The organism is Haladaptatus sp. W1 (assembly GCF_001723155.1).
GTDB classification, from domain to species: domain Archaea; phylum Halobacteriota; class Halobacteria; order Halobacteriales; family Haladaptataceae; genus Haladaptatus; species Haladaptatus paucihalophilus.
In genome coordinates this window covers 1-40,534 of record NZ_MEIH01000323.1, presented here as the reverse complement: position 1 = coordinate 40,534, position 40,534 = coordinate 1, and the positions used below count along the sequence as shown (strand labels likewise).

Below are 40,534 nucleotides of genomic sequence, written 5' to 3'. Positions count from 1 at the left end.
CCAATTGACGCTCTCCTCGAACGCCAGCACGTCGTTTTCCGTTGACACTGATTTCGTCGTCGGCGTCCAGTTCGAGCAGTTGGACCTCTTTGCCTTGGTCGGCCAGATAGAGATGGCCGGTTCCCGTTGCCTTCATCATCACCGCTCCCTCGCCGGTGGCTTTCTGTTTCAGCATTCCTTTCAGTCCACCGGCGGACTTCTGTTCGAACGAGATTTCGCCGGTGTAGCCGACCATCGACCCCGCTCGTGCCATGACGCTACCGTCCACCGAAACATCGAGCAGCTTCGAACTTTCCAGTTCGAACGTGTTTTGCGTCTCGTTCGGTGCGTGGGAGGTTACAAATTCGTCGAGATTCATCGATTGATACCCAGACGAAGTATCTAATCACATTCGTTTGTAGTTACCGTCCGAAATTTGACCACGTTGTGAAACGAATTCACTATGTGGAACGAATTCACTCGCGCCATCGTCGTTTCCTCATCCTTCCCCGATGGTGCAAAACGAAAAAAGCTCGACGAACTCAGAAGACGGTTGGGAAAATCACGTAGACGAACAGCATCGTCAGGATTCCAGTCATGCCCGCATAGTACGTTAACGGAAGGAGTTCGAGTCGGATGACCCGTCCTTCCTGTCCGACGAGGCCGACCACCGCGAGCGCGGCGACCACGTTGTGAATCGCGATGAGGTTCCCGATCGCACCACCGACGGCCTGTGCACCGACGAGGATGGTGCGCGAGACGGCGAGGTTCTCGGCGACGTTGTACTGGAACGTCCCGAACAGAATGTCGCTCACCGTGTTCGAACCGGCGAGGAATGCGCCGAATGCGCCCACGAGCGACGCGAAGAACGGGTAGACGCCGCCTGCGACGTTCGCCGTTGCGTCCGAGAGGATGACCAGCATGCTGTCGATGTCCGCTGCTTTGCCGGATTGAATCATGATCTGAACCGTCGCCACCGCGAACAGCAACGCGATGACAGCGGGGATGACATTCTCGGCCGTCTCGACCCACGAATCCTTAATCTGGCGTCCGTTCATGCCGTGTAGCGGAATGGTGATGAGGTGGACGAACACGAACACCGCCCCCGGGAGGTAGAGTAGTGCGAAGTCGTTATCGAGACCAGTACCGAGGATGTTCGTCCACTTGAGGACGAGCGTGCTCGTCAGGAAGTCCGTGAGGGGAGTCCAAACGCGGGTGAGAACGAGCAGCGCCGCCAGCAGCGCGTACGGCGTCCACGCCTTCCAAAGGGGCATCTGTTTTGTCACGACACCGCCATCAGCGGCGACCGGAGTGTCACTCGGGGACGTCTCACCGGGCTCGATGTCGCCGACCCAGTGGTCGGGCCAGAGTTCCTGTGGTGCGAAATCCCACTCTTCGTCGGGGTGGAAGAACCCGGCTTTTAGCGCGCCGACGGTGAACACCATGCCGCTCATCGCGCCGATGAGGCCGGGGAACGTCGGTCCAAGGAAGTACGCGGTCAGCCAGTACGGAACAGCGAACGTGAACCACGCGAACAAGGTGAGCGGGAGCACTTCGAGCGCGGGTTTGATGGAACGTTCTTCGCCGAAAAATCGGGTCATCATGGCGACGCCGATAAACGGCAACAGCATCCCGACGATAACGTGGAACGACGCGGCCCACACACCGATTTGGGCGACCCAACCCGGTACCGTCGTTCCCGCGGGCGTCGCCACGTTCGCCGTCGCGAAGGTGTCCTGCAATCCGATGATGAGCGGCGTCCCCACCGCGCCGAAGGTGATGGCCATCAGGTTTCCGGTGAGTGCGATCACGACTGCCGCAAGTGGTGGGAAGCCGAGACCAACCAAGAGCGGACCGACGACGGCCGCTGGCGTTCCGAAACCAGCGGCGGCCTCGATGAACGACCCCATCAGGAAGACGAGCAGGACTACCTGAACGCGTCGGTCCTCGCTGATGGAGGTGAATCCGGCGTTGATAGTGTCGAAAGCGCCCGTTTGTTTCAAGGTGTACAACAGAAGAATCGCACCGAAGACGATCCAGAGGATGTTCGTGGCGGTGATGAAGCCGTTGATCGTCGCGGCCGCGATCCATGCCGGTGTCATCTGCCAACTCGCGAATCCGACGATGACAGCCGATAGCCACGCGAGCGGCATCGCACGTGTCGCAGGCCAGTATCGACCGATCATAAGGTAGGCAATGACTACCAAAGGCAACACAGCAAGCGTGATGTCGAGGACACTAGCCATCGAACATCACCACCCAGCTCCGTAATGGACGAGCGGTTTCGAGTCGTCCCCGATATCGCCTCTCATGGTCCGTTTGTTCCTTGATCGGGCGTTCGACATCGAACAGTATCGTATCTCCGCTGCGCTTCGATGATTAGCACCATCTGGCATGAATCGAGTGTGTGGCCAACAGTATTTATAATTAACGTTCAGGGCAATCAATCTAGCACCTGAAATCCGAGAAGCAACTTCCTACAAGCGTTCTGTTGTCTTATGAGGTGATTCCGGAGTTGGTGACTCGACCGGCTCCCCACCGCCTGATACTGTCGAAAGTACTCATGTACATGTGATTTGGTTCGGTGCCGATGAATCGTACCTCGTCTCACTGAAATCAGTATCTTTTCCGGTTCTAACGAGACAATACGGCGTTTCACTTCCTCTCCCGCGAGGAAACAAACCGTTTATTTTCCCTCTACAGTTGACTATAAAGGCCTGTTCAGTTGTGTGTAATCAGTTTCAGTTGACTGTAAAGGCTTATGCAGTCGTGTGTACTGGTCTGAGATATGCCGACGGAGGAACCGTCCGACCGCCAACGCAACGAACACGGTCAGTACTCCGACCGACTCCCGGCGAAGGAAGCATTCGGCGTCTTCGAAGACCGCGCAGATCAGGGCCGTCCGCTTACCGCGAACGACGTAATGGAGGTGCTCGATTGCTCGCGGCGAACGGCGCACAACAAACTTAACGAACTCGTCGAGCTCGATATGCTCGCAACTCGGAAGGTCGGCGCACGCGGACGAGTCTGGTGGATACCCATAGAGGGGACCGAATCCATGGACGACGCGGACGCTGAACCGGACGTTGACCGCGATATCTTCGACGACGTCGAGCTCCCTGGAACCGGCTCGACTCTCGAATCGCGGCAAAATGCGCTCCGTGCAGCCTACGACTACCTCGTCGAACATCCGAGTGCGAAGAAGGCCGACTTCCTGCAGGACGTCTTTCCCGAGCATCCGGCAGGGTACGAGACGGCCGACGGTTGGTGGAACGCGATACAACCCGCGCTCAAAGATCTCCCCGGCGTCGACCCGCCCAAGGAACGCGGCCACATCTGGCACTTTCTTGGGGGATAAATCGACGGTAGTTTTAAATCGATTGCACCGACTGAATGCGTATGAACGTCCGTGGTTGCAGGAACGGAAACACGGCTGCTTTCGGCACCATATCGGACCCCGGGACGGAGTAGCGACAACGGAGAGCGACGGAGATTCGAATGACCGACAATACGGACGATGACCACGATGGTGACAACTTGGAGGCAGAGCTAGACGTCTACGCCCCCTCAGAGGAAGGAGAAGAGTACAGTAGTACTGCATATGTGCCGGTCGCATACGACAACCTCGATACCGCGCCCGAAACGGACGACTACCCCGATACCGGTACTGGAGGGAAATACAGGTTACTCGACATGCCACGCGTCCCGAAACTCAGCCACATCCTCGGTCCGAGCGCAATCATGCTCGGGGCGTCGTTGGGAAGCGGGGAGACCCTGTTCTGGCCGGTTCTCATCGCCGAGAACGGATGGAACCTCTACTGGGCGTTCTGGATCGGCATTCTCGCGCAGTTCGTCCTGAACACGGAGATTCAGCGATGGACGCTCGCGACTGGCGAGAGCATCTTCCGGTCGTTCGGCCGAGTCCATCGCGTTTGGCCGTGGTTCTTTCTGCTTGCCGGGTTCGTGAGTCTCGGGTGGCCGGGGTGGGCGGCGAGTGCTGCCAAAGTCGGAGCAGCGGGGTTGGGTCTCGGAGCCAATCCGGTCATCGACTGGCGAGGCTTCGGGATTCTGCTGATGGTACTCATCTGGCTGACCTACCAACTGACGCCGCTGATGTACAATATCGTAGAGCGGTTTCAGCTCGTTCTCGTCTCCGTTTCGACGGCGTCGGCGGTCGCACTGTTCGTGGTCGCCGGGTCCGTCGACCAACTCGCGAACCTTCCGTCGGGCGCCATGAGCATCGGAACACTGCCTCCAGGGACTGAGGTAGCCATCTTCCTCGGTGGGTTAGCGTACGCAGGTGCCGGAGGCTATCTCAATCTCTCCCAAAGTCTCTGGGTACGCGAGAAGGGGTACGGAATGGGCCGTTATCAGGGCCGGATACAGAATCCACTCATCGGCGACGACCCGGAACCGGTGCAGCGCGACGGATTCGCGTTTCGGCCGACCGAGGAGAACATCGAACGCTGGAAACGATGGTGGGTCGTCGCCCGACTCGAACACTTTCTCACGTTCGTCATCGGACTGTTCGTCGTCGCGACCATCATGATGAGCATTGCGGCCGAGTACGCCGCCGGAACGGACGCCAACGCGGTTACCATGTGGATCGTCGATATCGTTCCGGCACTTGGAACCACCGGTGGCATCCTCGTCTACGTCGTGTTGTTCCTCTCATTGTTTACCACGGAGTACGCTATCGTCGAGTCGTTCGTCCGCAACAGTGCGGACATCGTCTACGAATCGTATGGGCGCGCTGCCGGGTGGAGTCTCCCGCAGATATTCTGGGTACTGTTGACTGTCTTTTCAGCGTGGGGAATCCTCATCCTCTCGCTGCCGATATCGCCGGAAAACCCCTTCGGGTTGCTCGTACTTGCGGGCGCGATGTCCGGTATCATGATGTGGCCGTACACAGTGCTGATCCAGATAATCAATGTGACGCGGATGTCGAAACACACCGTTCCCAAGTGGCCTCGCGTCGTCGCGATGTGGGTTGTCGCCGCCTTCTTCGGCTACTTTTCTGTCGTCTTAGTCAGCATCACGCTGACCCGCGATTTCGGACTGGGCGTGTTTCGGACGAGTTACGTCGTCGTCGACAGCGCCCCCGGTGGGTACCTCCTCTGGGCGATGCTGGTCGTGGTCCAACTGTACACGATGGGGAGAACGGCGCTCGCAAAGGCGCGTATGACTGGGACGATAGATACGGAGGAGACGTCGAAACAATCGTCGTGACCGGCACACCTACAGTTGTGTAGCGGCCTTTTTCACGTAATGCCCTCGTTCAGATTTCACCGTATGGGGTGGAAAACACGATGACGACGGGTGGCGACCTCGTGGCATATCTCAACTTCGGAATGTCGGGGACCGTTCCGTTACGACTGGCGGAGTTGATTTTTACGACGGATGGACTGTTCATCGCGGAGTACGAAACGATAACGCCGCTGTTCGGCCTCCTGAGGGGGAGACCGAAACAGGCGGCAACCGAGATGCGAAGTCGATATTTGGAAGGGGGCGTCGATAACGTTCTCTCGGCAGCGGATACGGTCCATCGACTCGATTACGACACCATTGACCGGGTCGACATATACGATGGCGGCCGAATCGGTCGGGAAAAAATAGCCGTCCATACCGAAGACGGTCCACCGTACGCTTATCGAATGCACACGCCGGTTGACGTCCAGGAATTAGCGGACGTACTCACGGGCGTGCTGGACGAGCAAATCTATGTGCACGCGGGTGTTGGGTTCGACCCGCGTGCCAGCGTGGCTCGATTTCTCGCTGGACGGTGACTACCGACCCGTCATCTCGTCATTCGGGCGCGATGAGTTCGACCGGGTGCCGTATCGGACGACGGAGGAGGTCATCGAGCTGTTCGAGACAGGAGGTGCCGCTGGCGACCACGGTTCGGTCGCAGGCTTCAGAGGTCGTAAACTGGTCGCGGAGATGGGAGCCGACATCCATACTCAGCTCGTAGTACTCCTGTTTGTACCCGAAACTCCCGGCCATGCCGCAACACTCCACTTCCGAGAGAAGCACGTCGTAGCCGAGGTCTTCGAGGACGGCGGTGGTGTGGGCGTCCAACCCCATGGTCCGTTGCTGACAGTGGCTGTGATAAGCGACCGCCTCGCCATCGCCGGACGAGAGCGCGTGCCGTTTCGCTCCCTGTTCGAGAAGACCGAAGACGTACTCCATGATTTCGTAGCTGTTGCCCGAGATGCGCTCGTAGGACCGCTCAGGGAGGAACTTTTCGTACTCACGGTCGAACATGGCGAGGTCGCTCGGTTCGATGACGACGATATCACGCCCTGCGTCGATGTGTTCTGCGAGTGCACCGTATACGTCGTGGGCGTGGTCTTCGGCGGTTGCGATCATCCCCTGCGAGAGTGGGGCACGGCCGCTAGAGCGAACGGCTGGAATCCGAACGCGAACGTCGAGCGCTTCGAGAACCCGAACGGCCGCTTTCCCCCGCTCGACCTGCACGTGGTTCGTGTAGACGTCGGGATAGAGAACGGCCTCTCGGGTCGGATTCTGGACGGTCCTGTCGCGGTCGGCGAACCAGTCGATGAGCGTCTCTCGAGAAAAACGGGGTAAATCGCGCTGTCGGTCGACGCCGACCGTGCGTTCGAGCAGGGTTCGTGCGAGTCGGGTATCGGCCACCCAGTTCGAAAGCGGCGCAGACGCGCTGCCGAGCTTCGCGAGCGTCTCGAAGTTACCGAACAGCCGCTTCTGATGGTCGATGCCACCGGGGTCGGCGTCGGGAGTCAACCCTTCGACCAACCAGTCGAGTTCGCCATCCTCGCCGCGGTTGATGCGGTCGCGGACGACCGTGTTAATCCACGGGATGTCGATTTGGACCGGACACGCGTTCACACAGCGGGTACAGCCCGTACAGAGGTCGTTGAACTCAGCGGCACTGTCGAGTCCTTCGACCCCGGTTTCCCAGCCGGTGGCGATGCCGCCGGTGTACGTCTCGCCGCCGAAGGCGTGGCCACCGACCGATTGGAAGTTCGCACAGGAGTTCGCGCACGCGGAACACCGGATGCAGTACAGCGTTTCGCGCAACTGGTCGTCCTCACGCATCGCCATGCGGCCGTTGTCGATGAGGACGAGGTGGAACTCTCTGTCGACCTCGCCGTCGTCGCCGTGCCCGAATCGTGATTCATCGGGGGCGTCGAACTCGACGGTCGGGGACACGACCGGCGGCGTGAGCAGGGAGATGTAGGAGGTAATGTCTTGACCTGTTCCCGACCGGCCGATGAGTTCGACGAACGGCCGGAGGTCCTCGACGGTGGGGACGATTTTCTCGACACCGGCCACCGCGACGTGCGTATCCGGGACGACGGCGGATTTGCGGGCATTCCCCTCGCTCGTGACCAGTGCGATAGTGCCGGTGTCGGCCGTGATGAAGTTCGCGCCGGTCATGCCGATGTCGGCATCCTCGATGAGGTCGCCCAATCGGTCGCGTGCGAACGCAGTCAGTTCTTCCGCCGTCTCTAACCGTTCGTCGGGGTCGAATCGTGCATTGAACAGTTCCGCGATTCCCGCACAGGACTTGTGAATCGCGGGCGCGACGAGATGCGAGGGCGCTTCGTCGGCGACTTGCAATACCCACTCCCCGAGGTCTGTTTCGACGACGTCCACGTCCTCGGCTTCGAGGTGCTGGTTGACCTCGAGCTCTTCAGAAGTCATCGACTTGCTCTTGACGACGCGTTCGGCCCCCTGTTCGTCGGCAAGGGACGCGATATATCGGTTCGCATCGGCCGCGTCGTCCGCGAGATAGACCGTCCCACCGTTCGCTTCGACCGTCTCGCGCAGTTCGTCGATGAGGTCCGGTAAGCGTTCGATGGCGTCTTCCTTGATGGCACGCGCCTCGTCTTTCAGTGCTTGGTAATTGTCGAGACGGGCGACGGATTCGTATCGACCACGGTTGAACCCGCGGGTATTCTCACCGACAGCATCGCCTTCCGATGCCAGCAGGTGACGGATCTTTTCGGCTTTCGCTTCGCGTGATGGTGAGCTCATTGGTCGGTAAGGATAACGACGTGGACGGCTTTCGGCCCATGCGCACCGCGGACGAGTGCACCCATGTCCGCTGTCGCACTCGGACCAGTGGCGACGATAGCGCTCTCGTGGCCGGCTCGGATGTCGGTGGCGAGCCGTTCGAACGCTTCAGACATCCCGGGGACGATATCGCTGCCACGGACGACGGCGATGTGCGTATCGGGAAAGACGCTCACTGGTTCCGTGCCGTCAGGCGTAGCCTGAATGACGATGCTTCCGTACGAGGCAATGGCGAAGCGTGCCGCGGTGACGCCCGTCGATGCACCGTTCAGTTCGGCCGGTGTCGGAGAGCGAGTGACCTCGTCAGGCAGGGACACGCCATCGAAGGGAATCGGTGTTCCAACCGCCGGGTAGCTGATTAGGTCGGCCAACACATCGGCTGCCTCGTCGGTCGTCGCTTTCGTTCGGCCGACGTCGAGTCGCCGTAACGACGACTCGAATTCCGTGACGGTCTGCATGTTCTTGCATGTGTATTTCACACATATCGGTGTTTCGTCCGTGGCAACGATGTTGTTCAAAAAATGGAGCCATCTCACCGTCACGATGGCGTTCGTCGATTGCTTGTGCGACAAATTAGTACCAACGGGCAAAATACCTACACGACTGGTATCTCTCATCATCTATCGTTGTTCATTCGTCAGACATATTTCAACGATATTCAAAAATGTATTTATCGATACTGCTGGTACAAAGGGTATATGTCTTACAATAACCCATCAACGAACTCTATCGGGCAGCCGATCTGCGGACGCACTGACGAAGACTCGAACCGGCCGTGTCAGTGCGTCGTCCCGTTTCCGGGGAGGCCCTGTCCCCATCATCGGGAATAAGCGTTGCACTGTCCGCTCATAGCATTACTGGACGGTGAGAGAAGAGGTCTATTACAATTCTCGGACGACTATTTCTCCATCCCGACTGATGGTAACGTTCAGACTACCGACCCAGAAGGAGGATTTCCACTTTTGGCGTCGTTTGAGCATCGAAAAGTGGTCGTCAATATCGTGACGGCAACGCTGATGAACGAGCGATTTCGCTTCGTCTCGAGAATCATCGGTGACGAATGCGATGATGTCGATGAGGCACTCGGTAAGTGGCGTCTCACCGTTCATATCGTATTCGAACAGATATTCGTGGACGAACATCTGTTTATCTATGGAATCGTCCACCGTCGATTCAGCGTTGATTGAAGCAGCGTTGGACATGACTACACACTTTGTCTATTCAATAATAAGTATGCGGCACATACTACCAAGAAAGTACCAATTGAAATATTGTGAACGGCGGTGAACCTGATGACGGTTTCGGGGGACGCCGACCTCACGGTCCCAAAGACATCAATTACAGCGGTCGTCCTCCGTCTCCTCGTCCCTATCCTCCGATCCGTCCGTCGAGTCGTCAGTGTCGGATTCATCCCCGTCCGATGCATCGTCATCAGCGGGCGATTCGTCCGCCCCGTCATCGACAGCTCGTCTACCGCCGACGTATACGAGGCCGTCGCCGACCGACAGGCCAGACAGGACTGAAAGGGGTTCGACGCTCCACTTTTTGCTCCCGTCCGAGCGAGGTCGGATTTTGCAGGTCGTAACACAGTTTCGGATCGGAACGCGTCCCGAATTTTAAGACGACGAAAGATGAACATTCGCTAACTGGTTTGGATGACTTCGAGACAGTTCTCCCGACGTGAGTTACTGGCGTCGTCGCTTGCTGTCGGTGCGGCCTCTACCGGTGGCTGTCTCGGTAACCCTCTTACCGATGAGAACGCGGGATCGATCGACTGTCCGGCTAGAACGAAGGTGGGAAACCACCTTCAACTTAGGATGAGTGGCTTCGAGCCACGGACCGTCGTGACGTTCGAGTGTGAAGCCACCGATGAAGCGGGCTACGACTATACGGGTTCGTGGTCGCTTCGAACGGACGAAAGCGGCGTGGCAACGCTCGCAAACGCGGATTTCACCAACAACGCACCGGAGTCGAATTGGTATGGATCAAAGCGAGGCCGCCGGCTCGCGGGACGGTCGGCGGTCTCGATGATTCTTCATCGTCTCTCCTTCGAGAGCTTCTTTGCATCGTCGCCGAATTTCTTCATGGGCGATCGGAATTCTGTCACACTTTCGTTCCACGCCCGCTCCGGGCTTTTCGGCACTTCGACACCGTCCCGCTCATAGTCGCGCGTACTCGTCGACCCGGGAATTTCACGACAGTCGGTCGAAGCGAACGGACTGGTCGGATGGCTGTACGAACCAACGACACAGGGCCCGCATCCGGGAATCGTTTCCCTCCATGGCGCGTCGGCCTCCGTTCCGCATCGGTTGAGCGAGATGCTGGCGACACACGGATACGCGACTCTTGCGTTACAGTACTTCGATGCGCCGGGATTGCCGGAATCGCTCGAACGAATCCCGCTCGGATACTTCGATACCGCGATTCGGTGGCTGACGAGTCGGCCGACGGTTCACGACACGGGAATCGGTTTACTCGGAATCTCACGTGGCGTCGAGGCCGCGTTACTGACGGCAACGGGGTACGACGGGCCGGTAGCGGTAATCGGGTACTCCGGCGGCGGTGTCGTCCGGCACGGAGTCGCCGGGGTCCCCCGACAAGATACATCGACCAGCCCGCCTGGACTCGCAACGGCTCTCCGGTTGCGAACCCGGACGCTATTCGAGCGACGTTCGACGCAATCGAAAATCACGGTCGACACGACTGTCATGCCGCATCGTTCCTGAACGCGATTCGATCCCGGGTTCCGGAGCGGGTTCTCGAACGGACACTCGTTCCGGTCGAGGAGATAGACGGCCCCGTGTTACTGCTCGCTGGCGGGGACGACCAGCAGTGGCCATCGTCCGCGGTGGCCGCGCTGACGGTCGACCGGTTGCGACGACGAGGCCATCCCCATCCGTTTGGCCTTCGGACGTACTGCAATTCGGGACACATCTTTGGAGTGCCCTACGCCGACTACACCGGTGTCCCGACGAACGATGTCAACGGGGGAACCCCGAAAGCGAACGCACGGGCCGCGGCGGATTCCTGGCCGATAGTCCTCGATTATCTTGAGAATGGACTGAGATAAGTGACATTTCATCCGGTAACGATGGTTCATAGCACGGGCGTGGGGCAAGACGAACGGACTGACCGAACTGTGAGACGCCGGGCTACGCAGCCGCAGTAACCGATTTGCTCAGCCATGGGACAAGGATATCCGCTAGCCGTCGGTGGGCGACGTCGTACGAGATGGTCGCCTGTGAATCCCCTCGCTGGCCGCGATACGAACCGAATTCAGTGTGGTTCATTCCGTCGATTTCGCGGAACGTCGCGTTCCGCGGGAGGTGATTTCTACTCTCTCGGTAGGCCTCCCGGTTCAAAACCGTATCCCTGCTACCGGTAACGCTCAGTACGTCTATCGGACGTTCGCTCACGTTCGTATCGCAATACGACGCGAACTGCACTAGTCCTCGGACGTCGTGTGAGCTTGCATATCGACAAGCGGCAACGCCCCCGAGCGAATGTCCGCCGACGAACCACGTCCGAATCCCGGGATACCGAGACCTGACTTCCCCCGCAGCGCCCACATCGAGGAGGGCGACGTTGAACGGCATTTTCGGGACGAAGACCGTCACGTTGGAACGTCGCACCAGTGGTGCGAGAGAGGCATAATAGGCATCCGGTGCAACGCGCGCACCGGGATAGAAAACGAGTCCGACGGTGGATGTCCCGTTCGTGGGAGAAAGAACCGTCACACCATCCGCTTTCGAAATGGACACGTGTGGGTCGTTTGCCACCGACTGCACCGAGGCCGATGTCCCGTGATGTGGAAGCGAGAAGTACACCGCGACACCACCGACGACGATGAGGATGACGGTCAGAAGGATACCGACTCCCACCTTCCATCGGCGGTTGGTCAATCGTCGCAGTCCGCTATCGGCCATTATCCCACCGAATGCGAGCGAGGGGAGTAAGTATTCGCCTTCAGGAACCAATGGCTGGTACGTCGTAAACCACTCATCCAGCCCCGTGTACTCCGGTAATTGCAGGACTGCACGCCCACATTCTGTTTGCAGTTGAGCGGAATACCCCACCGAACACGAAGTAAGTACATCCATGAACCGCTGGAATCGTGTGCAGGTGCCCGCTGGTGTGGATAAAGAAACACTATCGCGGGTAGTTTACTGACTATCCGTTTCATCGGGCGGTGATGAGATCGCTCGTCCGGGACGCGGAATGAACATCGGGACTCGGGATTGGTACTGTTCGTACCGGTCACCGAAGGCAGCAACCAAATCCCGCTGTTCGAGCGTCACACCGATGAAGATATAGAGCGTCATACCGGCGGCGAACAGGAGATGAGCACTCGTCATCCGCGGTGTCACCCAAAAGGCGACCAGAAATCCTGTCATGATTGGATGACGGACGTACCGATACAGAGCGGGGGTCTGAAAGTCCAAGGGCTTCAGTTCGCGACCGTCACGATAGGCCCGCACTTGCCGAAGACCGAGCAGGTCATCGCCGTCTATCATCTTGACGGCGGCGAACATGAGGAGCCATCCACCGACGTAAATCACCCAGAGAAACAGCGCAAGAACTCCCTCGACGTTCCAGATGGTCCCCGAGAGAGGTCGCCAAAACATCATCAGGAGTAGAAGCGTAAGGCTGGCGAACAGGACGTATGTGCTACGCTCTATCGGTTCGGGAACGAACTGTGTCCACCGTTCTTTGAACGATGGACGGGCCATCACGCTGTGTTGGAGGCCAAACAAAGCGATCAACCCGATATCGACGGCGAGAGGATTGCTGAACGTGTGTATGGTCCCGGCATCGACCGATTTTGGGACGACTGCGTTCGCGAGAAACCCAATCATGTATCCAATGGTTGCCAGTCCGAGAAGGTATGCGACTACGCCATACGCGTAGACGGCATACCGACGAGGGTGACGATTCGTCATCGATAATCACCCACTCGGCTCTCTGCAATCCATTTATAGAAGCAGTGGAAATCGGGCGCGGTTAGTATTCCTGCTGTGTTGTGAGCAGTCATGGCTTACCTTCGGACCCTCTCGTGGTGGCGAGTATCGCTGTCGAACGAGTCAGTTCCATCACCGCGTAGCCATGGACATGCTCGTGGCTGGACCATGGAGATGGCTCTGTTTGGGGTTCGATTTCGTGTACTTTGCGTGCTCGATTCATTGGTATCCCTAACTCCGTACGTCAATTATTCTGCCGTGCTTGCGTCGATTTGCGGTCATACCCTCGTCCTTCTTCGTACTGTGCCACACGACACGCACTAGTAGGGCTGGACAGACAATGTAAATTCCTAGTGAAAAATTTTCAGAGCGTGAAAGCACCGGTCGATTCGAGTGGGCCTTGCTCCCAGTGAGTTAAACGACCAAGAGGTCATCCTCGGCAAGCGGGGACGCGTCCGCTCGATATCGTTCGTAAATCGACTCCGCCCACGCGAGCGCAGCTGGTGAGTCGGTATCGATACTGGCCTGCAACACGCCCGTTTCGGTGTCGTGACAGCAGATGCCGACTCGGTCATCGTATATACCGAGTCCACACCACTGACTGTCCGGTAGCGAGTCGTGGAGCAGGGTCGTACTGTTCTCACAGGCAGCGGCCTCGGCGATCCTCGTGGGATTCCAAGCCACGATGGTCTCCAACACGGTCGGCGAGAAGATGAACTCGAACTCCATCCCGTTGAGGATGGCTCGGCAGGCCGCGTCGAGATTGCTCGATTTCACCACGGTGGTACCGAACCCGCGCATTACGTCGGCACCCTCGATGAGCTGGGTCACGCGTTCGACGGGTTGATACGGATAGCCCGGTCCGGGATAGGAGATTACCGGGTCGGTGAACAGCTCAATCGAAAATCCTTCCATCTCGCGTGGGAGCCATTGCCAGACCTCGCGTAGCTTTTGTTCCGTCGTCATTGCCTCACAGAGGGTCATAAACTGATCTGCAACGAACTCACCAAGTGGCGTCAGTTCGTAGGTTCGCCCGTCTCGCATAATCCAGCGACGGTCTTCGAAGAACCACGGCTGACGCTGGTGTTCCGGCCCGCCGTGGATATCCACGATGACGGGGGTTTCGCCCGGTTCGGCGTTCGGCGGAAGCGTCCAGTACGCCGGGATTTCCCGCCCGTCGAACGATTCGTACCGCACGATTTCTGGTTCGAGAAACGTCTCGCGGGGGATGCCGAGCGTGCCGAAGTTCGTCCATCGCTCGGCGCTCCCGGTGTCCGGGTCGAGGACGAAGACGTTCTTCGGGTCGTCGCTCCGACTCATCGAGATGGCACAGTCGCCGTCGGGACCGAACTCCGCGGCGAAGACGACGCCATCGGGGAGGTCGGGCGTCGAAAGGGGTTCGATGTCGTCCTCGGCCGTGAGTCGTCCGGCGTGAACCTCGGAGTAGCCGTCGACGTTTCGCACCCACACCACCCGGCCCGTTCCGCCGTGAAGCGAGAGGTGGGAGACGTTCCAGTCCCCGGCCTCCTCGACGACCGTCGGCGTGCCGTCATCGAGGTCGAGACGGGCGACGTACGCGGTGTCCGCGCCGTGGTTCGTCACGCAGTAGAGGTCGTCGTCGGGACCGAACGTCACGTCGTGATACCGGGCATCGGTGTCGTCGGTGAGTTTCCGATAGTCGCCCGACTCGGGGTCGAGCAGGAACAGGTTCTGGTCGAAACTGGCGTTGGCTTTCGAGCAGACGATACCCGGTTCGCCCCACGCTTCGACGCTCAAGAAACCGCCTGGCCCTTCGTGGACGAGCGTCGCCTCGGCGTCGTCCCTCCCCTGCACGTACACGTCGAACGTCGACCCTTCGCGGCGGTTCGCGGTGAAGGCGATTCGGTCGCCGTCGGGACTCCACACACCCCACAGGTGGATGGCCTCGGGGGTCGTGGTCAGCGCCGTCTCCGTCCCGCTGTCGAGGTCGTAGCGGTACAGTTGGTCGTGTTCGTCGCTTCCCGTGTCCATGCCGAAGACGACTTCCGAACGGGTCGGCGACGCCGAAACGAACGACACCCGCTCGTCGTGAGCGGTCAAGCGGGACGGAAACGCCCCCGGTTCGTCGAGCGACCAGACCTGCGGCGTCCCCGTCGTATCGGCGAGGAAGACGAGCGACCCGTCGATGGTCATCGTCGGCGACCCGGCCGAATCGATACCGAGATAGCGTGTGAGTGGATAGCGAGCATCCGACATACCCCAGTCTGTGCGCGGGGGTGGCAAAAGAATTCGGCTCGGGGGCCTTCGTAGCCGGTTCTTTCCTCCGGCGGCGGTGTATCAGTTCCGTTTCAAACGGGTGCCGAGGACGACGCCACGGTCGGCACCCGCCTCGAAGCCGACCCTGAACGTCGCCCGTATCTCGATTTTGAAGACCCCCAGTATCGAGCGGAGGAGCATAGTTTTCGATAATTCGAGCGATAGAAGTATGGTACGCACCGAAATCACCGTCAGAAATCGTGACCGAGTGCGCGTCGGAGCAAGAACTATCGTGATACATGACGTTCACATGACGCGAGTAGCCGCGGTTTGACTCCGCCGTCGAACCGGCTGAACTTCGACCAATGTCCTCGAACCTCCTGCTCGTGTCGGCGTCGATAATCGCGCTCGGAGCCGTGTCGAAACTTCTCGCCGACAGGTACGGGATTCCGAACGTGGTGTTCCTGCTGGGCTTCGGCATCCTGTTCGGCCCGGAGGGATTCGGTCTCATCGACCCCGCGCTATTCGACGACTCGCTTTCGGCCCTCGTCGGACTGGCGGTCGCAATCATCATCTTCGAGGGAGCCTTTACGCTGGGTGCGTCGGATATACGCGAGACGCCGAAATCGACGCTTCGGCTCGTGACGGTCGGTGCGGGCCTGACGTTCTTCGCCCTCGGGGGACTCGTTCACTTCTTCCTCTCGATTCAGTGGAACCTCTCGTTTCTCATCGCGGCGCTCCTCGTGGCGACGGGGCCGACGGTCATCACGCCAGTGTTGAACCAGATAGAGGTACGGGAGGGCGTAAAGACACTCCTGGAGTCGGAGGGCGTCATCAACGACGTGACCGCCTCCGTGCTGGGAACGGTTATCTTCAGCGTCGCGGTGTTGGGCATCGACCCTTTCGGGAGGGGCGTCAGGATTGACGTCGCCCTCGACTTCGTTACGAGAATCGGTACCGGCGTCCTCATCGGAATCATAACGGCGCTGATCGCTGGGTACGTCCTCCGGTACCTGAGTCGCTCGCCGCAGAACTCCCGAATCACCGTCACCGGCACGGCGTTGATTTCGTTCGCCATCGCGGACGCGTTCGCGGCCGAAGCGGGCGTCGTGACCGTCGCGGTCGCCGGACTCATTTTGGGAAGTGTGGATATCCCCTTCGACGATGAAATCGCGGGGTTCAGCGGCGACATCACGTCGATAGTGTTGAGCGTGGTGTACATCATCCTCGCCTCGTTGCTGGACTTACATCAGCTTCTCACGCTCGGGTTGGGCGGCCTCGCCATCGTCGTCCTGACGATGCTCGTCGTTCGCCCGCTCTCGGTCTTCTTCTCGACGACTGGGACACAGTTCACGCGAAACGAACGCAAGTTCATCGCCACCGTCGGCCCTCGCGGAATCATTCCGGCTTCCACTGCGACGCTGTTTTCCCTCCAACTCTCCAACGCCGGGGTTCCGAACGCGACGAGCGTCGTCCACGTGGTGTTCCTCGTCATCCTCATCACCGTCATCGTGGAGGCGGGCGGAGCACCGTTGGCGGCGAAGAAACTCGACATCATACCCATGACCGTACTCATTATCGGCGGCAGTCGGACCGGACGGCTGCTGGCGGACAGGCTCGAAGAACGCGGCGAAAATCCCGTCATCATCGAACGCGACGATGCGGCCATCACCGACCTACGGCGGGCGGGGTACTCGGTCGTTCGCGGTAACGGAACGAACGCCGCCGTCCTCGAAGAGGCGGGGGCAGAGCGGGCGAAGATGGTCGTCGCGGCGACGAGCGACGACGACCAGAACATCCTCGCCTGCCAGACGGCGCGGACGAACTTCGGGCTTCAACGGCTCATCGCACAGGTGAACAAACCCGAGAACGCGGAGGCGTTCGAGGACCTTGGGGTGCAACCGGTGACGCCCGTGACGGCGACGGTGGACACGATGGACGATTTGATTCTCCGACCGAACTTCTACGACTGGCTCACCGGGGTCGGCGACGAGAACGACATCGCCGAGGTGATGGTCGAATCGACGTCGGCCACCGGACAGCAGGTACAGGACATCGAACTGCGGGACGATGCCGTCATCGCGCTCGTCCGACGGGACGGCGAGTTTATCGTCCCGAATCCGAACGTCGTCGTCCAAGAGGGGGATTTAGTGACGCTCATCGGGAATCGGGAGGCGGTCGAACGGAGCGTGGCGATGTTGGAATAACCGGTTTCGCGCGTCGGTTCACCGTACCACGTGTTTTTGGTGTCGCCGCGAGACGTCCACGGCAACGAACGATGGACGAGTCATCTCACCGACCTTCCGTCGATCGACTCGCCGAACTGCTCGATTCGGGGGAACACGACGGCGCTATCGCGTGTCTGGAGCGGTTCGAAACGGCACCGACTGAGGAGCGCAAAGCCACCCTCGACGTTCTTCGGCGCGTCGAATCGGAGTCGCCGGGAGTCGTGGGACCGCTGCTTCCGGCCCTGTCGCCGTTTGTGACCGACGGAGAGCGCTCGATTCGATTGACGACGGCGAAACTGTTCGTCGCCGTTTCCGAACACGACCCCGACGCCGTGGTCCCGGTACTGTTCATGCTGACCGACCGTCTCGCGGACGAAGACGAGTTCTACTTCGTCCGTGCCCGCGCGGCGGAAGCGTTGGGAAACGTCGCGCTCGAACACACGGACGCAGTCGCGTCACCCGCCGTCGTCGCCGAGTTACAGATAGGGCTGTCGTTCGACGAACCGGAAGTGAAGGAGAAGTTGGCGAAAGCGCTTTCCGACATCGCGTTGGGCGACCCGGACCGTCTCAACCACCGCGTATCGAACCTCGCTGAGCATCTCGACGACGGGGACGAACTCGTCCGCTACTATCTCTGTACGGCACTCGCTGCCGTCGGGTGCGTGTCACCGGCGGCGCTCGGAGCGGAGGCCGACGCGCTCGTTGCGCGGTTGGACGACGAAAACGACCACGTTCGGGGACGGGCGGCCGAGGCCGTCGGTCTCCTCGGCCGCGTCGATGGGGATGATTCGGTGCCCCCGGAAGCGATGGAGCGGCTCCGTAAGAGGCGCGAGGACGAATCGTCGTTCGTCCGCGACAGGGCGCGGTTCGCGCTCGACGCAATCGACGAGGGCGAACGGGAATCGGGGGACGACGGCAGAGAAGGAACGCTCGCCGGACTCCGTGCGACGACGGACGAGGCCGTCGAGGAGATAACGGCCGAGGACGGGACCGGCGTGTGTCCGAGTTGCGGGCATTCGCTTCCGGACGTCGGGCCGCCGATGTGTCCGCGTTGCGGGTCGCCGTATTAAATACGGCATGGATTAGGCAGACCTAAAAATTCGAAAACGTTTTATAAATTTAGGCGGGCCTAAAACACATGTCGAAAGAGTGTACGACAGACTCGGGACGAACACGGCGGGACTACGTTAAGTACGGCGGCGCGATACTCGGCGGAAGCCTGCTCGCCGGATGTGCCGGAGATTCGGAATCGAAAACGACATCGACGACAACGACGGACACGACGAGTTCGTCCGATGGGACCACGAACGCCGAGGACGACTCCTATCCGGTCACGATGGCACCGACCGGAAGCGTCGCGTTCGAATCCGTTCCCGGCCGGTGGGTCGCGTACGGCGGCGGCTACGCCGATATGGGCGTCGTGCTCGGCAAAGCCGACGGAATGACGGGAATCGGCGGCGCGGACCGCTACTACACGGGGTTCTACGACGAGTTGCCCGGAGTGAGCGTGGACCGAACGAAGCTCGAAAACAACGATATCGGCAAGGCGGGGATGGGAAAAGAGCTGTTCTAAGAACTCGACAGCGACGTGCACGTCATGGACCCCAGATGCTCGTTAACTGGTTCGACTGGAGCGAGAAGGACGTCGAGGAAATCACGTCGAACGTCGGCCCGTTCGTGGGGAACCTGATATTCCGCCGTGAGGACGAGTGGCACGACTACCGATACTACACGCTCTACGAGGCGTTCGAAAAGATAGCGGAACTTTTCCGGGAGCGGGAGCGATACGAGGCGTTCAAAGAACTGCACGACGAGTTCATCGCAAAAATCCAGACCAAGCTCCCACCGGCCGACGAGCGCCCGAACGTGTTGCTCGTGTACGAGGGGAGCAACGAGCCGGTGAAGTTCTCGCCGTATCGGCTCAACGACAAGGGAACCAGCAAGAAGCAGTGGCGCGACCTCGGCGTCAGCGACGCGCTGGCGAGCAGCGGCATCGACGGCATCAGCACCACCGACCGCGGGCGAATCGACTACGAGACGATGCTCGAAATCGATCCCGACGTGATACTGCTTCGCGCACACGAGCGCCAGTCTGCGACCGAATTCCGGAACACCGTGCTCGAATTCATGCGCGGCCACCCCGTCGCCAGCAAGCTGACCGCCGTGAAAAACGGGCGCGTCTACCGCGGCGGCTACCTCTATCAGGGACCGATTCACAACCTCTTTTTGACCGAGCGCGCGGCCAAACAGCTGTATCCCGAGCAGTTCGGCGAGTGGCCGGAGTACACCGATGGCAGTCCCTACCCCGAGATTCCGGAGGACGAACGGCTGTTCGACAGAACCCGCGTGGCGGACATCGTCGCCGGGAACGACTGACGAATCGGAGAACGGAAACCACACCCTTCTCGGCGGTAGGCACCCTTTATCACGGGGTTCGCGCCGCATAACAAAGTGAGAAACGGTTGCCTAACGAGTCGAGGAAACCCATGGTTCGAGTTCACGATTCCGTCCGGCCAAGCGACGTCCAGTTCGACCGACACGCGGTCCGTGGAGGTATCTGAAATGGCGGCCGAAGACGAAGAGCTGTCGTCGGAAGCGAACACGCCATCGGAGGCGGACACGCCGTCAGATTCGGAGTACGAAATGCTGTTCTGTGACAACGGATGGGTCGAGATTCGAAACCCCGACGACGCGGACGCCCAGTGGTTGATGGCGGACACGAGCGCGGAAATCCGTCAGTAGCACACGGGGTAATATCCCGAGATAGTCTCGTGGCGTGTACTCAGATATTTTGGTTCGTCAGTAGGAGAGTTTCGGAAGATAAGGCTATAACCGTCCCTGAGTAATCGAAATGGGATTCGAATGGGGACCAACCCCGCAGAATTCGATGTCTCTGGCGCTGAATCGCGGAATCCGTGAATTCGCGCCGGACGCGCGTGGATTTTCGCTATTAGCCGCAACCGTAGAAAAGCTCGCAACCGTACTAGCGGATATGAACATCGTAGGGAGTCTGACCGACGCGGCCACGTTCTTCGGCGAAATGACGTGGAAGACGTGGTGGGCGCTGGTCCTCGGGTTTACCATTTCGGGGGCGGTACAGGCGTTCGTGAGCGAAGAGCGGATGACGAACCTGCTCGGCGGTCGCGGACTACGAGAAATCGGCATCGGGAGTTTCTTCGGGTTCCTCTCGTCCAGTTGCTCGTTCGGGGCCGTGGCGACCACGAAATCGCTGTTCAAGAAGGGGGCATCGCCCGAAGCCTCCTTCGCCGGGTTCCAGTTCGCCAGCACGAACCTCGTCATCGAAATCGGCCTCGTGATGTGGATTCTGCTGGGGTGGCAGTTCGTCGCCGCAGACGTCTTCGGCGGAATCCTGATGATTCTGGTGCTCGCGGCCATCACGAAGTACGTCGTTCCGGACTCGTGGTTCGAGGCCGCCCGCGACCACGTTCGGTCGGGCGACGAGGAGAGCGGCACCGTCCGCGACCCGGTGTGCGGCATGGAAGTGGACCCGAACGACGACGACACGCTCAGCGTCGAAACGGATGGAGGGACGGAATACTTCTGCTCGCAGTCCTGCAAGGAGACGTTCGTCAATCAACGGGAGGACGCGACGTGGAAGGACAAACTGCTCACCGTGTCCGGATGGAAAAACGCCTTCCGCAACGCCATCGGCGAGTGGGAGATGCTGTGGGACGATCTCATCGTCGGGTTCATCGTGGCCTCGCTGTTGGCCGCCTTCGTCCCGCGGTCGTGGTGGGCGCAACTGTTCACGCTGGCCCCGGAGGGAACCGTCGCGTGGGTCGTCCTCGGGGCGGCCATCGGCGTGATGGTCGGCGTCATCACCTTCGTCTGCTCGGTGGCGAACGTCCCCTTCGCGCTCGTGCTGTGGAACGCGGGCATCCCGTTCGGGGGCGTCATGTCGTTCATCTACGCCGACCTCATCGTCCCCCACATCGTGGATATGTACCGGAAATACTACGGCAAGCGGTTGGCGGCGGTGCTGTTCGTCTCCATCTTCGCGGTGGCGACGCTCGCCGGTATCGCCACCCACTACGCGTGGCTCGCGGGGGGACTGATTCCGAAGCACAACGCGACGGGCGGGTCGGTCCCGCACGCCTACACGACGGTGCTCGACGTGATATTCACCGTCGTTTTCCTCGCGCAGGTGTACGTGACCTACTTCGAATCGAGCGGCGGACAGGAAGAGGAAGCGGCCGCGCACGCCGACTGATATCCGACTTCCATTTTCGTTCGATTCTTACGTTCGATTTGGAGGCGTTCGGTCCTCCGATGGGGGCGTTCAGTCCTCCGAAACCGAATTGCGTTCGGTGGCGTTCGGGCGGTCGTACTCACCCAGCGTCGGGTGCGTTTCCCGCATCATCGTGAGAACGACGACGCCCGACGCGACCATCACACCCGCTGTCGCGTAGAACGCGGCTTCGATGGTAGCGACGTCGGCGAGCAGACCGACGACGACCGCGCCGACCGCGTACCCGGCGTCGCGCCACATCCGATACACGCCGAGTCCGGTCGCCCGCCACGACGGGTGGGCCGCGTCCCCGACGACGGTGATGAGGTTCGGGTACAACAGCGCCATGCCGAGCCCCGTCACGGCCGCCGTAACGAGCCACGCCGAGAACCCGGAGACGAGGACGGTCGCCAGCACCCCCAGACCGGCGACGAACATACCCGCGATGACCGGCGGGCGGCGGCCGATTTCGTCCGCGAGGCGGCCGGTTCCGAGTTGCAGGACGCCCCAGACGCCGCCGTAGACGCCGACGACGAGGCCGATTTGGGAGACGGACAGTCCGGACTTGCTCAGATAGAGGGGGAACGCTATCCAGACGAGCACGTCCACGAACTTCTCCACGTGACCAGCCTGTGCCGCCGCGAACAGCGTCCGGTCGCCGTAGGTCGCCCGTTCGACCACCTCGGAGAAGGACAACTCCTCGTCGTCCTCCCCGTCGGTCTCGGTCCGCGCGTACGGGAGCGTCTCCTCGACGAAGAACAGGGAGACGAGCGTGGCGAGAACGACGACGCCGAGCAGGACGTAGAACGGCTCCGGCCGAAGCCCGTACTGGGCAGCGATGACGCCGGTCACCCACGACCCGACCGCGACGCCGCCGTACCCGAACGCCTCGTCGAGGCCGACGGCGAGGCCGCGGGCGTCGCTCCCGGCGAGGTCGATCTTCGCGTTGACGCTCATGCTCCAGGCGAGCCCTTGGTTCACGCCGAGGAGCACGTTCGCGCCGGTAATCCACCACCAGTTCGGCGCGTAGATGAGGACGAACGGAATCGGCAGCGCGACCAGCCAGCCGACGATGAGCACGCGCCGCCGACCGAACTCCTCGGCCCACTTCCCGCCGTAGAGGTTCAACAGCGCCTTGACGACGCCGAAGCTGACGACGAACGACCCGATGACGAGGATGGACTCGACGCCGAGCACGTCGCGGCCGAGGACCGGTACGACGGTTCGTTCGGAGCCGATGGTGAGACCGACGGCAAAGACGACGAACAGTTGGAGCGCGAACTGCTGCCAGTTTCGTCGAATGCCTTGAACGTGGCTCATTGTGAGTGGGGTGCGGTGTTCAGTTCGATGCGCAGTTGTTGGGGCCGAGTTCGAGCGTCTCGGCTTCCGCGGTGGCCTGTTCCTTGCCCGTGTTCACGCGCTTGATACGGTTGTAGTTCGCGGGCGTGTCGGGGAGATCTTCGAGGATGGTGTCCACGAACTCGGACTTCGTGTCCACGCCGAAGAGACCGTTGTTCGCTTCGAGTTCGCCTATGGTCGCGGCGAGCGGGCGCATCTCCTCGTCGCTGAAGTGACCGGGGAGGGCGACCGTCCCGTCGGGAAGGTCGGCGAGACGGTCCAAACTGTCGAACAGGAGCGTCGCGCCCTCGCGGGCGACGTCGCTGCCGCCTTCGAGGTCCGGTCGGCCGACGCTTCGAACGAACAGCGTGTCGCCGGTCAGGGCGGCGTCGCCGACGCGGAAGGAGATGCTGCCGCGGGTGTGACCCGGCGTGAACAACACGTCCACGTCGCGCTCCCCGACGGCGATTTCGTCGCCGTCCTCGACGGCGGTGTAGCGGTCGAGTTCGCGGGCGTCCTTCTCGTGCAGGTAGTACGGAACGTCCTCCGCCGCCGCGAGGTCACGGCCGCCGCTGATGTGGTCCGCGTGGGCGTGCGTGTCGGCGACGGCGACTATTTCGAGGTCGCGCGATTCGGCGAGATTCTGGTACACTTGGATGTGCTGACCGGGGTCGACGACGAGCGCCTCGTCCCCGTCTTGGACGACGTAGGAGAGACAGCCGGTTCCGGGTCGGACGATTTGCGTGACGCCATCGACGTCCGGAACGTCGTAGGCCTGATACACCATCGCCCAGCCGCGCATGCCGCCTCGCATCGACTTCGCGTCGTAGCCGTTGTTGCGAAGCACCTGTGCGGCCCGCTGGGAGACGACGCCAGCCACGCAGACGGTGGCGACTTCGGCGTCCTCCGGAACGTCGTCGAGCGAATGTTCGAGTCCGAGGGTGTTGCCGCCGGACAGCTGGTCGTAAACGGGAACGTTGTGGCTTCCGTCGATGTTCCACTCCTCGTACTCGTCCTCGTTGCGAACGTCGAGGACGTAGAGGTCTTCATCACCGTCCCGCAACCGCGCGGCTACTTCCGTCGGGGTGATGTCTGTATTGCTCGACATACACAATACTATGAAAGAGAGTCGTGATAAACCTGTGGATTCCCGATTCCGTTGCCCGTAGCGTATGACGGTCCAAAAATCAGCCGTTCCGTGTCCGTCGGCTCAGTCGTTCGTTCGGGACGCGGACCCAACCACGTCCCGAATCTTTCGTCCGACCCGTTTCACGAGCCAGACGTACTCCTCAACCGGGGAGGTGCGACAGCTCGACCCGTCGTCCACGTCGCACTCCTCGGCGGAATCGTGCCGTTCCAGCGTCGTGCGTTCCGGCGTCGTTCGGTCGGTCATGGTTCAAACACCGTTCGACGGACATCGCCGAAGTACCGCGACGCGATTCGGCGATGACGGTCGTACCAGTAAGTAGGTGCCGTAGGCACTTGTATTGTTTGCCAGCCACAATACAGACTGGCCGAAACCTCAACCATTAACATCCTTCGCGGCGAACCGTCGGCCGATGACCTACTACGACAAACGGCACGTGGAAGGCGAATTCGATGCGGTCGTGGAGCGAACGACCGAGGCGCTCGGCGACGAAGGATTCGGCGTCCTCTCCGACATCGACGTGAGCGAGGCGTTCGCCAAAAAGCTCGACATCGAGGACTACCCGAACTACCGGATTCTCGGGGCCTGTAACCCGCCGCTCGCAAAACAGGGACTCGACGCGGAGGAGGACCTCGGCGTCCTGCTCCCCTGCAACGTCGCCGTCTACGAAACCGACGAGGGCGTCGTCGTCAGCATGGTGGACCCCGAGGCGATGCTCTCGGTCGTGGATAACGCCGAGATGGACGACATCGCGGACGAGGTGCAAGCGCGCTTCGACCGAGTGTTGGAATCGCTCGGCGAGGAGTAACTCGCTCTCACTCCGCGGAGTAACTCACTCGAGCGACCCGGCAAAGTCGGCCGTGAACCCCTCGACTTCGTTCCAGTCGGTGTACTCGTAATCCCGAGAAGTGTCCGCATCACCGCTGGTCCGCTTTGCTATCTGTTTCATCACGAACCGCTTGAGCGTCCCGTACTGGCTGTATTTGAGCGCGCCGGGAACGACGGCCGTCTCGTCCGGGTTCCACCCGGTTTCGGCGAGAAATTCGGCAACGTACTCGCGGGCCTGCTCCCACCCCTCCTCGGACCCCCCGGCGGCGGAGAGGCTCACCGAGAAGAATGCGGACTGAAGCCGATTCAACTCGTCGGCGTGTTTTTTGACGTACCTCGTCACGTACTTCTGGTGTTTACCCATGTGTACCGACGCGCCGACGACAACGGCGTCGTAGTCCATCATGTCGAACGCTTCCGGTCGATGTCTGATATGGACGACGGCCGGGTCGTGGCCCGCCGTTTCGAGCACCTCGGCGACCCGTTCGGCCACCGTCGCGGCCTGCCCCTCGGTCGAACCGTAGAGCACGAGCACCTGCGCCATCAGTTTCCGTCCCTGTTCGAATACGTACGTTCGTCACTCGAAATGGATTGCACTGTCTGTCCCCCGCACGTCCGTTCGACGGCATCGCCTAAAACGGTACTCCGAGGCGGTATCCGAGGGGGTCGAAAGTAGTTATTGATAACCCAGCGCTTTCAACCGGTCCGTGACGGCGGACGGCGGCGCTTCACCCTCGTTCTCGTCGGTTTCGACGCCCGAAGACGCCATCGCGTCGATTCGCTTCTCCACCGCTTCGTGGAGGTAGTCGGGAACGTCGATGTCGTCGTCAGCGCTGTCGAGCAGGTTTTCGGTTTCCGCCGGGTCGGCGGTTCGGTCGTATAGTTCACGCGCTTCCGATTCGGTGTGATAGATGTACGACCACTCGCGCGTTCTGGCGCTGACGAGGAGTTCCCCGTCGTCCAATCGTCGCGGAATCGGTTGGTAGGTGACGCTCGGCCCGCGCACCGCGACGGACGTGACGGGCGACGGGTCGGGAGTCCCGTCGAGCAGGCTCTCGCCGTCGAACTCGTGTTCGACGCCCATCGCGTCACAAATCGTCGGCGGTATCGCGTCGAGGCCGACGGCCCGTTCGACGGTTTCCGCGTCCCCGTCGGGATGCGAGACGACGAATGGGACGTGCGTCAACTCCTCGTAGAGTTTCGGGTAATGCGCGAGGTGACCGTGTTCCATGAACTCCTCGCCGTGGTCGCCCGCGAAGAGGAGACAGGCGTCGTCCCGGAATCCCTTCTCGGACAGCGCGGAGATGACGCGGCCGACGCTCTCGTCCACCTGCCGAATCGCGGCGCGGTAGAGCGACCGGAGGTTGTCGAGCGTGTCGCTCCCGACTTCCTTGCCGAGACCCGCCTGGGCGTGCGCCCTGAGCATCTTCAGCGTCCCGACGTTGGCACCCGTCTCGTCGCGGACGAACTTGGGCGCGGGGACGTAGGGCGTGTGAACGTCCATGTAGTGCACCCACAGGAAGAAGGGTGGCTCCGCCCGCTCGATGAAGTCGATGGCGTGTTCCTCCACATCCTTCATTCGGGAGACGTTCCGCGCGCCGCCGTCGCGGCCGAGGAGGCGGCGGAACGGCGACGCCGCGACCTGTAGCCACGCTTGAACGGTCGGATGGGCGGTGAGATACTTGCTGTAGAACGCGTCGTTCGTGCTCGACGTGAACGTCTCGAACGTCTCGAATCCGCGGTCGTACCCCCAGTGGTGGGTCAAGAATCCGTTCGCGCCGTTGAATCCCGCCGTGGTGATTCCGGCGTCGCGGAGCGTTTCGGCGAGCGTCGGACGGTCTGGCAGACCGATGTCCCGCGAGTCGGTGAAGACGTGTCCCCCGCCGAGAATCGACGGGAAGGAAAACGGCGTCCAGTTGCCGTGCGCGAAGGCGTTCTCGAAGGACGTTCCGTGCGTTGCGAGGTCGGCAATCGTGCCGTCGTCGGGCAGTGCGTCCGCTCGGAGCGAATCGACGGTGAACAGGACCGTTATCGGTGTGTCGTTCGTGCTCATTCTGTCGAGGGGGTTGCTGGTTCGCTAGTTGAGAGTTCGCCACGGAGCTAAAATACCTTGCTAGAGCGTAGCCCGGAGGGGCATATAGCACTCAATAGTTCTCGGTAGCTGTTTCGTTGACACGACGAACGGTCGAAAGGTTCGAAAGCGGCAAAAAGCGTCGTCTCGCCGCTACTCGACGGGTTCGAGTTTCGCGCTGAAGTGGCGAAGCTCCTCCATCGGCGGTTCCCAGACGATTTCGAGGCCGGACAGTTCGTCGCGGCGTTCACCGACCTTCTCGAAGGTTTCCGCGATGTGCTCCAGATGCTCGCGGAAGTACGTGCGGCGGGGCAGACAGAGCCGAACGAGTTGCGGGCGGTCCTCGCCGGGGAACGCGAACTCACCGAGTTCGACGGCGCGGACGCCGCCCTCGCGGTAGAGTTCGCCGACTAGCACTTGGCCCGGGAACTGCTCGCGGGGGATGTTCGGCAGGAACTCCTCGGCCTTCACGTACACCGCGTGGCCGCCGGTCGGCGCGTAAATCGGGACGTCGGCGTCGAGGAGGAGGTCGCCCAGTTCCGCAACTTGTTCGACGCGGGATTCGATGTAGGGTTGCGTGACCGCCTCGCGGAGGCCGACCGCCATGGCCTCCAAGTCGCGCCCGGAGAGGCCGCCGTAGGTCGAAAAGCCCTCGTAGAGGATACCGCGCTGTTTGGCGTGTTCGAACAGTTCGTCGTCGCGCACGCCGACGAAGCCGCCGATGTTGGAGAGCGCGTCCTTCTTCCCGCTCATGACGATGGCGTCGGCGTAGGAGAGTTCCTTGCGGGCGATGGCGGCGACGCTCGACCCTTCGAACTCCGCCTCGCGCTGTTGTACGAAGTAGGCGTTCTCGGCGAATCGGCAGGCGTCGATGACGAACGTGGCGTCGATTTCGTCGGCCACCTCGCGCGCGTCGCGGAGGTTCTGAACGCTCACGGGTTGGCCCGCCATCGAGTTGTTCGTGATGGTGACGACGAGCGCGGGGATGTTCTCGGCACCAACCTCGTCCGCCAGTTCGCGGACCTTCTCGGGGTCGAGGTTGCCCTGGAACGGGTCGTCCGGTGCGACATCGACGGGGCAATCGACGGGTTGTCCGCCGTTGTTGACGACGTGTGCCCGCGTCGTGTCGAAGTGGGTGTTGTTCGGAACGTAGTCGCCCTCGGAGACGAGGACGCCGTAGAGGACGTTCTCCGCACCCCGACCCTGATGGGCGGGAACGATGTTCTTGAAGCCCATCACGTCGGCGACGCTCTCCTGCAGACGTTTGAAACTGTCACTGCCCGCGTAGGCTTCGTCGCCGCGCATCATCGCGGCCCACTGTTCGTCACTCATCGTGCCCGTCCCACTGTCGGTCAGCAGGTCGATGAACACGTCCTCGGAGTCGAGATTGAAGACGTTGTAACCGGCTTCTTCGATGTTGGCTTCGCGCTCGTCGCGGTCGGGGAGGTGAATCGGTTCGACGACTTTGGCCCGGTAGGCTCGCATAGTCAGAATGGGGACGGTCGAGGACTTAACCCTGCTGTGAAAGCATCGGTGGAAAACGAGCGTTTCCGGGGGTCAGCGACCGAATTTGCTCATCGTCCGTACGGGTAGTCCATCTGTGTCTCGATGGTTTCCCGAGTCCCCGAATCAGTCATCTCTTCGACCAATTCCAACCCGAGGTCGATGCCCGACGTGACTCCACCCGCGGTCGCGACATCACCATCTCGGACGACCCGCTTCTCGACGACGGTATCACAATATTCTCCGAGCAGGTCGTAGGCGTCGGGGTGCGTCGTCGCGCGCTTTCCCGAGAGGAACCCCGCCGCCCCGAGCAACAGCGACCCGGTGCAGACCGATACGACCAGTTCGGAATCCGCGGTGGAGAGCCACGAGACGAACGCGTCGTCCTCGGCCAACTCGCGGGCGACGAACCCGCCGGGAACGACCAGCATATCGTAGCCAGCGAGGGGTTCGTCCACCACGTCGGGAACGATTTCGAGGCCCGCGTTCGCGGTCACGCGCTCCGTTCGAGCACAGACGTCCCACGATACGTCGTCGCGGAACCCCATCGTATCGAGTCGAGTGAGCGGGTCGTAGACGCCAACGAAGTCCAGTGCGGTCATGCCGTCGTACGCGACGAACGCGATGTGCATGGAGGAAGATGGGTAGGGAGGAATATCGTCTTTGTGCGTCCTGAAAATCAGAGAATAGCCCGGACGAAAGACGGACGGTGTGAGTTGAACAGTCGTTTCCGTTCAGTACGTCTCGAATCGGTCGAGTAGGCGAGGAAGACCCACGGCAGCACCAACCGCACCCGCAACGAGGGATAGCAGAGCCAGAATCGTCACCAGCGTCTCGGGTCGCCCTTCGAGACGCGGTTTGATGACGAGCGTGAGAACGACACCGAGAACGAGCAAGCACTCGTGGTTCTGTTCGAGCGAGTCGCGGAAGTCCCGAGGAGAGTCTGTATCGTTCGTCATGGTGGAAACCGGTCGACTGACCGGAGGTCCCAACTGACGAACCCAAACAAATGGGTAGGTGTGGGCTTAGTGCCCGAGCGCCCGAAGCGCAACGGCCAACGCCGTGATTATTTTCACGACGCGCCAGATGATCTGGGTGACCAAATCAACCAGTTCGAGTCGTCGCCTTCGGCCGTCTTTGTCGTCGTTGGGTTTTGATGAGGTCATCGAGTGACCTCATTTATCGAAGAGCACTGCGGCTACTTAATCCCCATCGGTTTTTAATCATCGATGATGATTACGGCGGAAGGTTTTCATACGTCGTCACCGTAAATACGAATGGGTTTTGATGAGGTCACCTCGCGGGGAACGTCCCCCGCGAGTCTTCATCGCAAAAATTTTCGGTAGAAGCATCTCCGTCGTGAGAATGGTGCTCGAACGCTGACGAACGGATGACGAGATTCGGGACCGAGCGTCGTGTCAGAACTGACAGGGACGTACTACGGGAACCATTTCCACGTTTCCGGCGACGGCCACCCGTACGCGTTCGGAATTCACTCGTAACGAAGCGCGTCGATGGGGTCCACCCGCGCCGCATTCCACGCCGGGTAGAGACCCGTCACCACGCCGACGAGGAGGCCGACGCCGATGGCGACGGGGACCACCTCGTACGCGAAGACGAGCGGAAGCCCGACGTACTGGGTGGCGGCGTATCCGCCGAGGGCACCGAGCGCGACGCCGAAGACGGATCCGATGACGCCGAGCAGGACCGCCTGCATCAAAAACACCTGAAGCACGTCGCGGTTCTGCGCGCCGACGGCTTTCATGATACCGATTTCGCGGGTGCGCTCGGTCACGCTCACCAGCATGATGTTGGCGATGCCGATGGCCGCGACGACGAGCGAGATGACCGCGATGCTCGTGATGAACGTCGTCAGCGTCGTGAGCACGTCCTTCACGCGATTCACGAGGTCCCGGTCGGTTCGCACCCGGATGGCGTACTCGTCAGGCGTGAGTCGTGCCGCGTCGGAGTTCGAACGGAGGTAGGCTTTCACCGCCCGCTTGCTCTCCGGAATCGTCCCGTGGTTTTCTGCAACGACCGTGACCAGCGGATAGACGCGCTGGGTGGTCCCTTGCGTCGGACTCTCGACTGTCGAACCGTAGAACGGGTTCGTCGGGACGTACACCTGCGGGAGCGACCCGCCGCTGTCGAACTGGCCGTTTCCGCTCGACCGCTTGAGAACTCCGGCGACGCGTGCTGTTTCGGTGCCCCCGTCCGCCGTTCGAATACCGATGCGGTCGCCGACCGAGAGTCGGTCGTCGAACAGGCGGGCCGCCGCCGGGTTCAGGACGACCTCGCGTTTTCCCTGCTCGAACGACTCGCCGCGGGCGAACGTCCGGGTTCGAAACTGGTCGGGCGTGGTGGCGACGATGCCGTTCTGGCTCACCGTCTGCTCGCCGTGAGTGAGTGCGATGACGGGGAGCACGCCGCGCGGGACGACGGTCGCCACGCCGTCGATACCGCGGAGTCGGGCGATGTCGTGTGCGGTGAACACCGGTTGCGCACCAAACCCGGGTTGGCCGCCGGGGGGACCGGCCCAGACGTACATGTTCGGCGCGTGGCCGCCGGTGAACTCCCGGAGGATATCGACGCGGAGGCTGGTGCCGAGGGTCACGAGCGTGATGACGGCGGCGACGCCGATGACGACGCCGACCGTCGACAGCGACGAGCGAACGCGGTGGCTCCGAATCGCCCTGAGACTCATCCGAAGCGTTTCGCTGAACTCCACGGCTCACCTCCGCTATCGCCGTCCTTCGACCCGGCGCTGTGAGTCGATTTTCTCGATGCGCTCGACGGTTCCGTCCAAGATGTGAACCACCCGCTCGGCGTGTTCCGCGATGTGGCGCTCGTGGGTCACCATCAGCACGGTGTTGCCCTCGTCGTTGAGTTCCTCGAACAGCCCCATGATCTGGTCGCCGGTCTCGCTGTCGAGATTTCCGGTCGGTTCGTCGGCGAGGATGATAGCGGGGTCGTTCGCCAGCGCGCGGGCGATGGCCACGCGCTGGCGTTGGCCGCCCGAGAGTTCGTTCGGTCGGTGCTCCTCCCGACCGCGGAGGCCGACGCGATAGAGGAGATCGTCGGCGCGCTCCCGTCGGTCGGCACGCGAAATCCCCTGAAAGACGAGCGGGAGCGCGACGTTCTCGCGGGCGGTCAGGCGCGGCATCAGGTTGAAGGTCTGGAAGACGAAGCCGATCTCCTGTCCGCGAACGGTCGTTCGCTCCGTATTGGACAGGTCGGTGACGTCACGTCCGTTGATGTGAATCGTCCCTTCGGTCGGCGTGTCGAGACAGCCGATGAGGTTGAGCAGGGTGCTCTTTCCCGACCCACTCGGACCCATCACCGCCGTGTACGACCCCCGTGGAATCGACAGGTTCACCCCGTCGAGCGCGTGAACCGGTTCGCCGAGGAAGTACGTTTTGCGAACGTCGGTCAGTGTCACCGCGTCTCTCGGCCCCTCGTCGGAACCCGTCGCCGAGTGGCTTGCTGCCATAGGAAGCGTTAGCATCCCGACAGTCTAAACCCTACTCCATACCACGAACGGCGGAGAACGGAAAAATAACGCCGGTCCGGGGTTACACTCACGGGTCCCGATTCGGAACGGGGTCAATCGGGGCAAAAGCGGACGGCCGGAGCAAGCGGTCGGTCGAGGCGAAAGCGGACAGAGCGTATTCGGTCATCGGGGGCGACTATCTCCTCGGTGTATTTTCCATGACCGAACTCTCCGGCGTCTGGTCGAAGGACGAAATCGTCGCGTTCTTCGACCGGACGACCGTTCCGCTTCGACTCGCCTGCAACACGCCATCGGGACGCCTCTGGATGGTGTCGCTGTGGTACGTCTTCGAGGACGACAACCTGTGCTGTGCCACCGGCGCGAGCGCCGATATCGTCGGCCTGCTCCGGAACGATTCGACCGTCGCGTTCGAAATATCGACGAACGACCCGCCGTACAGCGGGGTGCGCGGCAACGGCACCGCGAGCGTGGAACCGGACCCCGAAAAGGACCTCCTCCGGGAGTTGCTGCGTCGGTATCTCGGCGGGACCGACTCCCGACTCGCCCGGCGACTGTTGTCCGACGACCGGACTGAGGTGACCATCCGAATCGAACCGGACCGCCTCCACAGCTGGGATTTCACACGGCGGATGGCGGACGCGTCGTAGAATGGCGCGCGTAGATTCGGGGATTGCGGCAGGCCGTACCGACCACCCCCACCTTCTTCCCTCCCGTCGCCGACAGCGAACCCATGGAGATAGACGGGGAGCGATTGCGGACCGATATCGAGACGACCGGTGAGTTCGGCGCGCTGGAAGACGAAGAGCACGGTCGAACCGTCCTCACGGGGACGGAAGCGAACAGACGGGCACGCGAGTACTTCGTGGAGCGACTGGAAGACGCCGGATTGGACGTTCGCGTGGATGCGGTCGGCAACATCGCGGGACGGTGGACGCCCGAGAGCGCGGACCCCGACGCGGCCGCGGTCGCCGCCGGGAGCCACCTCGATTCGGTCCCGGAGGGCGGCATCTTCGACGGGCCGCTCGGGGTCTACTCCGCGCTGGAAGCGGTTCGGGCGATGCAGGACGCCGGAGTCGAGCCGACCCGACCGGTCGAAGTCGTCTCGTTCACTGAGGAGGAGGGCCAGCGGTTCGCAAGCGGCCTGCTCGGGTCCTCCGTCGCGGTTGGGAAGCGGTCGGTGGCGGACGCGCTCGCGCTGACGGACGGCCGAACGACCTTGGCGGACGCGCTCGAATCCATGGGATTCCGAGGCGAGGGACGACTCGACGCGAGCGAGTGGGATTCGTGGCTGGAACTGCACGTCGAGCAGAGCAGACGCCTCGAACGGGCCGACGTTCCGGTCGGCCTCGTCACGACGATTACGGGAATCACGCACTGCGACGTGACGGTTCGCGGCGAAGCGAACCACGCGGGAGCCACGCCGATGGACGAGCGGACCGACGCGCTGGCCGCGGCGAGCGAGTTCGTTCGGGACGTGGAACGGGGAGCCACCGAAATCGGCGAGACGACGGTCGGTACCGTCGGCAAACTCGACGTGCGGCCGAACGCGACGAACGTCGTCCCCGGCACGGTCGAGATGAGCGTCGATATCCGCGACGTGAGCTACGACGCGATGAACGAACTCGTCTCGCGGGCGGAGGAGTCGCTGTCGCGGCTCGAAGCCGAACGAGGCGTCGAGACGACCTTTTCGCGGGGGTTCGACCTCCAGCCGACCGAGATGAGCGAGCGCTGTCGGCGAGCAGTAGCCGAGGCGGGCGAAAACACGGGTATCGAGACGCTCGACCTGCACTCGGGCGCGGCCCACGACACGATGTACGTCGCGGGGGTGACCGACGCCGCGATGCTGTTCGCGCCGTCCCGCGACGGAATATCGCACAATCCCGGCGAGTGGACGGCGTGGGAGGACTGTGCGACGGCGACGCGGGCGCTCGCCGGAGGACTCGCGTCGCTGGCGCACTGAGTGGGGCGAGGCGGGACCGAAACGGAGCAGGAATCAGGGACGAGGACAGAAAGGATGGGCGCGGGAGAGCGACTCAGTTCTGATATCGAAGCACGTCTTGGCCGGTCAGCCTTCGGAGTTGGTCCTCGCTGAGACCGCCGGTGTCGGAGTCCATCTCGTCGAGACCGACGCCGCTGGTGACGATGGCGCGGAACGCCACTTCGAGCGGAACGTCGATGTCCACGAGGTCGTCCGACGGAACGTTGACCACGAAACCGCCCATAACCGGGTTCGGGGCCATCGGGAGGAAGACGGTCGTCATGTCCATCTCGCCGACCGCGTTCGTGACCTCCTCGGGCGTCTCCGCCGTCACGAACGCGAACGTGTAGGTGTCGTCGGTCGGGAATTCGAGTAGCTTCACGTCGCGGAAGTGATCCTCGTCGCTCTCTATCATCGCGTCGCCCATCCGACGGAAGCTCCGATAGATGGTTCCGAACCCGGGAATTTGACTGATGGCGTAGTCGAAGTTGTCGATGGCGCGCTCGCCGAACGGGGAGTGGGCGACGAACCCGACCAGCAGAACCAGTAGGAGAACGCTCCCGGTAGCGATGCCGCCGAGGACGAGCACCGAATCGACGGGAACGAACGAGAGGAGCGGCAACAGCATATTTCTGACGAATTTGAGCAAGACGACGACGACGTACAACGTGATGAGGAGGGGAACGACGACGGTGACGCCCGTGAGCGTCGTCTCGCGGAGCTTCCCTACGACCGACAGATCGTCCGTGGAATCCATCGTTCAGCACACGAGAGCGGGAGATAAAGAGCGTACCGGCCGCATACGCAAGCAATCGAACTGCTTGCATAGGCCGCCAGCAGAGTAATCCATTGGAAGCCCCTAGCCTCACCCCATGAGTACTATCGCCGTCGTGCGGGTGCCCGCTTCGGAGTTCGCACTGGAGGCGACGCTCGAAAGGGTCCCGGGAGTTTCCTTCGAAGTCGAGCGCGTCGTCGCGCCCGAATCGGAGCGGGTGATGCCGTACATCTGGGCGACGGCCGACCCGGAGCAGTTCGACGCCCTCCAAGCCGCGCTCGAAGACGACCCGACCACGGACGACGTGGAACTGCTCGTCGATTTGGACGACGAGTGGCTGTTCCGCATGACCTGGATAGGGAAGACCCAGTTTGTCATCCACGTTCTCGTTGACGAAAGCGGAACGATCATCGACGCGACGGGAACGGACGACGAGTGGCAGCTCCGAATCCTGTTCCCCTCCCGCGACGCGCTCGGGGCGACGTACGAATACTGCGAGGAGCACGGCATTCCGCTCACAATCGAACAGATATACCAACTCGACCAGTCGCCCCAGCGCGGGAAGTACGGACTCACCGAGGAGCAGTACGAGACGCTCATCACAGCGTTGGAGAGGGGTTATTACGACATCCCGCGCGACATCTCGGGGACGGAACTGGCCGCGGACCTCGGCATCTCGCACCAAGCGCTGTCCGAACGGCTCCGGCGCGCGTACGCGAACCTGCTCTCAAACGCGCTCGTCGTCGGGGAGAACGAACTGGGCGAGTAGACGTCTCGTCGTCATCCGAGACGCATTCCTCTTCCGACCGTCATTCCGAGCGGCCGTCCGTCGGAGTCGGTTCGGCGTCGGAGGGGGCGTCGTCGGTTTCGACCGGGTTCCGGCCGAGCAGTCCGGGGAACACGACCCAGAGGAACTGCACCGTGACGACCATCATGAACGGCCCGAGGAAGATGCCGTACCAGCCGAACACCGGCGGACCGAGCAGGTAGGCGAACATGATGAGGCCGGTGGGAAACAGCCGACCGGAGAGGATCGGACGAATGTAGGTTCGGACGGCGTTATCGAACGCTATCTCCATGATAGCGAGGAACAGGACCGGAAACCACAGCAAAACGGGGTCGGTCCGAAGCGCGACGATGGCGAGGTAGAACACCACCACGAAGTAGACGATGGACCGACCGACGAGCGGGACGATGGTGGCGAGTCCCGTCGCGATGGCCACAAGCATCGTCTGTGGAATCGCCATGCCCGGCGGCGCGACGAGGTTCAGCAGGGTGTAGATGACGGCGGAGAGGATGATGATGACGAAGATGGTCAGCGTGTAGCCGAAGAAGACGGAGTTCAGCCCGTGGTCCACCGCGTGGAGGTACTCGCCCGTCCGCGTTTCTTCGTCCGCGACGGTCCGCCGGAACCAATCCGCGATTTTCCCCTCGTCGCGGACGAGGAAAAAGACGAAGATGAGCGTGAGAAACAGATTGTACGATTGGGTCGCGAACGCCCCGACGAGACCGCGAAACTGGAAGAGAAACGAGCGGATGGAGGGGTTTCGAAGCAGCCTCGTGACCGAATCGTACAATCGCCCGGGCGTCGTCGGAATCGCTCGGAAATCGAAGCCGGGGAAGAGCACCCGAACGAGGCGCTCGACGTCGGCGACGCGAACCGTCGAGAGTTGCCCGAACGCGATGACCGCGACGGTACCCAGAAGCGCGATGAACGGGAGGACGATGACCGCCAGCGTGACCGACGCCGCGATGCCGGGCGGGAGCCCGAAGCCCACCAACCGTCTGGCGATGGGACGGGCGACGTAGTAGAGGAAGACGCCGAACACCAGCCAGCCCAGATAGCTGTCGAGCGAGGTGACGAGGACGAGGATTAGAGCGGTCGCGAACAGCCACCAGCCGAGTTCAGCGGCGTCGGGGGGGTCATCGGTTCTGAGTTTCATCTCATCGTTCCTCCTTCCACTCCTCGATGACGGTCACGACGCGTTCGTTGAGGGGCATGTCGTCGAACGGCCCCGCCGCGTCGGCGGCGGTGAGAACGTCCCGGACCGCGCCGTCCGCCTCGGCCAGTCGAAAGTCGATGCCGCGTTCGTCGAGGTCCTCTGCCAGCGAGGCGAGCATGTCCGCGGCGGTCAGGTCGATGGTCGGCGAGGAACGCATGTCGAAGACGACGAGGGAGACGGGCGTCTCGCGGTCGTTCACGGCGTCGATGACCTCGGCGCGGATGGTCGGCGCGTTGGCGAAGAACAGCTCGGCGTCGACGCGGTAGACGAGCACGCCGGGGACGCGCTCGTTTTCGGGGTGGCGCGATAGGTCGCCGAACTCGTCGGACCCCGGAACCCGACCTAACGTGGCCGTGTTGGGGTACGTCGCACGTCCCACGACGACGAGGAGCGAGACGAACACGCCGATGAACACGCCCGCGAGCATCCCGAAGATGAGAACGCCGAGAAAGGCGGACGCCGCCGTCACGAGCTCCAGCGTGTCGAGTCGGTAGATGCGGCGGAGTTCGGGCACGTCGACGAGGCCCGCGACAGCGACGATGACCACCGCCGCCAACACCGTTTCGGGGAGCGTCGTGAACAGGTCGGTGAAAAAGACGAGGACGAGCGCGAGGACGACGGCGGAGACGCCGCTCACGAGTTGCGTTTCGCCCCCGATTTCGTCGTTGAGGGCGCTTCTGGACATGCTGCCGCCGACCACGAAGCCGTGACCGAGACCCGCCGCGATGTTCGTGAGGCCGTCGGCGAGCAGTTCCTGGTCGGCATCGACTCGCTGGTCGTGTCGCCGGGCGAACGTCTCGACGGCACCCATTCCCTCGACGTAGGAGAGCAAGAAGAGCGCGAACGCGACCGGAACGAGGTCCGGAAGCATTCCGGTCGGCGGCGTCGGCAGCGAAATCGGGGGCAGTCCGCTCGGAATCCGCCCGACGACCGTGACCCCGCGCCGCTGGAGGTCGGTCACGGCGACCAGTCCGGTGGCGAGAAGCACGACGATGAGGGCGGTCGGAACGCGCTTCGCGTAGCGTTCGCCGAGGGCGAGCAGAACAAGCGCACCCAATCCGATACCGAGCGTCGGGAGGTTGGTCGCGCCGAGGTGGGTCACGACGAAGCCGACGCGTTCGAAGAAGGTGCCGCTGGCACCCGAAATTCCGACCAGTTTGTCGAGTTGCGTGGCGGTGATGTACAGCGCCGCGCCCGCCGAAAAACCGGTCAGAACGGACTCGGAGATGAAGTTCACGACGAATCCGAGCCGGAACAGCCACGCGATAACCGAGATGACTCCGACGAGCACCGTCGTCGCCCCAATGAGCGTCGCGTATTCGGTCGGCGACCCGCCCACGGCCACGGATCCGACGCCCGTCGCGACCAGCACGGCGAGTGCGGAGGTGGGGCCGTAGATGACCTGCCGGGAGGTGCCGACGAACACGTAGACGACGAGGGCAAGCAATCCCGCGTACAGACCGGTTTCGGGCGGGAGTCCGGCCAGCGACGCGTAGGCCATCCCCTCGGGCAGGACCGCGGCGGCGACGGTGATGCCCGCGAGAACGTCGGCAGGGAGCCACGACCGGTCGTATCGGGGGAGCCAGTCCGCGATGGGAAGAACGGTTTCGACGGGACCGTTTCGACCATCGTCCGTGGGGTCCAATTCCATTCGGTCACTCACCGATTACGACGGGGTTCGCTCCGGGTGCTCCGTCGCCTCCCGATACTTGTGCCGATAGGCCGCTATCTTCCGGTAGAGTAGCGCGAGGAAGAACCCGTCGTACACGACGACGAAGGCGATGAACGCCAACCCGGAGAGCGGCAGATACGTCACCAGCGCGTCGTAAGTCGCGTGGATGAGAACGGCGATGAGGAGGCCCTTCACCATGATGGGACCGCGGTTTTCTGGGTTCATCTTCGCCAATCCGAGATAGTAACCCGCGAACGAGGCGTAGATGACGTGCCCCGGTCCGACGAACGACCGCTGTGCGGCGGTGCCGACGGCGATGCTGGCGAGCCTCGACATCGGGAGGCGTCCCGCCGTGAACAGCGCGTTCGTGATGTACGTGAAGTTCTCGATGGTGGCGAAGCCGAGTCCGGCGAACGCGCCGAACACCGCGCCGTCGATGGCCGCACCGAGGTACGGCGTCCGATAGGCGTACAGTCGGGAGGCGAGCCATTTCGAGGTCTCCTCGACCGGCCCGACGACGACGTAGAAGAAGGCGACCGTTCCGACGACCGGGATCAGTTGGAAAACGGGTTGTAAGGTCGTGTTTAGCAGGGCGGCGAACCCGGCGAACAGCACGCCCAGAAGGAATGTCACCGCCAGCGGCGCGAGGGGTTCGCGCTGCACGTCGTCGCCGTACCAGATGAGCGCGGCGAGCACGAACGCCGGGATGACCGACAGGAACGTCAACACGCCAAGCGCCGGTTGCAGGAAGAGGATGAACCCGGTCGCGGCGAGTTGCGCGACGAACAGCAACACCGCGAGCGCGACGAACACCCGCCGCCAGTTGTCCGTGAGGCCGCGGTAGATGGCCACCGCCGCCCGGTCGGTTCGCGTGCGTTCCTCCCACGTCGTCACGTCGTAGAGGTCCTCCTCCCCAAGCGATATCTCTATCACGTCGTCCTCGCTCCCACCCATACACCGTACACGTGACGGTTCGTCATAACGATTGGTGGCGAAACGGGTCCGCACGGACGAACGAGCCCACCAGTTTTATTCTCGCGCTCGTCGTCCCACGTTGCCATGGCACTCCTCTCGATCGAAGAAACCGACGTGCCGACGCAACCGTCCGAAACCGGACGGGAGGGCGTGAAGATGGTCGCGCTTTGGATACTGCTCGTCGTCGTGTTTTTCATCCTCACGAGAGGGAGACGCGGGCGTCGACGGTAGGCCCCACGCCCGTTTCGACGGGACAGAACTTTAGCCGCTCCGAACGTCTTCACGCTTCGACAGCGAGGACCGGGACGGGAACGAAACGGACTCGCGGTCGGGGGGACGATGAGCGACGATAGTTCGGATTCGAAGAGGGCACCGAATCGAGGAGGGACGTTCCGTGGCTGAGACTGACGACGCCGTCTCGGTCTGGCAACCGCTTCGGGAACCAGTCTTCCGAGCGATGTGGACGGCGGCGCTCGTGTCGAACGTCGGGACGTGGATGCAGAATGTCGGAGCGGCGTGGCTTATGACCTCGCTCACCACCTCGGCCCTGTTCGTCGCGCTGGTGCAGACGGCGACGACGCTCCCCGTCGTTGTCGTCTCCCTTCCAGCGGGTGCCATCGGCGACATCGTGGACAGACGCTGGCTCCTGCTTTCGATACAGGTATGGATGCTCGTCACCGCCGGACTCCTCGGCGTGCTGACCGCGACTGGGCAAACGACGCCGTGGATACTGTTGCTCCTCACGTTCTCGCTCGGGTTTGGGACGGCGTTCATGAACCCGACGTGGCAGGCGATTCAACCCGAGTTGGTGTCGCGGGACGAACTCCCGGCCGCGATTTCGCTCGGTGCCGTCGGCTTCAACATCGCCAGAGCGGTCGGGCCAGCGGTCGGCGGCCTCATCCTCGCAGCGACCGGAGCGGCCACGGTATTCCTGCTCAACGCGCTCTCGTTCCTCGCCGTGCTCGTCGTCGTGTATCGGTGGCGTCGTGAGCCGTCACCCTCCGAACTGCCGCCCGAGCGGGTTTC

The 40,534-nt window shown here is 61.9% G+C and carries 38 protein-coding genes and 2 pseudogenes; 18 read left to right on the top strand and 22 right to left on the bottom strand.

Annotation, left to right across the window (positions count from 1 at the left end):
- A pseudogene (locus tag BG842_RS17625) lies at positions 1–358 on the bottom strand (AIM24 family protein); the annotation flags it as partial.
- A 163-nt stretch (positions 359–521) separates the two neighbouring features.
- A complete protein-coding gene (locus BG842_RS17620) occupies positions 522–2,225 on the bottom strand; it encodes an L-lactate permease (RefSeq protein ID WP_069451793.1) in 1,704 nt (567 codons plus the stop codon).
- Positions 2,226–2,767: 542 nt separating this feature from the next.
- Between BG842_RS17620 and BG842_RS17615 the strand changes: the two genes are divergently transcribed.
- The 3 genes from BG842_RS17615 to BG842_RS17605 all read left to right on the top strand — a co-directional run bounded on the left by BG842_RS17615 (position 2,768) and on the right by BG842_RS17605 (position 5,765).
- Entirely contained in the window at positions 2,768–3,337 is a 570-nt protein-coding gene (locus BG842_RS17615) for a helix-turn-helix transcriptional regulator (RefSeq protein WP_069451792.1), read from the top strand.
- A 140-nt stretch (positions 3,338–3,477) separates the two neighbouring features.
- Complete coding sequence (locus BG842_RS17610) at positions 3,478–5,208, top strand: Nramp family divalent metal transporter (RefSeq protein WP_069451791.1); 1,731 nt, start codon at positions 3,478–3,480, stop codon at positions 5,206–5,208.
- An 80-nt stretch (positions 5,209–5,288) separates the two neighbouring features.
- A complete protein-coding gene (locus tag BG842_RS17605) occupies positions 5,289–5,765 on the top strand; it encodes a hypothetical protein (protein ID WP_139136172.1) in 477 nt (158 codons plus the stop codon).
- A 19-nt stretch (positions 5,766–5,784) separates the two neighbouring features.
- Here the strand turns inward: BG842_RS17605 and BG842_RS17600 are convergent, their stop codons facing one another.
- Both BG842_RS17600 and BG842_RS17595 read right to left on the bottom strand, forming a co-directional pair.
- Positions 5,785–7,998 (bottom strand): LUD domain-containing protein, encoded by a 2,214-nt coding sequence (locus BG842_RS17600; RefSeq protein WP_069451790.1) that lies wholly within the window; start codon positions 7,996–7,998, stop codon positions 5,785–5,787.
- Positions 7,995–8,495, bottom strand: coding sequence for an LUD domain-containing protein (locus tag BG842_RS17595; protein WP_069451789.1), 501 nt, complete (start codon positions 8,493–8,495; stop codon positions 7,995–7,997). Before BG842_RS17595 ends, BG842_RS17600 begins: the two co-directional genes overlap by 4 nt.
- Positions 8,496–9,329: 834 nt before the next feature.
- On the opposite strand from BG842_RS17595, the gene BG842_RS17585 reads away from it, so the two are divergent.
- The 4 genes from BG842_RS17585 to BG842_RS30065 all read left to right on the top strand — a co-directional run bounded on the left by BG842_RS17585 (position 9,330) and on the right by BG842_RS30065 (position 11,107).
- Positions 9,330–9,560, top strand: coding sequence for a hypothetical protein (locus BG842_RS17585; protein ID WP_069451787.1), 231 nt, complete (start codon positions 9,330–9,332; stop codon positions 9,558–9,560).
- 294 nt (positions 9,561–9,854) lie between these two features.
- On the top strand, positions 9,855–10,202 hold the full coding sequence (locus BG842_RS17580; RefSeq protein WP_069450692.1) for a hypothetical protein: 348 nt from the start codon (positions 9,855–9,857) through the stop codon (positions 10,200–10,202).
- A gap of 153 nt (positions 10,203–10,355) precedes the next feature.
- Entirely contained in the window at positions 10,356–10,763 is a 408-nt protein-coding gene (locus BG842_RS17575; protein WP_069451786.1) for an acyl-CoA thioester hydrolase/BAAT C-terminal domain-containing protein, read from the top strand.
- Positions 10,697–11,107: an acyl-CoA thioester hydrolase/BAAT C-terminal domain-containing protein gene (locus tag BG842_RS30065; RefSeq protein WP_256388546.1), complete on the top strand. Its 411-nt coding sequence runs from the start codon at positions 10,697–10,699 to the stop codon at positions 11,105–11,107. Before BG842_RS17575 ends, BG842_RS30065 begins: the two co-directional genes overlap by 67 nt.
- An 82-nt stretch (positions 11,108–11,189) precedes the next feature.
- Here the strand turns inward: BG842_RS30065 and BG842_RS17570 are convergent, their stop codons facing one another.
- The 3 genes from BG842_RS17570 to BG842_RS17560 all read right to left on the bottom strand — a co-directional run bounded on the left by BG842_RS17570 (position 11,190) and on the right by BG842_RS17560 (position 15,230).
- Entirely contained in the window at positions 11,190–11,963 is a 774-nt protein-coding gene (locus BG842_RS17570) for an alpha/beta hydrolase (protein WP_254663276.1), read from the bottom strand.
- Positions 11,964–12,200: 237 nt separating this feature from the next.
- Positions 12,201–12,977, bottom strand: coding sequence for a methanethiol S-methyltransferase (gene mddA, locus BG842_RS17565; RefSeq protein ID WP_069451785.1), 777 nt, complete (start codon positions 12,975–12,977; stop codon positions 12,201–12,203).
- A gap of 432 nt (positions 12,978–13,409) precedes the next feature.
- On the bottom strand, positions 13,410–15,230 hold the full coding sequence (locus BG842_RS17560) for a PD40 domain-containing protein (RefSeq protein WP_083252603.1): 1,821 nt from the start codon (positions 15,228–15,230) through the stop codon (positions 13,410–13,412).
- 365 nt (positions 15,231–15,595) lie between these two features.
- On the opposite strand from BG842_RS17560, the gene BG842_RS17555 reads away from it, so the two are divergent.
- From BG842_RS17555 to BG842_RS17535, 5 genes and pseudogenes are all read left to right on the top strand, one after another.
- The gene (locus BG842_RS17555; RefSeq protein WP_069451784.1) at positions 15,596–17,437 is read left to right on the top strand and encodes a cation:proton antiporter; all 1,842 of its coding nucleotides are present in this window, start codon (positions 15,596–15,598) and stop codon (positions 17,435–17,437) included.
- A 71-nt stretch (positions 17,438–17,508) separates the two neighbouring features.
- Positions 17,509–18,528 (top strand): HEAT repeat domain-containing protein, encoded by a 1,020-nt coding sequence (locus BG842_RS17550; protein WP_069449217.1) that lies wholly within the window; start codon positions 17,509–17,511, stop codon positions 18,526–18,528.
- A gap of 68 nt (positions 18,529–18,596) precedes the next feature.
- Positions 18,597–19,834: pseudogene (locus BG842_RS17545) on the top strand (ABC transporter substrate-binding protein).
- 186 nt (positions 19,835–20,020) lie between these two features.
- Positions 20,021–20,200, top strand: a complete 180-nt coding sequence (locus BG842_RS17540) for a hypothetical protein (RefSeq protein ID WP_007980579.1) — start codon at positions 20,021–20,023, stop codon at positions 20,198–20,200.
- A gap of 250 nt (positions 20,201–20,450) precedes the next feature.
- Complete coding sequence (locus tag BG842_RS17535) at positions 20,451–21,689, top strand: permease (protein WP_069451783.1); 1,239 nt, start codon at positions 20,451–20,453, stop codon at positions 21,687–21,689.
- A gap of 69 nt (positions 21,690–21,758) precedes the next feature.
- On the opposite strand, the gene BG842_RS17530 is transcribed toward BG842_RS17535, so the two are convergent.
- From BG842_RS17530 to BG842_RS17520, 3 genes are all read right to left on the bottom strand, one after another.
- Positions 21,759–23,027 (bottom strand): MFS transporter, encoded by a 1,269-nt coding sequence (locus BG842_RS17530; RefSeq protein ID WP_069451782.1) that lies wholly within the window; start codon positions 23,025–23,027, stop codon positions 21,759–21,761.
- A gap of 19 nt (positions 23,028–23,046) precedes the next feature.
- The gene (locus BG842_RS17525) at positions 23,047–24,153 is read right to left on the bottom strand and encodes an MBL fold metallo-hydrolase (protein ID WP_069451781.1); all 1,107 of its coding nucleotides are present in this window, start codon (positions 24,151–24,153) and stop codon (positions 23,047–23,049) included.
- Positions 24,154–24,255: 102 nt separating this feature from the next.
- A complete protein-coding gene (locus BG842_RS17520) occupies positions 24,256–24,438 on the bottom strand; it encodes a hypothetical protein (protein ID WP_069451780.1) in 183 nt (60 codons plus the stop codon).
- A 166-nt stretch (positions 24,439–24,604) separates the two neighbouring features.
- On the opposite strand from BG842_RS17520, the gene BG842_RS17515 reads away from it, so the two are divergent.
- A complete protein-coding gene (locus BG842_RS17515) occupies positions 24,605–25,000 on the top strand; it encodes a DUF302 domain-containing protein (RefSeq protein ID WP_069451779.1) in 396 nt (131 codons plus the stop codon).
- Positions 25,001–25,024: 24 nt separating this feature from the next.
- Here BG842_RS17515 and hemG read toward each other — a convergent pair whose 3' ends face one another.
- The 8 genes from hemG to BG842_RS17480 all read right to left on the bottom strand — a co-directional run bounded on the left by hemG (position 25,025) and on the right by BG842_RS17480 (position 32,084).
- The gene (gene hemG, locus BG842_RS17510; RefSeq protein WP_069451778.1) at positions 25,025–25,564 is read right to left on the bottom strand and encodes a menaquinone-dependent protoporphyrinogen IX dehydrogenase; all 540 of its coding nucleotides are present in this window, start codon (positions 25,562–25,564) and stop codon (positions 25,025–25,027) included.
- A 132-nt stretch (positions 25,565–25,696) separates the two neighbouring features.
- Positions 25,697–27,073, bottom strand: a complete 1,377-nt coding sequence (locus BG842_RS17505) for a sulfatase-like hydrolase/transferase (RefSeq protein ID WP_069451777.1) — start codon at positions 27,071–27,073, stop codon at positions 25,697–25,699.
- 171 nt (positions 27,074–27,244) lie between these two features.
- Positions 27,245–28,576: a tryptophanase gene (locus BG842_RS17500; RefSeq protein ID WP_069451776.1), complete on the bottom strand. Its 1,332-nt coding sequence runs from the start codon at positions 28,574–28,576 to the stop codon at positions 27,245–27,247.
- Positions 28,577–28,665: 89 nt separating this feature from the next.
- Positions 28,666–29,226, bottom strand: a complete 561-nt coding sequence (locus BG842_RS17495) for a DJ-1/PfpI family protein (protein ID WP_069451775.1) — start codon at positions 29,224–29,226, stop codon at positions 28,666–28,668.
- Positions 29,227–29,328: 102 nt separating this feature from the next.
- On the bottom strand, positions 29,329–29,553 hold the full coding sequence (locus BG842_RS17490; RefSeq protein WP_007980562.1) for a hypothetical protein: 225 nt from the start codon (positions 29,551–29,553) through the stop codon (positions 29,329–29,331).
- A 66-nt stretch (positions 29,554–29,619) separates the two neighbouring features.
- Entirely contained in the window at positions 29,620–29,760 is a 141-nt protein-coding gene (locus BG842_RS30060; protein WP_007980560.1) for a hypothetical protein, read from the bottom strand.
- 326 nt (positions 29,761–30,086) lie between these two features.
- Positions 30,087–31,322, bottom strand: coding sequence for an ABC transporter permease (locus BG842_RS17485; protein WP_069451774.1), 1,236 nt, complete (start codon positions 31,320–31,322; stop codon positions 30,087–30,089).
- A 12-nt stretch (positions 31,323–31,334) separates the two neighbouring features.
- Positions 31,335–32,084 carry an ABC transporter ATP-binding protein gene (locus BG842_RS17480; RefSeq protein WP_069451773.1) on the bottom strand — a complete coding sequence of 250 codons (750 nt, stop codon included), beginning with the start codon at positions 32,082–32,084 and terminating at the stop codon, positions 31,335–31,337.
- A gap of 218 nt (positions 32,085–32,302) precedes the next feature.
- On the opposite strand from BG842_RS17480, the gene BG842_RS17475 reads away from it, so the two are divergent.
- Both BG842_RS17475 and BG842_RS17470 read left to right on the top strand, forming a co-directional pair.
- Positions 32,303–32,752 carry a pyridoxamine 5'-phosphate oxidase family protein gene (locus tag BG842_RS17475; protein ID WP_069451772.1) on the top strand — a complete coding sequence of 150 codons (450 nt, stop codon included), beginning with the start codon at positions 32,303–32,305 and terminating at the stop codon, positions 32,750–32,752.
- Between the two features lie 83 nt (positions 32,753–32,835).
- Entirely contained in the window at positions 32,836–34,065 is a 1,230-nt protein-coding gene (locus tag BG842_RS17470) for a Zn-dependent hydrolase (protein WP_069451771.1), read from the top strand.
- A gap of 73 nt (positions 34,066–34,138) precedes the next feature.
- Here BG842_RS17470 and BG842_RS17465 read toward each other — a convergent pair whose 3' ends face one another.
- Positions 34,139–34,840, bottom strand: a complete 702-nt coding sequence (locus BG842_RS17465) for a DUF502 domain-containing protein (protein WP_069451770.1) — start codon at positions 34,838–34,840, stop codon at positions 34,139–34,141.
- A gap of 115 nt (positions 34,841–34,955) precedes the next feature.
- On the opposite strand from BG842_RS17465, the gene BG842_RS17460 reads away from it, so the two are divergent.
- Complete coding sequence (locus BG842_RS17460; protein ID WP_069451769.1) at positions 34,956–35,627, top strand: helix-turn-helix domain-containing protein; 672 nt, start codon at positions 34,956–34,958, stop codon at positions 35,625–35,627.
- Between the two features lie 40 nt (positions 35,628–35,667).
- Here BG842_RS17460 and BG842_RS17455 read toward each other — a convergent pair whose 3' ends face one another.
- From BG842_RS17455 to BG842_RS17445, 3 genes are read right to left on the bottom strand one after another with little or no spacing between them, the layout of a single operon-like run.
- Positions 35,668–36,801 carry an AI-2E family transporter gene (locus tag BG842_RS17455; RefSeq protein ID WP_069451768.1) on the bottom strand — a complete coding sequence of 378 codons (1,134 nt, stop codon included), beginning with the start codon at positions 36,799–36,801 and terminating at the stop codon, positions 35,668–35,670.
- Position 36,802: 1 nt separating this feature from the next.
- Complete coding sequence (locus BG842_RS17450) at positions 36,803–38,524, bottom strand: SulP family inorganic anion transporter (RefSeq protein WP_254663275.1); 1,722 nt, start codon at positions 38,522–38,524, stop codon at positions 36,803–36,805.
- 3 nt (positions 38,525–38,527) lie between these two features.
- A complete protein-coding gene (locus tag BG842_RS17445; RefSeq protein ID WP_069451766.1) occupies positions 38,528–39,487 on the bottom strand; it encodes a PrsW family intramembrane metalloprotease in 960 nt (319 codons plus the stop codon).
- Between the two features lie 105 nt (positions 39,488–39,592).
- Between BG842_RS17445 and BG842_RS30055 the strand changes: the two genes are divergently transcribed.
- Entirely contained in the window at positions 39,593–39,739 is a 147-nt protein-coding gene (locus BG842_RS30055; protein WP_175424096.1) for a hypothetical protein, read from the top strand.
- Between the two features lie 163 nt (positions 39,740–39,902).
- Positions 39,903–40,534, top strand: a 632-nt coding sequence (locus BG842_RS17440; protein WP_139136171.1) for an MFS transporter, incomplete at its 3' end; no start/stop codon positions are given.

What these genes read in the sequence shown, in the direction of transcription:
- BG842_RS17570 (WP_254663276.1), bottom strand. Translation starts at nt 11,963, where the DNA reads ATGGCCGATAGCGGACTGCGACGATTGACCAACCGCCGATGGAAGGTG.
- BG842_RS17580 (WP_069450692.1), top strand. Translation starts at nt 9,855, where the DNA reads ATGAGTGGCTTCGAGCCACGGACCGTCGTGACGTTCGAGTGTGAAGCC.
- BG842_RS17535 (WP_069451783.1), top strand. Translation starts at nt 20,451, where the DNA reads ATGAACATCGTAGGGAGTCTGACCGACGCGGCCACGTTCTTCGGCGAA.
- BG842_RS17615 (WP_069451792.1), top strand. Translation starts at nt 2,768, where the DNA reads ATGCCGACGGAGGAACCGTCCGACCGCCAACGCAACGAACACGGTCAG.
- BG842_RS17605 (WP_139136172.1), top strand. Translation starts at nt 5,289, where the DNA reads ATGACGACGGGTGGCGACCTCGTGGCATATCTCAACTTCGGAATGTCG.
- BG842_RS17600 (WP_069451790.1), bottom strand. Translation starts at nt 7,998, where the DNA reads ATGAGCTCACCATCACGCGAAGCGAAAGCCGAAAAGATCCGTCACCTG.
- BG842_RS17475 (WP_069451772.1), top strand. Translation starts at nt 32,303, where the DNA reads ATGACCGAACTCTCCGGCGTCTGGTCGAAGGACGAAATCGTCGCGTTC.
- BG842_RS17490 (WP_007980562.1), bottom strand. Translation starts at nt 29,553, where the DNA reads ATGACGAACGATACAGACTCTCCTCGGGACTTCCGCGACTCGCTCGAA.
- BG842_RS17445 (WP_069451766.1), bottom strand. Translation starts at nt 39,487, where the DNA reads ATGGGTGGGAGCGAGGACGACGTGATAGAGATATCGCTTGGGGAGGAG.
- BG842_RS17455 (WP_069451768.1), bottom strand. Translation starts at nt 36,801, where the DNA reads ATGAAACTCAGAACCGATGACCCCCCCGACGCCGCTGAACTCGGCTGG.
- BG842_RS17460 (WP_069451769.1), top strand. Translation starts at nt 34,956, where the DNA reads ATGAGTACTATCGCCGTCGTGCGGGTGCCCGCTTCGGAGTTCGCACTG.
- BG842_RS30060 (WP_007980560.1), bottom strand. Translation starts at nt 29,760, where the DNA reads ATGACCTCATCAAAACCCAACGACGACAAAGACGGCCGAAGGCGACGA.
- BG842_RS30055 (WP_175424096.1), top strand. Translation starts at nt 39,593, where the DNA reads ATGGCACTCCTCTCGATCGAAGAAACCGACGTGCCGACGCAACCGTCC.
- BG842_RS17585 (WP_069451787.1), top strand. Translation starts at nt 9,330, where the DNA reads ATGACGGTTTCGGGGGACGCCGACCTCACGGTCCCAAAGACATCAATT.
- hemG (WP_069451778.1), bottom strand. Translation starts at nt 25,564, where the DNA reads ATGGCGCAGGTGCTCGTGCTCTACGGTTCGACCGAGGGGCAGGCCGCG.
- BG842_RS17465 (WP_069451770.1), bottom strand. Translation starts at nt 34,840, where the DNA reads ATGGATTCCACGGACGATCTGTCGGTCGTAGGGAAGCTCCGCGAGACG.
- BG842_RS17620 (WP_069451793.1), bottom strand. Translation starts at nt 2,225, where the DNA reads ATGGCTAGTGTCCTCGACATCACGCTTGCTGTGTTGCCTTTGGTAGTC.
- BG842_RS17470 (WP_069451771.1), top strand. Translation starts at nt 32,836, where the DNA reads ATGGAGATAGACGGGGAGCGATTGCGGACCGATATCGAGACGACCGGT.
- BG842_RS17575 (WP_069451786.1), top strand. Translation starts at nt 10,356, where the DNA reads ATGCTGGCGACACACGGATACGCGACTCTTGCGTTACAGTACTTCGAT.
- BG842_RS17500 (WP_069451776.1), bottom strand. Translation starts at nt 28,576, where the DNA reads ATGCGAGCCTACCGGGCCAAAGTCGTCGAACCGATTCACCTCCCCGAC.
- BG842_RS17530 (WP_069451782.1), bottom strand. Translation starts at nt 23,027, where the DNA reads ATGAGCCACGTTCAAGGCATTCGACGAAACTGGCAGCAGTTCGCGCTC.
- BG842_RS17505 (WP_069451777.1), bottom strand. Translation starts at nt 27,073, where the DNA reads ATGAGCACGAACGACACACCGATAACGGTCCTGTTCACCGTCGATTCG.
- BG842_RS17515 (WP_069451779.1), top strand. Translation starts at nt 24,605, where the DNA reads ATGACCTACTACGACAAACGGCACGTGGAAGGCGAATTCGATGCGGTC.
- BG842_RS17480 (WP_069451773.1), bottom strand. Translation starts at nt 32,084, where the DNA reads ATGGCAGCAAGCCACTCGGCGACGGGTTCCGACGAGGGGCCGAGAGAC.
- BG842_RS17555 (WP_069451784.1), top strand. Translation starts at nt 15,596, where the DNA reads ATGTCCTCGAACCTCCTGCTCGTGTCGGCGTCGATAATCGCGCTCGGA.
- BG842_RS17550 (WP_069449217.1), top strand. Translation starts at nt 17,509, where the DNA reads ATGGACGAGTCATCTCACCGACCTTCCGTCGATCGACTCGCCGAACTG.
- BG842_RS17610 (WP_069451791.1), top strand. Translation starts at nt 3,478, where the DNA reads ATGACCGACAATACGGACGATGACCACGATGGTGACAACTTGGAGGCA.
- BG842_RS17540 (WP_007980579.1), top strand. Translation starts at nt 20,021, where the DNA reads ATGGCGGCCGAAGACGAAGAGCTGTCGTCGGAAGCGAACACGCCATCG.
- BG842_RS17595 (WP_069451789.1), bottom strand. Translation starts at nt 8,495, where the DNA reads ATGCAGACCGTCACGGAATTCGAGTCGTCGTTACGGCGACTCGACGTC.
- BG842_RS17525 (WP_069451781.1), bottom strand. Translation starts at nt 24,153, where the DNA reads ATGTCGAGCAATACAGACATCACCCCGACGGAAGTAGCCGCGCGGTTG.
- BG842_RS17495 (WP_069451775.1), bottom strand. Translation starts at nt 29,226, where the DNA reads ATGCACATCGCGTTCGTCGCGTACGACGGCATGACCGCACTGGACTTC.
- mddA (WP_069451785.1), bottom strand. Translation starts at nt 12,977, where the DNA reads ATGACGAATCGTCACCCTCGTCGGTATGCCGTCTACGCGTATGGCGTA.
- BG842_RS17560 (WP_083252603.1), bottom strand. Translation starts at nt 15,230, where the DNA reads ATGTCGGATGCTCGCTATCCACTCACACGCTATCTCGGTATCGATTCG.
- BG842_RS17520 (WP_069451780.1), bottom strand. Translation starts at nt 24,438, where the DNA reads ATGACCGACCGAACGACGCCGGAACGCACGACGCTGGAACGGCACGAT.